Raw genomic sequence first — 56,233 nt, 5'->3', positions numbered from 1 at the left:
CGCCTTTTGCCGTCAGCATAATAATAGGGATTTCGTTTTCCTGCTGGCGCAGGCGGCGGCAAATAGACAAACCATCCTCGCCCGGCAGCATAAGATCGAGCACCACCAGATGAAAGTTCTCCCGCTCCATCAGCCGCTGCATTTGTTCATAGTTGGCGACACTGCGCACTATATAACCTTGCTCAACCAGATAACGCTCCAGTAAAGCGCGCAAGCGCATATCATCATCAACCACAAGAATTTTTGGCGTTTCCGAACTTGCCATAGCGAAGCCTCCACGATATTTGCTCCACTATAAACGAAAAAACCGCCGGGGCGTAAAGCTGTGGCGGTTGTTTGTGTTACAAAGTTTGTCGGCGCAACTACAGCGTGCTACCGCTGGCGATTTGACCGTAAAAGCTGCTACCATCTGCAGCCAGAATTTACGGATACTTGCCGGATAATGCGCACAGATTTAATTACCCGCGAAGGCTTTGAAGCCCTGCAGCACGAGCTGAACTATTTATGGCGCGAAAAGCGCCCCGACGTTACCGCTAAAGTCGCCTGGGCCGCCAGCTTGGGTGATCGCAGCGAAAATGCCGATTATCAGTACAATAAAAAACTGCTGCGCGAAACCGACCGGCGTATTCGCTTTTTACGCAAACGGCTGGAAGTGCTGAAAATTGTCGATTATTCACCGCAGCAAGACGGCAGGGTGTTTTTTGGTGCCCGGGTTGAAATTGAAAACGAACAGGGCGAACAGCTGAGTTTTCGTATTGTCGGGCCGGATGAAATTTATGGCCGCAAAGATTACATCTCTATCGACTCGCCGATGGCGCGGGCGCTGTTAAAAAAAGCAGTGGATGATGAAGTATTGGTGGCCACCCCTACCGGCACCAAACTGTGGTTTGTAAACCATATCAGCTATGCCGCGGAACCGGCGGCACGTTAAGCAAATTGGATTTTTTGCCGCTTAAAGTGGACAATCAGCTTATTGTATTGTTTTCCGACTGACGTTTATCACCCCCTACGGGTGCCTTTTATCAGGAACTTTTTTTCTATGTCTATCATTATTAAGCAAATTGCTGCAGAGATTGCTGCCCGTCCGGAACAGGTTGCCGCTACCATAGCGCTGCTGGACGAAGGTGCAACAGTGCCTTTTATCGCCCGTTACCGCAAAGAAATTACCGGCGGCCTGGACGATACGCAATTGCGCCATCTGGATCAGCGTTTAACGTATTTGCGCGAGCTGGAAGAGCGCCGGTTGGTAATATTAAAAACCATCGACGAGCAGGGTAAATTAACGCCTGAGCTGAAAAATGACATTCTTGCTGCCGACAACAAAACCCGGCTGGAAGACTTATACCTGCCGTATAAAGCCAAGCGCCGCACTAAAGGCCAAATTGCGATTGAAGCCGGTTTATTGCCGTTAGCAGATGCATTGCAAGCCAACCCGACATTAAACCCGGAAACAGAAGCGGCGGCTTATATTAACGCCGATGCCGGCTTTGCTGATACCAAAGCGGTGTTAGATGGCACCAAATATATTTTAATGGAGCGTTTTGCCGAAGACGCCAACCTGCTGGCACGCTTACGCCGCCATCTGGCAGAAAATGCCATGTTAAAAAGCACAGTGGTGGCCGGTAAGGAACAGGACGGCGCCAAATTCCGTGATTATTTTGCCCACAGCGAAAGCTGGAAAACCACACCGTCGCATCGCGCCCTGGCAATGTTCCGCGGCCGCAATGAGGGCTTCCTGCAGTTGCAGTTGTTGCCGGATGCCGACGAGACCACAGCACACAGCGTGTGCGAGCAAATGGTCGCCGGTCACTTTAATATTAAAGACGAAGGTCGCGCCGCTGATGGCTTTTTACGCACCGCAGTGCAATGGACCTGGAAGGTAAAACTGCACCTGCAGCTGGAAAACGACCTGTTAAGTGAACTACGCGAGCGCTCTGAAGAAGAAGCAATTAAAGTGTTTGCCCGCAACTTAAAAGACTTACTGATGGCGGCACCGGCCGGCATGCGCACTACGCTGGCGCTGGATCCGGGCCTGCGCACCGGCGTTAAAGTAACGGCGATAGATGAAACCGGCAAGCTGTTAAGCCAAAACACTATTTTCCCGCATGCGCCACAAAACGCCTGGGACAAGTCGGTACGTACCCTGGTAGCACTGTGCCAACAACATAAAGTGGAACTGATTGCTATCGGCAATGGTACGGCCTCGCGTGAAACCGACAAACTGGCCGCTGAAGTAATAAAAGCGCTGCCGGATCAACAAATACAAAAAATCATGGTGTCGGAAGCCGGCGCATCCATCTATTCCGCCTCTGAGCTGGCGGCGCTGGAGTTTCCGGATCTGGATGTGTCGCTGCGCGGTGCGGTATCGATTGGCCGCCGCTTACAGGACCCGTTAGCAGAGCTGGTAAAAATTGAACCTAAAGCCATTGGCGTAGGACAATACCAGCATGATGTAAACCAAAGCCTGTTAACTAAGTCGCTCGATGGCGTAGTGGAAGACTGCGTAAACGCCGTTGGTGTAGATTTAAATACTGCCTCAGTACCGCTGCTGGCGCGGGTAGCCGGGTTAAATAAAACCCTGGCACAAAATATTGTGTTCCACCGTGACAGCAATGGCCGCTTTAATGAGCGTAAAGAACTGCTTAAAGTGCCGCGTTTGGGACCAAAAGCCTTTGAACAGGCCGCCGGCTTCTTACGCATTAATAATGGCAAAAACCCTTTGGATGCCTCTGGTGTTCACCCGGAAGCCTACCCACTGGTGGAAAAAATACTCAGCACGCATCAAAAAAGCGTTGAGCAAATCATCGGCAACAGCAGTTTTTTAAACAGTGTTGATGCCAAAGCCTTTGCTGATGAGCATTTTGGTGTGCCTACCATTACGGATATCTTAAAAGAGCTGGATAAGCCAGGCCGCGACCCAAGGCCGGAATTTAAAACAGCCAGCTTTAAAGACGGCGTAGAAACCTTAAAAGATTTAACCGGCGGCATGTTGCTCGAAGGCGTGGTAACCAATGTCACCAACTTTGGTGCCTTTGTCGATATTGGCGTACATCAGGATGGTTTGGTGCATATTTCATCACTGACCGATAAATTTGTCAGCGATCCGCATCAGGTAGTAAAAGCCGGTGATGTGGTAAAAGTAAAAGTACTGGACGTAGACATTGAGCGCAAGCGTATTGCCCTTACCATGCGAATGGACGAACAGCCGGCGCCGAAAAATGCCGACAAAACCGCAAACAGAAATGCCGACAAAACCACACCGCGTCAGCAACAGGGCAAAAACTCAGCGCCACGCCCGGCCAAGGCAGCAGACAACAATGCCGCTATGGGTAATGCCTTTGCGGAAGCTTTTGCCAAACTGAAGAAGTAAAGTAGCGGGTACAACACACTGCAGCGACGGTTAAGCTTGCTGCAGTGATTGCCTGACTTGCGGTTCAGTTGCGCGTTGATAAAACCCGGCGATAACATCGCGGCGCAGCTGCATTTGCGCACTGATGGCAAGAGTATCACGTTGCGGGTAAACGATGGCATTACTGCCGCTGTCGTCTGACACACGATAGCTTATTTCGGTTTGCTGCAGTTGCTCAGCAAAACCGGCACGGCCACTTGCACCGTCAGTTGTGCCCGTTGGCTCAGCCGCGGCGGATGCAGGCTCAGCAGATTCAGTCTCAGCCGGTTTAGTTTGTGCTATAGCCGATGCTTGCTGCACCAGCTCAGCCTGCGCCTGAATTTGCCGCATTGCCGCTTCAGCGGCAATGCGCCGGTCTGCTGCAGACGGCTCTGCCGGTGCCAATGCCGCGGCACGCACCTGCTGCATTTTTTGCACTGTAGCCTGCGGATCACCCGGAATCGGCGAGATATCAATCGACACTTCACCACCGACAGCATATTGCTTGCCGTCAGGGCCTAACTCATAAGAGTAAGACGGCGCGCCGGCATAACGGCCACCCACCGCTGCATGTGCTTGTTCATGGGTTTTAACTTCCTGATCACGCGCCTTCAGCTCACGTACGTCCGCCTGCTCTTGCTGTTCGGCTTGCTGTTTTGCTTCTTGCTGCTGTTTTGCTTCCTGTTGCTCAGGGCCGGCTTGCTGCTGTTCGCCTTCAGCATTTTGCTGAGATGACTCCTCGCCCCGACCCTCTATCGCTTGCTGAGTTTCAGTTTCTTTGCCATTGGCGCCATACAAATTTACCTGTGACTGAGCACCGTTCGCACTACGCACCTTTTCGTCGGTAACCAGCGGCTTTTCCGCCGATGACTTCTCAAGCTCTTTTACCGGCTCAAACAGATCCCGGCGCAGCGCATCACGCCGCGCCATTTCAGTCGGCGGGTTCGCCGTATTGATACTGACATTCGGATAGTTTGATACCAGCATAGTCATCAGACGCGAATATCTATCACACTGCCAAGCACATCATCAGCAGTTTGAATGCTTTTAACATTCGCCTGGGCATTGCGCTGCTCCTGCCCCAACTGCACCAGGCTGTTGGTTAATGACCCCGGTTGCTCTGCAGTTTGCGCAGTACGGGGCTGCTCTGCGGCGGCAGTTTGTGCTACCGCTTGCTCAGTTTCATTTTGCCGGTTGGCACGGGTCTGGCGGTTTATGTCCAGCGTAGCCTCTGTTACACCGGCACTGGCACGGGCAAAACCCTGCACACCAGAATATAAAGCAGATTGAATATCCATGATACAACTCCGGTAATCTTAGCAAACACTGGTCAATTATTAACCAAAACACCGCAAAATGGAAGCGCCGCCTTAGGCTAAAAGGTTGTAACGGCCTTAACTTTGTTGCCCGGACAGACCTAACCACTGCTGCAACCATTGGCCAAACTCTGCCGGATGCGAGATAAAAGGTGCATGTGAGGCATGCGGCAGTACCGTAAAGCCGGCGCTGGGTTGCAATTGTTGCAGCTGCGCGACAACAGCCGCCGGCACCAACGAGTCCAGCCGGCCAAAAATGCCGCTAACCGGCTGCTTTAACGCAGCAAACTCTGCACGTAAATCACACTGGCTGAGCAACTGCAACGCGCCGGCTACTGCCGCCGGTTGTGCCATGGGATAGGCCATAATGGCTTGCTTCAACAATTTGGTATCAGCACGGGCACTGCTGCTGCCCATCGCCTGGATAGCCAAAAAGCGCTCTATAGTTTGTTGCAGATTTTCGCTTAGGGAGCGGGCAAACTGCTGCATTACCGGCTCTGCCATCCCCGGCCAGCCGGGCTGCGTTAAAAAGCAGGGCGAAGCCGCTACCAGGCCCAACTGCTGTACCTTGTCCGGATAACGTGTAGCGATAGCAAGCGCCAGCAGCCCGCCTAATGACCAACCGCACACATAGCTGTGTGGTGGGATGTTCGCCGCCAACTCATCAACCACCGCGTCCAACCGGTAAGGCTGCGGGTAGCTTTGCTGCATACCAAAGCCCGGCAAATCCGGCGTCAACAGCTGCACCCGGGCAGCTATTTGTTCTGTAATACCTTGCCACACACCGTGGTTTACGCCCCAGCCATGCAATAATACCAGTGTTGGTTTGTCGGAACTCATTTTTCCTGCCATAGTTACAAAAATGTAAATTAAAACGGATTTTGATTTGCTCAGCGTTTTAGTGCGTCAGTTGCAACAATTGTGGCATCTCTTATTGCCCACTCCGTGTCTGTGGTGCAGTTTACCGGTGCAAAGGTTTGACCGCCAGCTATGCGATGCTTGCCAGCAAGCTCTGCCGCAATTGCCACTGGCCTTGTGCCATTACAACCTGTTGTGGCTGCCGCAGGTTGCCCGCGGTTTAACCAAGCCACGTTTTGACGAATTGCTGAGTGTGGGCTACTACCGGCAACCTTATCAGCATTGGTTACAACGCTGGAAATTTGCGCGGGACTACAGCGCCGGCGATTTGCTGCAACGGCAGTTTGTTGAGTTGCTACAGCAGTATCAACAGCAAGCACATAAGCTGCCACAGGCAATCCTTTACGTGCCGATGCACCGTCGCAAACAGCGGCAACGCGGCTTTAATCAGGCAGAGTTATTAGCCAAAGCGGCGGCGCAACAGTTGCAATTACCGCTGCTACCCCTGTTGCAGCGCAAACAGTATCAGGCAGCGCAAGTGGGCCTGAACCGCAAACAACGTCAACGTAATCTTAAAGCGGCTTTTAGCCTGCCTTTGACAACAGTGCTGCCAACACACATTGCGTTGGTGGATGACGTCGTTACCACCGGCGCCACAGCAAACGAAATATGCCGTTTGCTGCGACGGCACGGTGCCCGCCATATCAGTTTATGGACAGTAGCCGTCACCTTGTCTGATTAATCAGCTTTAGTGCTGAAACTGCTGCCCAGGTAAAGCGCATTAACCAACAAGCGGCTGGAGCCATAAAAATAGCCGCGAAATACCGGGTTGTCGGTCATGCCGATAACCCGGCCACGGCCAACGTTGTGCGCCAGCAATACCGCACTTTGGCTAATACGTGGGATGTATTCTGCCGCCGTGTAACCGGCCAGTTGCGGCGCGCGGCTGTATAAGCCAACGTTAACAAAAGCAGCAGTGGCCGGTTGTAATAATAAGGTGCCGTTTTTAAATACCGGCAATTTGGCATCGGTAATGCCAAATGTCAGCGGGTGGCTAAGGTCAAGTTCAGCCTGATAAATCGCCCCGGCAATGCGCTGCTTGCCGGCTAAGCGTTCTTTGTCGGCATAACGCAGGTTGTCGCTGCTGATCAAGCTGCTCATCTCTTCCGGCTGCCACAATGCTGCTTTTAATAAGCCGGCAGTTGCCAACCAGGCGGCCCCCCGCTTATGTCCCCACAGTACACCACCTTGTTCCAGCCAGGCTTTCAGCTGGTTAATTTCGCTATCCTGCCAGTGACTATAGTTGCCGTCCGGCAACACAATATGGCTATAGCGGCTCAGGTCGAGCTGACGCAGACGTTGTGGCTCTGCCAATGACGGTGCTATACCGGCCAGCCGTTCCAGGTTATACCAAACTTCACCGGCTTCGGTGGAGTTGATTCCGGGGCCTGCCATTAACAGCACGCGGGGTAAGGTAATGACAGCAAAATTATGGCTGCCCAAGTCACTGCCTTTGGGTGTTAAGCCGCTGCTGATGGCATATACCGGTAAACTAAATTGTTGTTGCACCCGCTGTAACCTGGCAAACCAATCGGCGTGCTGCTGCAATCCGGCGGGGATCACCATAGCACCGGCCGCAAGGTTGATACTCCCCGCAGCGGTCTTCGCAGTAAAATCATCCAGCGCAGCACGCACCTGCAACTGCTCCGCTAATAACGCTTGCAACAACAATGGCGCCTGCTGGTCCCGCCAGTCAAAGGCGTAGGCATAGGCACCGGCCGGCAAAGCCTGATTCACCGTTGCCGGCAACCATTGTGCCTTCAACTGGCTTTTTGCCGGCTCGCGGTTAAGTGCGGTAAAGGCAATGTTGTAGGCGTAAGGCAATGTCCACGCTGACACATCATAAAAGGTGTTATCCCCAAAGGTTGTTTCTGTACTGAACATCGCTTTAATCAGACGATACTGCGCTTGTTGCAACGGCACATAATAGCTACTGCCTGCAGCAAACTTTTTATCGTCATCCTGCCAGTCGCGGCTTAATTGCAGTACTTCAACATGGTGGCGTTGCAGTACATCAAGCAATGCGGCCAACCGGGTGCTGTCTGCTGTTTCTGTCAGCATATAGCCTTTAATTTTATCACTGCGCGCCTGCTGTCGGGCACTGCGATAAAAATCCTGCTGGTAGCTGAGCAGCGCTTCACGCTCTGTCACCGCGCCGCGAATAGTCGACAGTGACGCTGTCAGTTGGTTTTGGATAGTTGCCGCAAAACTCAGCGGGCCGTTAATACTGTCTTGCAAATGGCCGCGGCTACTGGCTTGCTCGAACAAAATACCGACGCTGCCCTGTACATCCGGATAAGTCGAACCCTTGCCGACATAAAAATCATCAAAGCTTTCTTCGGTGTAGTACAGCTGCTGTGCCTGGTCAAAAGCAGCTGCATGGTAACCGGCCAGCTTTGCCGTTAACTCAAAGTTACGTTGCGGTGTCAGCGGGTAATTGCGGCTTGGAATACCAGGCTGAAAAAAATAGCTGCTGTTAGTACCCATTTCGTGATAATCACCCACGACGTTTGGCAACCATTGCTGGTATTGCGCAATGCGGGCACGGCTTTCCGGGTGCTGCAACAATAACCAGTCGCGGTTTAAATCAAACCAGTAATGGTTTGGTCGGCCATTAGGCCAGGGTTCATTGTGTTCACGATGCTGTGGGTCGGCCACCGCTGTGGTGCCTTTATGCATATTGACCCAGTTGGCAAAACGATCGTGCCCATCCGGATTCAACACCGGTTGCAACAAAATCACCGCGTTATCCAGCCATTGCCGGACTTCGTCATTATCGGCCGCCGCCAGGTAATGCGCTAACAACAGCGCAGCATTGGCGCCGCTGGGTTCATTGCCGTGCACACTGTAACCTAACCAGATAATTACCGGTGCATCAGCCTGACGTTGTGCACCGTCGCGGGCGGCCGCCAGATGCTGGCTGCGAATATGCTCTAACCGCTGTAAATTGCGTTCTGATGAGATCACCAACTGCAACAGTGGTCGTTGTTGATGACTGTACCCGATAATATCGAGCTGTGCCTTTTTTGAGCTGTTTGCTAACAATTCAAAATAGCGTTGGATCTGATCATGCCGCGCATGCCATTCACCTACCGGGAACCCCAATACCTGTTGCGGTGACGGCAGGGTTGAATCTTTCACCTGCGGCACATATGTAATGTCTGCAGCAGCAAAACAGCTAAGCAGCAACAACGCTGCCGAAATACCAAATTTCATAGTTTAATTCCTCTGAGCTGCCGCTAAGTTAGCCAGATCACGCGCAAAACTCAAGCGGGACTGGCTTCAACGAAACAGGAGGAGTATTATAGCCATTAACCTAGTAATTTAGTCAGGTACTCTTATGATTACGATTTCTGAACAGGCGCAGCAACATTTTGCCAAGCTGCTGTCAAAGCAACCTGCAGGCACTCACATTCGGGTGTTTGTGGTTAACCCCGGCACGGCACAAGCTGAGTGTGGCGTATCTTACTGCCCGCCGGATGCCAAAGAAGACACCGACTTAACCTTGAATTTTTCCGGCTTCGACGCTGTAATCGATCAGGAAAGTCAGCCATTTTTAGTTGATGCTGAAATTGACTTTGTTACCGATCAGATGGGTTCGCAGCTGACGTTAAAAGCGCCGAATGCCAAAGTGCGCAAGGTCAACGACGACGCTTCGTTAATTGAGCGCGTCCAGTATGTCATCGACAGTGAAATTAACCCGCAGTTGGCCAACCACGGCGGACGCGTATCGGTAATGGAGCTGACGCCGGATGGCGTGGCAGTACTGCAGTTTGGTGGTGGTTGTAACGGCTGTTCTCAGGTCGACTTAACCTTGAAAGAAGGTATCGAAAAAGAGCTGCTTAACCGCTTCAGCGGTGAGTTAAACGGCGTGCGCGATATTACCGAACATCAGCGCGGCGAACATTCTTACTACTAAGCTGTTACAACACTGTTATACCTGACTAAAGCTGCGTTTAGTGCCCGCTTGTGTTATAAAACCACGTTGTTTTATTACCTTGCGGGTACCCTGCCAATGAAAGTTAGCACCCTACTGTGTTCAATATTCTTTAGCCTGCTGCTGCCGGCACAAGCTGCTGTTATGCTGATTTATCACCATGTTGCCAGCGACACACCGCGGGTAAGCAGTGTCAGCGCCGCAGAACTACGCGGCCATTTACAGTATTTTAAAGACAATAACTTTCAGGTTATTGGCCTGGATGTATTAATGCGCCAGCTGCAAACCGGCGAGCCCGTGGCCGACAATGCGCTGGTAATTACCTTTGATGACAGCTATGAAAATAACTTCACCACCGCCCACCCCATACTGCAGGAATTCGGCTACCCCTACACCATCTTTATCAGCCCGGGCAGCATAGATAAACGTGACGGCCCGCTGTTAAGCTGGGCGCAGGTAAAGCAAATGTCAGACGATGGTGTACTGGTAGCCAACCATGCCATGTGGCATGAGCATATGGCCAAGCCGGATGCCGGTGAAAGTAGGCAGCAGTGGCGTGAACGGATGAAACAAAGCATTTTGCAGGCCGAAGATGCCATAGAACAGCATACCGGCCAGCGCCATCAGTGGTTGGCTTATCCCTATGGCGAATATAGCCGTGAGCTGGAGCAGTTAGTCAGTGAGCTGGGCTTTGTCGGTATTGGCCAGCAATCCGGTGCCATTGGTAAACACACCGTTTTAACCCGCATTCCGCGCTTTCCGGCAGCAGGCCAATATGCCGATTTAAAAGATCTGGCGCAAAAACTACGCACCCTGGCGTTCAATATTACTGACTACCATCAGGTTGACCCGGTAATTAGCACAGCTAACCCGCCGACATTAACCTTGTCGGTACAAGTAGCCGATTTCCGCCCGGCGCAATTGCAGTGTTTTGCCGGCGCGGAGGTCATAAAACCAACATGGCTGAACGACAACACTTTTAGCGTTACAGCAACAAAAGCCCTGGCCAAAGGCCGCAGCCGCTATAACTGCACCGCGCCCTCTATCGGGAAAAAAGGGTATTACTACTGGTATTCCCAACCGTGGCTTAACCAGCCTTAAGCTTGTTGAGCACCAGCGGGAAATCGGCCAACAGCTGTTCGGTATCAATTACCGGCAGCTCGCCCGGTTGCATCGGCGGTTTGAACATCGCTACCAGCTGGCCTTGCGGATTGATTAGCACCACAGAAGCACTGTGATCAACCAGATAATCCTCTGCCGTGGTGCTGCTTAACGCATACATCAGCCCCAACTGACGCACAAACGGAAACAGTTGCTCATGTCCGGCTGTCATACCCAGCACATTTTCCTGGTCAAAATAGCTGACATAGTTATTCAGCTGCTCTGTGCTGTCGCGCTTCGGGTCAACCGAAATAAACCAGACTTTTAGCGGCTGCTCTACCATAGCGGCCAACTCCGGTTGCACGCCAGCCAGCTTAGCCAACGTAAGCGGACAAATATCCGGGCAATGGGTATAACCGACGAATGCCAGTGTCCACTGGCCGTACAGACGCTCACGGTTTACCGCATCGCCGTATTGATCGGTCAGGTTAAAATCTGCCAGCACCCGCGCTTGCGGATACACCAGCGCCAGTTTTGGTTCAGCATTATATTGCGTGACACGAAACAACAGCACACCAGCGATCAACGCGGCAGCTGCAAGCAGGATAATATTCAGGTTACGGAACATAAATCGGCGACACCTTAAAGTAATGATCAACCAGCAATAACAGGAACAATAGCATTAAATGCACAATAGAAAATTTAAAAGTCGCCATCGCCGTACCTGCATCGGCGTTAAACTTCAGTTTCCAGGCATATTGCATAAAGCGCAGATTTAACAACGCGCTGCCAACCAAATATATAGCCCCGCTCATACCCACCAGATACGGCATTAAACAGACAATAAATAATAACACCGTGTACAGACAGATCACGCTTTTGGTAAATTCTATACCGTGGGTTACCGGCAGCATCGGCATATTCACTTTGGCATAGTCATCGCGCCGGTGGATAGCCAGCGCCCAGAAATGCGGCGGTGTCCAGGCGAAAATAATCATCACCAACAGTAATGCATGGCCGTGTATCTCGCCGGTAATCGCAGTCCAGCCTAACAACGGTGGCATGGCCCCCGCCAGACCACCAATGACAATATTTTGCGGTGTAGCACGTTTTAAAAACATGGTGTACACCACGGCATAGCCGAATAAACTGGCCAGAGTTAACCAGGCCGTTAACGCATTAACCGTAAGATACAGCAGTACAAAACCACACAACGCCAGGCTAAATGCAAAGGTGGTAGCCTGCGCCGTGCTTATGCGGCCTTTGGCTACCGGTCGGCTGTAAGTGCGGGCCATTTGCGCGTCGATACGCTGATCTACTACATGGTTCATTGCCGCTGCCGCCGCTGATAACAAACCGATACCAACGGTTGCTGCTAATAAGGTGGCTAAATCCGGTAAGCCAGGCACAGCCAGCATCATGCCAACCCAGGCTGTCAGCACCAGTAATGCCACGACTTTGGGTTTGGTTAGCTCGAGATAATCCCGCGCACGGCTGATACCGGTTTGTGATCTTACTATGGCGGTCATAGGCTCTCCTTGCTTGTCGTTTTGCCGCTGTGGCGCAGTTGCAAATAAATCACCACCAGTAGCATTAACAAGTTTGCTGCAACAAAATTATGTGCCACCGCATTGGCCAACGGTAAATGCAGCACGACATTCAGCACACCCAAACTAAACTGTAGCAGTAATAACGCCGCAGCACCGAGCGTCAGGCGTTTTAAGATTTTGCTGCCGGCACGGCGCCATAGTTGCAGTAGAAAGCTGGCCAGCAGCACCAAGGTGATCGCAGCGCCGAAACGGTGAAAAACATGCACCGTTTGCCGCGCCTCTGCCGACATCACGCCGTATTCGTAATCATCATGGCCCAGATGTAAATCGAACGCCTCGCTGACATTTAAGCGCTGCTGCCAACCGGCTTCACAAACAGGTAAATCAATGCAGGCCAGTGCCGCATAGTTAGCTGCAGTCCAACCGCCCAGCGCTATTTGCCCAATCAGCACAGCAATAGCCAGTGCGGCAAAAGGCTTTAACGACACCAGCTGCGGCTCCTGCGCATAGTATTGCGGGTGCAAACGCAACCAATGCAAAGCCAATAAACTCAGTAGCGTAAAACCGCCCAGCAAATGCCCCATTACCACCAGCGGCAACAAGTTTAATGTGACTGTCCACATACCAAGTGCAGCCTGAAACACCACCAGCGCCAGCAATACCGCGGGTACAACTTTGCCACTATGCCGGGTAAACACCGCGATAAAAAATATTGCCGCAATTAACAAACCTAAACTGCCGGCGAAATAACGGTGCACCATTTCGTTCCAGGCTTTATGCGGCTCCAGTGGCCGCTCCGGAAAGGCTTCCAGCGCAGCTGCAACGTGATGTTCTTGCTGCGGTACTTTTAAAAAGCCGTAACAACCAGGCCAATCCGGGCAACCCAGGCCGGCATCAGTTAACCGGGTATAAGCGCCGAGTAGAATAACGCCCATAGTGAGAAAGATAGCGATAGTCGCCAGCCACTGTTGCGTTTTTATACGCTGGTCAGGTGTGTTCATACGCTGGTCCGGTCATAGTTAAGCAGTTTAAGTAAATCCTGACGGATAGCTCTGGCAGTGCTTGCCATATCGGCTTCAACCACCGGCATCGGATAGCTGAGTAACACCAGGCCTTGCTGATCAATCAGTAGTATTTTGTCTTGCAAGCTTTGCGGTGCGCCGGCTATGGCCGGCTGCTGCGTAAAAGCAGAAAACGCTGTTGCCGCCGGCTCTGCGCTGATAAATACCGGCTGCACCTGCACCTGCTTACGGCCCAGGCCAACATAGAGTTGCTGCACGGTATGCAACGCCGCAAGGCACAATTGTGTGCACTCAGCAGATGGCATTACGCCGATACGCCAATGCGCTTTTTCGGCCGTAGCCGCCAGCAAAAACACCTCGTTTTGTTGCCATTCGCCCTGACTTGATACCCCACGATTGAACCAACCGAATTCCAGCACCAATTTAGCCGCCAACAATGGTAAAGCGCAGCACAGCACAAATAACCACAGAAACTTTTTCTTATTCATAATTCGCTTTTCCCTGATGACTGGCCGCCAGTGCAACGCCCAGCACTGCAATACCCAGTAAAAACCATTGCAATGCATAACCGCGGTGTTTTTCCGGTGACAACACGACCGGCTGATAATGCGGTGTAAAATCACTGTCGTTTTGTTGATACAGCAGCGCCGGATACAATTGCAGCGCACTGTGTTCTGACAGCTGAGCATAATTAACTTGTTGAATGCGCATCGGCCATTGGCCGCTGATTTCGGCATTCTGCCCCAACAACAGCAAACCATCCACTTTAGTACGCAGCAGACCATCGAGAGCAATTTGTGGCGTTATCGTCACTTCGGGCAAGCTGTCGCGTCGCTCCGGCGCGGCTAACCAACCTAAGTTCACCAGCAGTGGCTGTGCCAAACCTGCTGCCTGTACCGGTATTATTACGTCATAACCAACGCGGCCCTGCACAATCTGGTTATCCAGCAGCCAGACATAAGGTGCTAACCAGCGGCCATGCCCTTGCAGGGGCGCGGCATCAATATCGGCGGCCGGCAATAATGCTAACTGTGATGGTTGCAGCGCGCCGGCAGCCTGCAGTTGAGCGACACGGGCGAGTTGTGCTGTCTTATCAGCAGCGCGGTTTAACTGCCACCAGGACAAGTTGATTAATATGGCAAAAGCAGTCAAAGTGAGTATTACCCACAGCGTATTGAACGCAAAAATCTGCTGCGCCAGCTTAATGCGCATCAATCAAACTCCGGAGCCTGTTGCAGATGTTAATTAAACTTATTGTCATCGCACTACTACTTTTTATTGTTATTAATTTATTCCGCGCCGGGCTGGTGATGGTCAGGCAACCTCAGCCGGGGGTAAAAATGTCACGCTATCTTGGCCGACGTGTGTTGTTCTCAGCCATTGCACTAATACTGATCTTTATCGCGCAGGTGCTGGGGCTCATTGAACCGAACCCCAGACCATACTGAGCGTTAAATCACATAAACAAACACATACAAACACAACCACACTACATCAACAAAGTGCCAATACCAGGCTGCAGCCTGAAACGCAAAGTGCTTTTCAGGGGTAAAATGGCCTTTTAACACACGGAAGAACACAAACAGCAAAATAATGGCACCCAATGTTACGTGCATACCGTGAAAGCCGGTAAGCAGGAAAAAGGTATTACCATAAAAGCCGGAAGCCAGGGTTAAGCCAAGGTCACGATAAGCATGGATATACTCATACACCTGCAAGCTTAGGAAAGTGGCCCCCAACAGCAAGGTAACCAATAGCATCAACTTAAGTTGGCTGCGTTTATTTTGCTCTAATCCGGTGTGGGCAAAGTGCAGTGTAATAGAGGAAATCACCAGAATTGCGGTGTTAATCAGCGGCAAACCGGTAGCAGGCATGGCCTGGGTTTCAATACCGCCGGGTGTTTTCAGTAATGGCCACATGGCTTCAAAGCCCGGCCAAAGTATTTCAAAGGTCATGGCGTTATTGCTGCCACCGCTGAGCCAGTTTAGCGCTATTACGCGGCCGTAGAACAGCGCACCAAAGAACGCCATAAAAAACATCACTTCGGATAAAATAAACCAGCTCATGCCCTGGCGGAACGAGCGGTCCATTTGCGCGCTGTATAAGCCGCTCATCGATTCATCAATAACGTTTTTAAACCAACCAAACAGCATAAAAATCAGCACCACAAAACCGGCTGCCAGCATATAGCCGCCAAAACCGGGTTGTTGTTTGGTTACTTCGTTGACATAGTTGCCTGCGCCAAAGGCAATTAAAAATAACGCCACCGCACCCACAATAGGCCATGGGCTTTGGGCGGGAACATAATATTTTTCATAGGTTTTATTCATGTTATTCCCCGGGTTGGGATGACTCTGCGCTGTCGCCGGTCCATGCGCTGGTTACGTCATATAAAGTATAAGACAGCGTAATGGTACTAAACTGGCTCGGCAGTGCCGGATCCACATAAAACTGTAACGGCATCAGCATGTCTTTGCCCCCGGCTAACTTCTGCTGGGTAAAGCAAAAACACTCTATTTTGTGAAAGTATAATGCAGCCTGACCTGGTGATACCGACGGCACCGCCTGCCCCACTATCATGCGGCTGGTCGGGTTCTGCGCCAGATAATTCATGATATGAATTTCACCCGGATGCACCGTCATACGGCGCACCTCGGGCTCAAACAGCCACGGCATTTGCTTATTCGGCCTGGCTATAAACTCAATCACAATTTCACGGCTGATATCAATTTGTGCAGCCTCCGCCGAGGCGGCAGTTACTGCGGTTTTACCATTTAAACCGGTCAGGTCACAGAACACGTCATACAAGGGCACTAAAGCAAAACCAAAACCAAACATCGCCAGGGCGGTGACGGCTAACTTAAAGGTTAACGGCTTATGTTTCAGTGCCATAACGCGCTCCTACTTAATCACTGGTGGTGTTTCAAAGGTATGGTAAGGCGCCGGTGAAGGCACTTCCCATTCCAGACCCTCGGCCCCTTCCCACACCTGTGCGGTAGCTTTTTCACCGCCACGGGCACATTTCACCAGCAGCCAGACAAAGATTAGCTGCGATGCACCGAACAAAAAGCCGCCAATACTGATAAAAGCATTAAAATCAGCAAACTGCAGTGCATAATCCGGAATACGCCGCGGCATACCCGCCAAACCGACGAAGTGCATCGGGAAAAACAACAGGTTGACGGAAATCAACGAGCACCAGAAATGCCATTGCCCCAGTTTTTCGTCATACATATGCCCGGTCCATTTCGGTAGCCAGTAATAGGCAGCAGCAATAATCGAAAACACCGCTCCGGTTACTAATACATAATGAAAATGCGCTACGACAAAATAGGTATCGTGATATTGAAAATCCGCCGGGGTAATCGCCAGCATCAGACCGGAAAAACCACCAATGGTGAACAGCACAATAAAGGCCAGTGCGAACATCATCGGCACTTCAAAGGTCATTGCACCGCGCCACATGGTGGCTACCCAGTTAAACACTTTCACCCCGGTCGGCACGGCAATCAGCATGGTGCAGTACATAAAAAATAATGCCCCGGCTACCGGCATGCCGGTGGTAAACATGTGATGCGCCCACACCAAAAATGACAGCAGAGCGATACTGGAGGTGGCATATACCATAGAGGCATAGCCAAATAATGGCTTGCGGGCGAAGGTAGGCACTATGCTGGACACAATACCAAAGGCCGGCAAAATCATGATGTACACTTCAGGATGACCGAAGAACCAGAAAATATGCTGAAACAGCACCGGGTCGCCACCACCGGCAGCATCAAAAAAGCTGGTGCCGAAGTATTTGTCGGTCAGTACCATAGTTACTGCACCGGCTAACACCGGCATTACCATAATCAGCAGGAAGGCGGTAATTAACCAGGTCCAGACGAATAACGGCATTTTCATCCATGTCATACCCGGCGCACGCAGGTTAAAAATAGTGACGATTACGTTTATCGCGCCCATGATCGACGAAATACCCATAATATGCACAGAAAACACGAACAGTGCTGTACTGTCACCGCTATAGGTCGTAGATAACGGCGCATAAAAGGTCCAGCCAAAGCTTGGACCGCCGCCAGGCATAAACAGCGAAATCAGCAGAATCAGGAATGCGAACGGCAGGATCCAGAAACTCCAGTTGTTCATCCGCGGCAACGCCATATCCGGCGCCCCTATCATCATCGGGATCATCCAGTTCGCCAGCCCGGTAAAGGCCGGCATCACAGCACCGAACACCATAATCAGGCCATGTACTGTGGTCATTTGATTAAAAAAGTTCGGCTCGACAAACTGCATACCAGGCTGAAACAGCTCGGCACGGATCACCATCGCCATGGCGCCGCCGATAAAAAACATTATCAGCGCAAACACCAGATACATGGTGCCGATATCTTTATGGTTAGTGGTATAGAACCAGCGCTTTATGCCGCTTGGCTTGTGGTCATGATGCTCGTGATCATGGTCATGATCGGTAACTACTGCGCTCATCCGTTATTCCCCTTTACCTTGCAGCACAGCATGCACATCAGCCGCCTGCACCAGTTCACCGGTATTGTTGCCCCAGGCATTACGTTCATAGGTAATTACCGCAGCAATTTCTTTTAAACTCAGCTGTTTGGCATAGGCCTGCATAGCGGTGCCGGCTTTACCGTTCAGCACAATATTAATGTGGCCAGGCATATCATTCAGCGCCATGCTACTGCCTTTCAGCGCAGGGAAAATACCAGGTAAGCCTTCGCCATTAGGTTGGTGGCAAGCCGCGCAGTAAGCAGTATAGGTGCGCTCGCCTACGCTCATCAGCTCATCCATGCCCATATTCATCGCCAGTAGCTCTTGCTCTTCCGCTTTCGCTTTGGCAATACGCTCAGCTTCACCGTTTACCCAGCTTTCAAAGTCAGCAGGGCTTTTGGCAATAACCACTATCGGCATATAGCCATGATCTTTACCGCACAGCTCAGCGCATTGGCCACGGTAAGTACCAGGCTCGTCAACGCGGGTCCAGGCTTCGTTAATAAAGCCTGGGTTAGCATCTTTTTTAACCGCAAAAGCCGGTACCCACCACGAGTGGATAACATCATCTGACGTCATCAGAAAACGCACTTTTTTACCGGTGGGGATCACCAAAGGCCGGTCTACTTCCAGCAGGTAGTTTTCACCTTTGGCAAATTTGTTGATGATCTGCTCTTTCGGTGTTGCCAGCAGCGAATAAAACTCAACATCGTGCTCAAGGTATTTGTAATGCCATTTCCACTGCGAGCCGGTAACCAATACAGTAACGTCAGCCTCTGTAGTGTCTTCCATTGCAATCAGGGTTTTGGTGGCCGGAATGGCCATAATAATCAGAATGATTACCGGTATAGCGGTCCAGAGTATTTCTACTTTGGTACTTTCATGAAATTGGGCTGGCTGCACCCCACGCGCTTTTCGATGGCGAACGATAGACCAAAACATGATCCCGAACACCACTGCACCAATAGCACAACAAATCCAGAATATCGTCATGTGCAAGTGGTAAACCTGCTGACTGATCTCTGTTACCCCTTTGGTCATATTCAGGGGCATATCCGTTGCATTAGCTGTCGCAGCTAAAAGCAGGGTTGGCAGCGACCAACGAAGACTACGCGTTTTCGTCACTGGACTTCTCCTCTGTCATTTTGCAAAGCAAACTGCAGAAACTAAGTACACAGTACTACACGGCTCTTACTCACCCACACCGAACCTATGTCTGAAGTTTCACCAGTTTATTATTGTTATTATTACCTGTGGTTTCGGGGCTAGCGCTGAAACCAAAACTGACCCTGTTGTTATTTTTTAATCAGTTTCAGTCTAAGAATCATCCAAATTGTGGTCAGTGTAAACCCCTAAATAGCAAAAGCGCCGGCAAACCTTAGTGGTCATACCAGCGCTCGTTAACAATTAACCTATTGAGGTTAGTACAAATTATAACCAACTTCCATTGCGGATCACGCCTACAGCCAAGCCTTCAATGGCAAAATGCTGCTCCCGTAAATCAACTTTAATCACATCGAAATCTTTATTTTCCGGGTGTAGCAACACGGTATCGCCGTCACGCCGGAAACGTTTTACGGTTACATCTTCATCTACCCGTGCCACTACGACCTGGCCCGGTTGCGCCTGACTGGTTTTATGTACCGCCAACAAATCGCCGTCTAAAATACCGATATCCTGCATGCTCATACCTTGTACCCGCAGCAAAAAGTCGGCATGTGGTTTAAACAGGTTGGCATCTACCTGATAATGGTCCTGCACATGCTCTGCCGCCAATATCGGTTGGCCGGCCGCCACTTTACCAATCAACGGCAGGCCCAATTGTTCCGGCACATCGTTGTCCATCAAGCGGATACCACGGGAGGTACCGGGCATCATTTCAATCACACCTTTTTTTGCCAACGCCTTTAAGTGCTCTTCCGCCGCGTTGGCCGATTTAAAACCCAATTGCTGTGCAATTTCAGCACGGGTTGGCGGCATACCGGTATCCAGCTGGTAGTCTTTTATCAACTGCAAAATTTCCGCTTGTCGTGGCGTTAGTGGTCTCATAGTGCTGTTTACCTGTACAGTGAATACTGTGAGTATATACAGGCGTATTACAATTGCAAGTTTCTCTGCAGCACGGTAATTTTCCGTTCTGTTTTGCCGTGCTATGCTTAGCACCTTTTTTGTGGTGGGGGATAAAGCGATGTTGCAGCCGGTAAAATTGTTTGCAGCTTTATTAAAATGGCCGTTGTGGCCATTATTAAAGTATAAAGTGGTGCCGGAGCAGCCGGTAGAAGAACTGGCACTGGATAAAAACCGCCCGCTGTTTTATGTCTGTACCACAGAATCTGCCGCCGATTTAGCCGCCATACGCCGTGTTTGCGCCGCACTGGATTTACCGGACCCGGCTGCTAATGTTAACCTGAATGGCACTGAACACCCGCGTACTTTGTTTCTGGAAAAGCCGCACACCTTAGTGTTTAAACGCGGCAAGACCACAGCATTAGAACAAGGCCGTGAATTGTTGCAGGCGCACCTGCAAGATCCAGCGTTAAATGCGCAGTTAGTGCCGGTAGCGCTGTTGTGGGGCCGGGCTCCGGGCAAAGAAAACAGTATCAAATGGTTGCTCGGCGAAGCACATGCGCCAAACTGGTTGGCTAAGTTATTAATTGTTCTGATCTCCGGCCGGCATAGCCTGGTGCGCTTCAGCCGTGCCGTATCGTTGCAGCAAATGGCGGCTCAGTTTGGTGCCGAAACAGCTACGGCACATAAACTGCTGCGTATGTCGCGCTTTCACTTTTACCGGCAACGCCTGGCGGCTACCGGGCCCAAGCTGGTAAACCGGGCCCAGTTGTTTAACTCCCTGCTGGCAGCGCCGGCGTTGAAGAAAGCCATCGATGATGAAGCCAAAAGTAAGCGCATCTCTGTAAAAGCTGCACGGCTGGAAGCGCGTAAACTATTGCTGGAAATAGCCGCTGATTACCGCGCCTCTACGCTGCGGGTTGGCGACAGAGTATTGCGCTGGCTTTGGCACAAACTTTATACCGGTATTAAGGTTAACAATGCCGATATGCTGCGGGATTTAGCGCAGAAAGGCCACGAAATCGTTTATGTGCCCTGCCATCGCAGCCACATGGATTACCTGTTGCTAAGCTATGTTATTTACCAGCAAGGCTTGGCACCACCGCATATCGCTGCCGGTATTAACCTGAATTTCTGGCCGGCCGGGCCTATTTTCCGCCGCGGCGGCGCCTTTTTTATCCGTCGTAGTTTCAGTGGTAATAAACTGTATTCTGCGGTGTTTCGCGAATATCTGTGTCAGCTGTTCAGTAAAGGCTATTCGATAAAATACTACAGCGAGGGTGGCCGCAGCCGCACCGGTCGTTTACTGCAGCCGAAAACCGGCATGCTGGCGATGACATTACAGTCCATGCTGCGCGGTATCGAACGCCCGGTAACCTTAGTGCCGGTGTATCTTGGCTACGAGCATGTAATGGAAGTGAACACTTACCTGCGCGAATTAAAAGGCTCCGGCAAGCAGAAAGAGTCAGCGTGGGGCGTACTAAAAGCGATCCGCAATTTGCGGGATTATGGCTATGGTTATGTCAATTTCGGTGAGCCTGTTACGCTGAATAACTATTTAAGTCAGCAGGTACCCGACTGGAAACAAAACATTCACCCGCTGGAAGTACAAAAGCCACAGTGGCTTAACCCGGTGGTAGCGCAACTGGCTGAGCAGATGATGCAGCGTATTAATCAGGCCGCGGCATTAAACAGCATCAACCTGATTGCGCTGTGCTTGCTGGCAACAGATAAACACACTCTGACCCGCGCTGAGCTGGCAGAGCAAATCAGTTTTTATCTCGAGCTGCAACGCTCAGTGCCCTACCATCATCAGATAACACAACCGCAAGACACTGCTGAGCAGCTTATTGACCATGCCCTTAGCCTGCGGAAGGTAGGGCAGCACAACGACAGTTTCGGCCAGTTAATCAGCCTGAATGACGACAATGCTATTTTGCTCAGTTACTACCGCAACAATATTTTGCATGTCTTTATGCTGCCGGCCATTATCGCCAGCGCTATCCTGCATCAACGCAATCTGAGCCTGGCGCAACTGACCGCTATAGTGCAGCAATTGTATCCGTTGCTACAGCAGGAGTTGTTTCTGCAAATCAGCTCGGTGGAAACGTACTGTGCCGCCATACTGCAGCAGCTTACTGCCAGCGGTCTGGCCGAGCAACACGGCGACAACTACCGTGCTCCGGTGCAGCACAGCAAGGGTTACTTTATGCTGAGCTTACTGGCACATAATGCCGAACACACACTGCAGCGTTACGCTATGGTGTTACAACTGGTTACCAGCCAGGGGCCGCAAAGCCGCAGCGAGTTGGAAAAACACAGCCACGAATTAGCCCAGCGCCTGTTGCAGCTACACGGCATTACCGCGCCGGAATATTACGACAAACAGCTGTTTGCCACTCTGGTTAATGCGTTGAAGGACAATGGCTACACTCACACTGACGAGCATAGCCGCGTCAGTGCGACTGCACAGCTACATCAGCTGAATGATACGGTCAGTCAGCTGCTGCGCAATGAGGTGGTGCAAAGTATCCACAGTATCTTACCAGCCACCGCGTCTTAGCGGCTGGTGGGGTAAGAGCGGATCACACCTTCCTGAATAGTAGAAGCCACCAGCTTGCCGTCACGGCTGTAAAACTGGCCCCGAACTAAGCCCCTGCCACCTGATGCGCTGGGGCTGTCTACCGCATACAGCAGCCAGTCATCAAAGCGAAAATCCTGATGAAACCACATGGCGTGGTCGATGGTTGCTACCTGCATATTCGGCGCCATAAATGACTTACCGTGCGGCTGCAACGCCGTGGGCAAAAAATTAAAATCTGATGCATACGCCAGCAAGTACTTGTGTACACGTAAATCATCCGGCATGGCGCCATTGGCTTTAAACCAAACATAGCGTTTTGCCGCGCTTACCTGAGCTTTAAACGGGTTTTGAAAGTCTACCGGGCGCATTTCAATCGGCTTTTCGCAAATAAATTTGCTGCGCAGGCTTTCAGGAATAAGCTCAGCATGTTGCTGATAAAACTCCAGGTCGGATACCAATTGTTCCGGCCCCGGCACTTGTGGCATAACGTCCTGATGCTCAAAACCGGTTTCTTCGGCCTGAAACGAAGCCGTTAAATAGAATATCGGTTTACCAAACTGAATAGCACTAACGCGGCGTGTGCTGAAGCTTTTACCGTCACGGATATTTTCCACCTCATACACTATCGGCTTGGCGGCATCTCCTGGTCGTAAAAAGTACGAGTGAAACGAGTGTACTTTACGATCTTCAGCAATGGTTTCTTTAGCTGCAGACAACGCCTGACCCATGACCTGGCCACCAAACACCGCTTTAAAGCCTAAGTCTTGACTCTGGCCGCGGTATAACCCCTGCTCTATGGTTTCCAGCTTTAATAACGCCAGTAAATTTTGTAGTACCTGCATGGCTGAGCCCTCTGTTTCGTTTGGCGGAAATATAATGCTATTCTGCCGCAAACTACGGAGATCAGCAAAGATGGCATATTGGTTATTTAAAACAGAACCGTCCGAGTGCAGTATTGATGACTTTGCCCGCGCGCCGCATACACCGGTAGTATGGGAAGGCGTGCGTAATTACCAGGCGCGCAATATGCTGCGTGATAATGTGAAACAAGATGATCTGGTGTTTATTTACCATTCCAGTTGCAAGCTGATTGGCATCGCCGGCATCGCTAAAGTGGTGCGGGAAGCCTATCCTGATCCAAGCCAATTTGACAGCGCAAGTCCTTATTTTGACGCAAAATCTAACATGGAAAAGCCGCGCTGGGTCGCGGTAGACCTGGTATTTGTCGAAAAACTACCTGCATTACTGGCACTGGACAAACTGAAAAGCCAGGCTAAGCTCAATGAGCTGCCTTTAGTACAAAAAGGCAACAGACTTTCAGTTATGCCGGTAACGTCAGCCCAGTGGCACCTCATACTGGAGCTTAGCTAAGCGGCAAACCGATTGCGCCTGAAACCTGTTATCCCTGATGGTTGGAGCCTGTTATGACAAACGAAAGGCGCCAGATGGATAAGGATATACACTTTTTCTGGGACGATCTTAATCTGGCACAAAAATTTTCCGTCGCTGAACTGCAACGGTTCGGTTACGACTTGTTATTTGTTCGTCACATTTCCAATGGCAGCATTGCTGTGCTCGCGGCCGGAGCCAAAATGGCCGCCATTGATATGGAAGGTCAGATAGATATAGAGCCTGCCGTCGTGCTGCGGCACTGACAAATACCTACAAACTACTGACTTTGGCTGGCTGCTCAGCGGCCAAAGTCGCTGCTACAATACAAAGCTGCAAATACGACATTAAGCTGTTGTTTTGCCACAACGGCGTTAGCCGGCTGTGTTTTTTCATCATCAGCTCTATCTGCGCCGGTTCTATACCTTTTTGCCGCCGCAACTGGTTGTTCAGCACCTGCTGTGGGCTTGCCGGCCGGCTGCAACATTCTTTAACCACCAGCGGCAAGGTTTGACACAGCACGCGTACCGCCTCCAGCTCGGCTTTATTCAATACTGAAACCGCTTCAGATTGCGGTAACTGCTGCTCCAGCATGGATTTTTGCTGCTCCGCCAGCTGAAATGCTGCTTGCTGCAACTTCAGCAGTTCCTGTTCCCGTATACGCAATTTTGCCTGTAAGCCTTTATTGGTTTTACCAATTTGCTCCATCTGCCACAGGATGTACAACATGGCTACCACAATCAAACCGATCAACAACATCCAGATCATGCTGTATATATTCCTTCATTTTTGTTCGGAACATGCCCTTGTAGCGCCATGTTCTGCTTTATTATTTATCTGACCCTTGTTGCCGGGCAATATAAGCGCGCACTTGCTGCTCCAGTACCGCCAACGGCAAGCTACCGTTACTCAGCACCACATCGTGAAACTCACGAATATCAAAGCGCTCACCCAATGCCGTCTGCGCTTCTGCTCTTAAACGCTTAATGGTGATCTCACCCAACTTGTAAGACAGCGCCTGAGCCGGCCAACTGATATAACGGTCAATCTCAGTGGTTACGTTGTGCATAGACAAGGCGGTGTTAGCGGCAAGAAAATCGATTGCTTGCTGCCTTGTCCAGCCCATGCTGTGCATACCGGTATCGACCACCAAACGCGCAGCACGCCACATCTCATAAGTTAAGCGACCAAAATTACTGTATGGCTGCTGATAAAATCCCATTTCCAGGCCTAAATATTCCGCATACAAGCCCCAGCCCTCGCCAAATGCCGAAGTATAAAAGCTGCGCCGGTAATCCGGCAGCTCGCTGTGCTCGCGTGACAACGAAATTTGTAAATGGTGGCCGGGCACTGCTTCGTGCAGTGTTAAGGCTTCCATTTCATACAACGGCCGCCGGTCTAACCGGTAGGTATTTACCCAATAGAAACCAGCCTGATCATCACGCGAAGCACCGGAATAGCGCCCGGTGGTGTATTTAGGTGCAATTTCTGCCGGCACTGGCACCACGCCATAGGGCGTGCGCGGCAAGGTTTTAAACAGTTTAGGCAATTGCGCATCAGCTTTTTTTGATAAGTAAGCGGCATAACGCATCAGCTCGTCCGGCGTTTTGGCATAGAATTGCGCATCAGTGCGTAAAAACTGTACAAATTCAGCAAAACTGCCGTCAAAGCCAAGCTCATCAATTACCTGCTGCATTTCGCTGCGGATACGCTTAACCTCGCTCAGGCCGATATCATGCACCTGCTGTGGCGTCAGCGCCAAGGTGGTGTAATGTTCAAGCCGGTTTTGATACCAGGCGACACCGTTGGGCAAATCAGAGGCGGCGATGCTGTCACGCGCCCCCGGCAGATACTGTTGCAGCATAAACTCATAAAAATCCTGATACGCCGGATTTACTGCAGTACGAATTTGTTCTGCCGCCTGTGTAGTCAGTTGCTGCCAGTCTGCATCATTGATATAGGCCGGCTGGCGCAAAAATGGCCGGTAAAACACACTTTGCGTAGCATCAGCCACCACATAAGAAATAATGCTTTGCTCAAAACCTTTAAGCACGGCTTTTGGCTGTGTAACACCGCTGGCCAACCCCTGCTGCATCCAATGAGTTTGCTGCTGCATATAACGCGGTATCGCGGCTAGTTTTTGAATATATAGCCGGTAATCTTCCGCGTTACGAAACACCGAACGCTGCGGCAAAAAGCCCAAATTGGTGTGAAAACCCGACTCTGAGGTTAACGGCATTAAATGTGCACCAAAACGATACTCGTCAATAGCATCGGCCAGGCGGTATTGTAAAATGGCGTAATTGATACGGTTCTGTTCAGACAAGGTTGTTACGTCCAGCTGCTGCAACTTAGCTTGCCATCCCAGCCGCTGCTGTTGGCGTCGCGCCAACGCGGCCTCTGACATGTCCGTCAGCTCACCCGGCCCTGCGTCACTCAACTGCTGCTCTGCCTGCCATAATTGTTGCGCCAATTCAGTAAAACTCTGGTCGGCACTTTGCCGGCTGAGCGCACAGCCGGTTAACAGCAAAGCAAATGCCAGGTTAAGTATTAATATCGGTGTTGTACCAGTGTTTTTCATTTTGGTTATTTCCACGGTTAAACCTCAGTCGATTGTAACCGCTTTGCAAACTGAGTACAGCAGACTTAACCGGTCAATATAACCGTTAATCTTGCTTTTCCCGCCGCTGCTTTTCTGCTTTACAACCTTTGCCGTGCTGATAAAGCCGGCGTTTTGCCTGCATTTTCACCGCTTTATCTAACTGCCGCTACAGAGCGGTTGCCAGTAATAAATATTCGCGTACTATGGCGTTGTCTATACAGCTTAACATCATGCCGGCCGCAGTTTTTTGTGCCGGCAAGCGGAGTTATAAGTGGTCTTATGAAGTACCAGGATTCACTGCAACAGGCGGGCGAAAAGGCGCTTAAGGTAAAAGCGTTTTTGCAGCGTGCTGCGCTGGCCGCTCACCCGGTTAATTATGCCGTATGCTATGAATATATCAGTGGCCATAACACAGCCTTGTGCCAGACCATTGAACAAAAACTACAGGCGAATGTGCCGCTGGACGATTTTGTGATGGCGGATTTATACAGCCGCTTTCTGACACCGGCCAATGTGCAACAGGAACAATTGTTACAAGACGCCGCCGGCATGGTAAGCCGCATGGCAGGCTACAGCGATATCGCCGCCGAGCAATTGGATGATTACCTGCAGCAATTAGATAACAGCGCTACACAGCTACAACATTGCGTTACGCATGACGAACAAGCCGGGCGTGCACTGGAGCAATTGCAGCAGCACACTGCTGCGTTTCGTCTGAGCCAACAGCAACTGTTGCAGCAATTACAGCAAACCCACCAGCAAAGCCACCAACTACGGCATGAACTGGAACAGTTAAAACAACAACGCTTACTGGACCCGCTTACCGGTTTGTATAACCGGCTGGCCATGCAAAATCAGTTAGATATCTGGTTCAGCGAGCAACCACAGCGGCAGATTGCTGCTATCGCAGTAGATTTGGACCATTTCAGTAGTTTTAACCGCGATTACGGCAATGCCATTGGCGATGTTATTTTGTCGAAAGTGGCGCGAAAAATCAGCAGTTATGTACAAAGCAGTGGCCTGCCGGTACGTTCCGGCGGAGAAGAATTTTTGATCTTACTGCCTGATGTCGACCTGCGCACCGCAGGTGAAATTGCCGAGCAAGTGCGCCGCGGCGTTGAGAAACTGCGCTTTGTGTCATCCCGCAGTAAAAAAACCTTACCCAAAGTTACTATTTCACTTGGCGTCTCACTGTATCAGCATAGTGAGAATTGGTATCAGTTTCTTGGCCGCACGGCACAAGTGCTGCAACTGGCCAAGCAATTGGGCCGTAATCAGGTAACCAGTGAAGCAATGCTGACAAGCTAAACGTGGTAAAAGCCAACAGATAAGTTGGCGACTGCGCCGTTATCTTTTACACTAGCCGCATTTATTTGCCTACAGGCCAGTCGCATGACAGAGCAGAACAACAATACTACCCACTTTGGTTTTAAAACCATTGATGCTAAGCAAAAGGTGTCGATGGTAGCAGACGTATTTCATTCTGTAGCCGCCAGATATGATCTGATGAACGACTTGATGTCGCTGGGTATTCACCGCTTATGGAAACGCTTTACTATCGACTGCAGCGGCGTACGACCGGGCCAGCAGGTACTTGATTTAGCAGGCGGCACTGGCGATATCACGGCATTATTCTCCAAACGGGTTGGGCCAACCGGTAAGGTAGTCTTAGCAGACATTAACGCCTCTATGCTGAATGTGGGCCGCGACAAACTGCGGGATTCAGGCTTAGTGAGCAATATTGAATACGTACAAGCCAATGCCGAAGCACTGCCCTTTGCCGATAACAGTTTTGATATTATCAGCATCGGCTTTGGCCTGCGTAATGTCACCGATAAGGACGCTGCGCTGCGCTCGATGTTTCGCGTGTTAAAACCCGGCGGCCGTTTACTGGTGCTGGAATTCTCCAAACCGGAACAACAGTGGCTGAGCAAAGTATATGATTTGTATTCTTTTAAACTGCTGCCGGCAATGGGCCAGTTAGTCGCCAATGATAAAGAAAGCTATCAGTATCTGGCGGAGTCTATTCGCATGCATCCGGACCAGGACACCTTAAAAGCCATGATGCAGGACGCCGGTTTTGCAGAAGTCAGCTACCATAACCTGACCGGTGGTATAGTCGCGCTGCACCGGGGCTATAAATTCTGATGCTGCCACTGCTGCCTCAGCTGCTGTGCGCAGCGGCTGAAAAAGCCGTGGCACGCCTGATAGCCATGGACCCGCAAGCCGCATCCGGTTTGGCGCGGTTACAAGGTAAGCAGTTATCTTTTCGCTTACGTGAGTGGCCGTTGACACTGGTACTCAGCGCAACCGCCGACAGTATTTTATTTAATCAGCACGACAACCCGGTTGACTGTGCTATTCAAACCGATCTTGCCAGCCTGCGTCTGTTGCGCGACCCTGCCCAGCTAACCAGGTTGATTAAAGCCGATGCACTGCAGATAAACGGTGATATTCAGGTTGCCCAATATTACAGCTATTTTTTTCAACAGCTTGACCCCGACTGGCAACAAAGCTTGTCCGGATATATCGGTGATGCCGCCGCACATAAAATTGCTCTTAGCCTGCGCCAACTGCAGCAGTACCTGGCAAATAAAAGCGGCGCTTTGCAGCAGCTGGGCTCAGAACTGGCGGTAGACGAGCTGAAACTGAGCCCTGCACCGGTTGAAATGGCGCAATTTAGCATGCAAGTCAGTCAGTTATCGGCACAAGTTGATGTATTGCTGCAACGCTGGCAACAGTTTCAGGAGTTATAGTGCGTATCAGCCGTTTTTACCACATTCAAAAAACCTTGCTGCAATATGGCCTGGACGAGTTAATTCCGCCGCAGTGGCAGCCATGGTATGGCAAGGTATTACGTCACAGCCTGTTTTGGCTGCGTAACCGCCACAAGGATAAAACCGTTGGCGAACGCTTACGGTTAGCCTTGCAAAGCTTAGGCCCGGTATGGGTGAAGTTTGGCCAGATGCTGTCCACCAGACGGGATTTGTTTCCGGCGCATCTGGCAGATGAGCTCGCCAAATTGCAGGACAAGGTACCGCCATTTGACGGCAAACTGGCACAAAAACTGATTGAGCAAGCGCTGGAGCTGGATAATATTGCCCAGCTGTTCGTCGGCTTTGAGCAAACGGCCCTGGCTTCCGCTTCTATTGCTCAGGTGCACACCGCGCAATTGCCGCTGGCCGACGGCAGCATGGCAGATGTAGTCATTAAGGTGATCCGGCCGGATATAGAGCGGCAAATCCTCGCCGATTTAGCCCTGATGGAAACCCTGGCCGATGCCGCAGCGCGCTTTTTGCCCGATGGTAAACGGCTGCGACCACGTGAAGTGGTGCAGGAATATCGCAAAACCATTCTCGATGAGCTGGATTTGCAACGCGAAGCCGCCAACGCCATTCAACTGCGGCGCAACTTCGACGGCTCAGACTCGTTGTATATTCCCTTTGTTTACAGTGACTACAGCCGCAGCAATGTGATGGTAATGGAGCGCATTTACGGTATTCCGGTATCGGATATTGCTGCCCTGCAAGCGCAAGGCACTGATATGGAACTGCTGGCCAAACGCGGTGTAGAAGTCTTTTTTACCCAGGTTTTTCGCGACAGCTTTTTTCATGCTGATATGCACCCCGGTAATATCTTCGTATCACGCGAAACCCCTGCCAACCCTAAGTATATCGGCATTGACTGCGGCATTGTCGGCACGCTGAACGCAGAAGATAAACGTTACCTGGCGGAGAACTTTGTCGCCTTTTTTAACCGTGATTATAAAAAAGTAGCCCAATTACATGTTGACTCAGGCTGGGTGCCGGCGCATACCAAGGTGGAAGAATTTGAAAGTGCTATTCGCACCGTATGCGAGCCGATTTTTCAAAAGCCACTGGCTGAGATCTCCTTTGGTAATGTGCTGCTGAATCTGTTCAGCACTGCCAGACGCTTTGATATGCAGGTACAGCCGCAACTGGTATTACTGCAAAAAACCCTGCTGTATATCGAAGGCCTGGGCCGCCAGCTGTATCCGCAGCTGGATTTATGGAAAACAGCTAAACCCTTTTTAGAAAACTGGGTTAAGCAGCAGGTAGGTTTGCCGGCTGTATGGCGTCAGGTAAAAGACAACTTGCCGTTCTGGGCAGAAAAGTTGCCGCAGATGCCCAACCTGTTGCATCAATATCTGGAACAAGGCCCGAAACAACAGCGCCAGTTGCTGCAACAGCTGCAGCAGCTGGCGCAACAACAACAACAGGCAAAAGCACAAATAGTTGCGGCAACCTTTGCTGCCGCCGGCCTGATCAGTGCTAGTATAGTGTTCATGCATAGCAACCCGTTTATTGCTGCGGCTTTACTGATTTTTAGCGTGCTGTGTGGTATTAAAGCTGCGGGAAAATAACCGGATTGTAACAATAAAGACATACTGTAGCGGTGGCAACGTCGCCGTTATTTACTATTCAACGAGGATAAACCATGTTCGGTAATATCAGTATTTGGCAGTTACTTATTGTTTTAGCGATTATCGTGCTGTTGTTTGGCACCAAAAAGCTGCGCGGCATCGGCTCTGATCTTGGCTCAGCCATCAAGGGCTTTCGCAACTCGGTTAAAGATGACGCCGACGACAAAGACAGCGATGAGACACCGGCACAATTATCTGAACACGCCAAAGCTGACGCTGATAAGTCTGCGACTAAACAAACTGCACCAAAAGATAAAGTGTAAATTATGGGCTTTTGGGAGCTGGTCGTTATTGGCGTAGTCGCCCTGTTAGTGCTGGGGCCCGAACGGCTGCCCGGCGCTATCCGCTCGGTGCACAAAACGGTGCGCAGTGTGAAGCAATTCGGCCAGCAAATGCAGGCCGAGCTTAATTCCGATTTACGGGCTCACGAGCTGCACCAAAAACTGAAAGATGCTGAAGCCAAGGGCTTACTTAATCTTACCGCGCAGGAACAAGCGGCTCTGGATGAATTAAAGCAGGCCGCAGCAGATGTCAATGCGCCTTTATCCTCTACCGGTAACGAAAAGAAACATGAGTCTTAACGCCAGCCCCGACAGCCTGCTCGGGCATTTAATTGAACTGCGTAACCGCTTGTTGCGCTGCGTTATCGCAGTAATCATTGTATTTGCTGCGCTGGCGTCGTTTGCGCAAGAGCTTTATCACCTTTTGGCAAAACCACTGATGGCTGTGCTACCGGAAAACAGCAGCATGATTGCCACAGACGTGGCTGCACCGTTTTTCGCGCCGTTTAAGCTTACCTTTATTGTCGCTATCTGTCTGGCTATTCCTTATGTACTGTATCAAGTGTGGCAATTTGTCGCACCGGCGTTGTATAAACGGGAAAAGCGCCTGATGGCGCCTTTGGTCATCAGCAGCACCCTTTTGTTTTACAGCGGCATAGCCTTTGCCTATTTTGTAGTGTTCCCGATTATTTTCGGTTTCTTTACCAGTGTGGCCCCGGAAGGTGTTACTGTCGCAACTGACATCAGCAACTATTTAGATTTTGTCCTCAAGCTGTTTTTTGCTTTTGGTTTATCGTTTGAAATTCCGGTCGCTATTTTACTGATGGTCTGGACCGGCGTAACCACCCGTGATGCGTTGGCAGAAAAGCGACCCTATATCGTAGTCGGTGCTTTTATCCTTGGTATGCTGTTAACCCCGCCGGATGTGTTGTCGCAGACCTTATTAGCAGTGCCAATGTGGTTGCTGTTTGAGTTGGGTTTAATGTTAAGCCGGTTTTACCAACCCCGCCCTGCAGAAGAAACCGAAGAACAGGAAGAGCAATTATGAAATATTTTCTGGCCGCTTGTGTTGTTATCACTGCCCTGCCACTGAATGCCGGCGCCGCCATCCCGCTTGAGCAAGCATTGGAGTTATGTCGCGCCGAACAAAACGCACTGCACCGTCTTACTTGTTACGATGCTATTACTGCCACAGAAGCCGCTGTCCCGACTGCAAGCAGCGCTAAGCCGGCAGCACCCGACACTCCGGCAACTGCAGCGCATGTTGCAGCCGTAGCTGATGCACCAACCACGGCTGAAGCCGACTTTGGTATCGAACACCGTAAAACAGTTGAAGGCGCAGCGGAGCAAATTTACCTGCTGGTTAAGAGTGTACAGTATAGCCCGCGCAAAGAACTGATTGTCGAGTTTGATAACGGCCAGGTGTGGCGCCAAAACGGCACTGACTACTATAAAATTGCCGCCGGTGAACAACACTATGTCAAACGCGGCGTATTAAACTCGTTCTTCCTTGGTAACGACAACAACAACCGCACTATCCGCGTACGGCGAGAAAAATGATCTGGTGCGATATCGGTGTCAATTTGTTCAGCAATCAGTTCGATCAGGATCGGGCAGAGGTGGTTGAACGCGCAGCGCAGGCCGGCATAGGCCAGTTGCTGTTAATTGGCAGTGATATCAGCGAAAGCAAACTTAACACAGCGTTTTGCCGGCAACACAGTGGTTGTTTCAGCAGCGCCGGTGTCCATCCACACCGGGCCGCAAACGTTGAAGCTGATTGGCTATCGCAGTTGTCTGAACTGATTCACGCAAACGAAGTCGTCGCCATTGGTGAATGTGGTCTGGATTTTAACCGCGATTTTTCGCCGCGACCGCAGCAGCAACAGGTATTTGCCGAACAATTGCAGCTGGCAAGCCAATTTAACAAGCCGGTGTATTTGCACGAACGTGACGCCTTTGATACCCAGTTGGCAATGCTGCAGGAACAGCCACCGGCGAAAGGCGTAGCGCATTGCTTTACCGGCGATACTGCGCAGTTAAAGGCCTGGCTGGATCTTGACCTGTATATCGGTATCACCGGCTGGCTGTGCGATGAGCGCCGTGGTGCAGTATTGCGTGAAGCGGTAGCTTACATTCCGGCCGACCGGCTGCTGCTGGAAACCGATGCGCCCTATTTACTGCCACGCAACCTTAACCCTAAACCAGCAGGCCGGCGCAACGAACCGGCGTTCTTACCAGCTATTGCTGCCATGGTCGCGCAGTTAAAACAAGCTGATATCAAGCAACTGGCCGAACAACAGTGGCAAAATTGCCAACGCTTGTTTAACACCGGGCCGGATAATCTGTTGCACAGGAGCCTGCACCATGGCTGATATGTTGCCTTACTTTTTGGCCGGCATAATAGCAGGCGCTTTACTTACCGGCATAGCCGCTGCTATTAAATTGCTGCGCTGGCAAAAAACTGCCGCCGAATTAGAAAGCCAACTGCGTTCACACAGTTTTGAACTGCAAATTACTCTGGATGAGCTGGCAGAAAAAAATCTGCAGCTGGAACAACAGAGCCTGACCGATGCCTTATCCGGCGTGTATAACCGTGCCTATTTTGACCGGCAAATGCGCGCCGAATTAAAACGCAGCCGCCGCGAACTGCGCACGTTGGCGCTGGTGTTGCTGGACATTGATCATTTTAAACGGCTTAACGATAACTTTGGCCACCTTGCAGGCGATCAAGCCATTACCGCCGTAGCACAGCTGATTAAACAGCAGCTCAAGCGCCCGGCAGATAAGCTATGCCGCTATGGCGGCGAAGAGTTTGCGTTAATTTTGCCCAACACCACGGCAGAAGGCGCATTGCAGCTGGCAGAGCAAATCCGCGGTGTACTGGCGGCCTCACCGCTGATGTGCAACCAGCAAGCCGTTACTGTTACGCTTAGTGCCGGCTGCTACGCCGCTGTACCGGGCCGTTACAGCGACAATGACGAATATATTGGTTTTGCCGATCAGGCACTGTATCGCGCTAAAGCGGCAGGCCGTGATCAGGTGCAAAGTTACCCGCCACTTACCGTGCCGCAACAGGCGGAAACCGTTACCGGAGACGTAGATGAACACTAATCGTTTTTTCCCTGCCAGCCGTTTACGCCGTATGCGCGAACATGATTTCAGCCGGCGCTTAATGGCGGAAAATCAGTTGACAGTAAACGACTTAATTTACCCGATGTTTATTATAGAAGGCAGCAACCAACGCGAAACCATCGCGTCCATGCCGGGTATTGAACGCCTGAGCCTGGATTTACTGCTGGCAGAAGCCAAAGAGCTGGCTGCACTGGGCATTCCGGCTATTGCGCTGTTTCCGGTTACCGCTGCTGACAAAAAATCACTGCAGGCCGAAGAGGCCTGGAACCCGGAAGCCCTGGCACAGCGCGCAGTGCGCTTGCTAAAGCAGCATGTGCCCGAACTTGGCATTATCACTGATGTGGCACTGGATCCTTTTACCACTCATGGTCAGGATGGCATTATCGATGACAGCGGCTATGTAATGAACGACATTACTACCGCCGCATTAATTAAACAGGCGTTGTCACACGCAGAAGCCGGCGCGGATGTTGTTGCCCCCTCAGATATGATGGACGGCCGCATTGGTGCTATTCGTGAAGCGCTGGAAGACGCCGGTTTTGTGAACACCCGCATTATGGCGTACTCAGCCAAGTATGCCTCAAGCTACTATGGCCCGTTTCGCGATGCAGTAGGCTCTGCCGGTAATTTAAAAGGCGGCAATAAAAAAACCTATCAGATGGATCCGGCCAACAGCAACGAAGCATTGCACGAAGTAGCACAAGATCTGGAAGAAGGTGCCGACATGGTAATGGTAAAACCGGGAATGCCGTATTTAGATATAGTCCGCCGGGTAAAAGATGAGTTTGGTGTGCCTACTTTTGCTTACCAGGTCAGTGGCGAATACGCTATGCATATGGCGGCTATTCAGAACGGCTGGCTGGCAGAACAGCCGGTAATTATGGAGTCTTTATTGGCGTTTAAACGCGCCGGCGCCGACGGCATTCTGACGTACTTTGCCAAAAAAGTGGCGATTTGGTTAAAGCAAGGCGGCTAAGACCCATCAACGCAGAAGCAGTGCGTCCACAGCAACACGCCGTAAACCCTTCCGTGGGGACTCGATTCACGCGTCCCTGCGTTCAACGGTTGCTTTAGAACGCACTGCTTCTCCGTAGCATCCTTATTTGATCAGCAGCTCCCAACCGGTTTGCTGCTGATACTGTACTTCCTGCTCCAACTCGGCCCGCATCAGCGGGTGCTGTTCCAGCCAGCCTTGCGGCATGCTCAGCGTTAATTGCTCGCCTTTGCTGCTGATATTTACCTGCGGCAGCACTTCGTGGCGCCGGCGCATCGATAAAATCACCGCCAGCCGCAAAATACGAGTTAGACGCACCGTTAGCAGCACTGATGTCATGGTTTGGCGGGCGATAATTTCACGACTGATATCAGCACGGTGGTTATGCACCAACGCCATAACTAACTGCTGCTGAGCACGGGTAAAGCCGGGTAAATCAGAGTGGTTAATAATATAGGCGCCGTGGTGATGGTGGTTTTTATACTCAATTAACAGGCCCAGCTCATGCAGCAAAGCGCCGCTTCTTAGCATGCTGTGGCCTTCAAATTTTTGTAAATCCCAGCGGCTTTGCAACTGATTGGCCAACTCACACGCCATCTCAGCCACCCGCTCAGCATGGCGCTGGTCAATAAAATAGCGCACCATCAGGCTGTTTACTGTGCGGTTGCGCACATCGTTGTTTTGCAGTTGCGGTAGCATGCTGTACAGCACACCTTCGCGCAGCGCGCCGCCGGACAAGGTCATGCCGCTGATATTTAACCGACGAAACAACGCAATTAAAATCGCCAGCCCGGACGGGAACACTTGTTTGCGCTCCTGCGCCAAACCCACTATGTTCAACTGTTCCATGCGCCCACACGCCAGTGCCTGCTGCATAATGTCTTCCAGCCGGCTAAGTGTAATGACTTCATCTTTTCCCTGAGCGACCAGGCATTCCTGCATTGCCTGCACTGTGCCGGATGCACCAACAGCCAGTTGCCAGCCGGTTTGCTGATATTGCTGCGCTATAGCCAGAGTTTGCTGCTCCGCCGCAGCAATCGCGCGGTTAAAATTGTCTTCGCTCAGCTCGTCATCGCTGAAATATTTTTCCAGATAAGTAACACAACCCATATTCAGACTGGATAACAACAATGGCGTAAAACCGGCGCCAATTACTACTTCCGTACTGGCACCACCGATATCGATAACTAAACGGTTACTGTCACTGTTAGAGGTGTGCGCGACACCGAGATAAATAATGCGGGCTTCGTCTTCACCGCTGATCACGGTCACTTTCTGGCCCAGAATGGCTTCGGCTTCTTTGAGGAAGGTTTTGACATTTTTTGCCAGCCGCAGTGTAGCGGTACCGACAATACGGATGTTTTGCGGCGGGATATCCTGTAAACGCTCAGCAAATAATGCCAGGCATTCCCAACCGCGTTTCATCGCTTTGCGGCTTAATACCAGATTTTCATTTAAGCCGGCGGCCAGGCGAACTTTGCGTTTTACCCGGCCTATAACCTGCACCGAGCCACCAACAACCTTGACCATCAGCATATGGAAGCTGTTTGAGCCAAGATCAATCACCGCATAGATATCCTGATGCGGTGATTGGCCGGTCGTTAAGGCCGGATTAACGAGGACGGTTGCGAGGAGCTCTTGCGCCATTACTGCTACGTCCACCCGGGCCACTACGACTGCCGGTTCTGGCCTGGCCGGCACGCCGGCGCACCCGTGGTTTAGGCGTTTTTATATCGTCCAGCAGTGCACTGGCATCATACTGGCTTACCGGTACCGGATGACGAATATAGTCTTCAATCGCCGTCAGGTTCAGTGCATAACGCTCGCAGGCAAAGCTGATAGCTTTACCGCTCTCACCAGCCCGACCGGTGCGGCCGATACGGTGCACGTAATCTTCACAATCGTCCGGTAAGTCATAGTTGAATACATGGCTTACTTTAGGAATGTGCAAGCCACGGGCGGCTACGTCTGTTGCCACCAGAATATCCAGCTTGCCACTGGTGAAATCCTCTAAAATGCGCAGACGCTTTTTCTGGATCACATCACCGGTAAGCAAACCTACACGATGGCCGTCAGCCTCAAGCCAGGCATGGACTTCTTCACACCAGTGTTTGGTGTTAGCAAATACAATAGCCTTATCCGGCCATTCTTCTTCCATCAGCGTTAACAGCAATGGCAGTTTATGTTCGTCTGACGGATAAAACAGCTCTTCACTGATACGGCTGCCGGTCATTTCTTCCGGTGCAATATGGATGTGCACCGGTTGGTTCATTTTTTCAAACGCCAGTTCCTGTACCTTATAAGACAAGGTAGCTGAGAACAACAAGCTTAAGCGCTCTGTCGCCGGCGGCATACGGTTAAACATAAAGCGGATGTCTTTAATAAAGCCCAAATCGAACATGCGATCAGCTTCGTCCAGCACCACTACCTGAATTTGTGATAAGTCGTACAGGCCTTGTTTTAAATAGTCGATTAAACGGCCTGTGGTACCAATTAAAATATCTACGCCATTTTCCAGCAACTGGCGTTGAGTATCGTAGCCCTCGCCCCCATAAATTAAACCAAGACGTAAACCGGCTTTATCGGCCAATATTTTTGCGTCCTGATGGATCTGTACCGCCAGCTCACGCGTAGGTGCCATGATGATGGCGCGCGGCTGACCAGAACCTTTGGGCTCATGGGTAAGCAAATGGTGGAAAGTGGCTGTTAAGAACGCCAATGTTTTACCCGTACCCGTTTGGGCCTGGCCGGCAATATCTTTCCCGGCGAGAGCCAGTGGTAAACATTGCGCCTGAATGGGCGTACAATAGCCGTAACCTTGCGCGGTTAACGCGTCAAGAACCTGTGGCGCCAATGCGAAATCGGCGAATTTATGCGAAGTTAAGTGTGTTTTATTCATACGGCGCTAAGCATAACCGTTACGCTTGCAATAAGGAACAGCCACGTTTAAATTGATAACACTTTTTTGCAGCAAGGCTGCATAGCACTAGCGGAGACATAAATGAGCGAACAAATTTTACAGGTTTCTGACGACAGTTTTGAAACCGACGTACTGAAAGCCGACGCACCGGTTTTAGTCGACTTCTGGGCGGAATGGTGTGGTCCATGTAAAATGATCGCTCCTATTCTGGAAGACGTGGCAAAAGAGTATGCCGGTAAAGTAACCGTGGCCAAAGTTAACATTGACCACAACCCGAATACGCCGCCAAAATTTGGTATTCGTGGCATTCCTACACTGTTGTTGTTTAAGAATGGCCAGGTTGCCGCCACTAAGGTTGGCGCACTGTCTAAAACGCAATTGAAAGAGTTTTTAGACGGTAACATCTGAATAAACTGAAAAAAGGCGTATTTTTATACGCCTTTTTCTGTTTCATCGCTGGACGCACATGTAGTCAACTGCTATTGTGTAGCCAATAAAACGTTCTAAACCACGCTTGTCTGTCGAAAAACCACTTCCAAACCTTATACTATCGAACCGATAAGCATTGCCCTGTTTATATATCAACAAGAAACCCAATCAATATGCATTTAACAGAACTGAAACTGAAGCCAATTAGCGAGCTGGTTGAATTGGCTGAGTCTATGGGCCAGGAAAATATGGCCCGCCTGCGTAAACAAGACATTATTTTCGCCATTTTAAAATCCCACGCCAAAAACGGCGAAGAAATTTTCGGTGATGGTGTGCTGGAAATTCTGCAGGACGGTTTCGGTTTTCTGCGCTCCAGCGACAGCTCTTACTTAGCCGGTCCGGACGACATTTATGTGTCACCCAGCCAGATCCGCCGCTTTAACCTGCGTACCGGTGACAGCATTTCCGGCTTAATTCGTCCGCCAAAAGAAGGCGAGCGTTACTTTGCACTGTTAAAAGTAAACGAAGTTAACTTCGGCCGGCCGGAGCAGGCGCGTAACAAAATTCTGTTTGAAAACTTAACCCCGCTGCATGCTAACTCACGGTTACGCATGGAACGTGGTAACGGTAGCCGTGAAGATATCACCGCCCGGGTACTGGATTTAGCTTCGCCTATCGGTAAAGGCCAGCGCGGTTTGATCGTGGCGCCGCCAAAAGCCGGTAAAACCATTTTGCTGCAAAATATCGCCCAATCTATCGCTGCCAACCATCCGGATTGCGTATTAATGGTGCTGCTGATAGACGAGCGCCCGGAAGAAGTAACCGAAATGCAGCGCTTGGTTAAAGGCGAAGTTATCGCCTCTACCTTCGACGAGCCGGCCAGCCGCCACGTGCAGGTAGCTGAAATGGTTATCGAAAAAGCCAAACGCCTGGTTGAGCACAAAAAAGACGTTATTATTCTGCTGGACTCTATTACCCGTTTAGCCCGTGCCTATAACACCGTGATCCCAAGCTCAGGCAAGGTATTAACCGGTGGTGTTGACGCTAACGCCCTGCATAAACCCAAACGTTTCTTTGGTGCGGCGCGTAATGTGGAAGAAGGCGGCAGCTTAACCATTATCGCTACCGCGCTGGTGGATACCGGTTCAAAAATGGACGAAGTAATTTACGAAGAATTTAAAGGTACAGGTAATATGGAACTGCACCTGTCGCGTAAAATTGCTGAGCGTCGCGTGTTCCCTGCTATCGAATTTAACCGCTCTGGCACCCGCCGCGAAGAGTTGCTGGCTTCGCCGGAAGAGCTGCAGAAAATGTGGATCCTGCGCAAAATCCTGCATCCGATGGATGAAACCGAGTGTATGGAGTTCTTAATAGACCGTCTGTTGATGACAAAAACCAACGACGAGTTCTTTGATGCCATGAAACGGCAAAAAAGCTAACCGACCAAGCCGGCCTTCGTGCCGGTTTTTTCTTGCCTGTTGTTTGCCGGCAAGACGTTGCACCGCTTTATTTTTTACAGAAGGAACCAGCATATGACACGCCCACGCGTAGTGGTTATCGGCGGCGGGGCCGGCGGCCTCGAACTGGCAACCCGCTTAGGCAATAAGCTTGGCCGCCAAGGCAAAGCGCATATCACCCTGATTGACCGCAACCATACCCACATCTGGAAACCCCTGTTACATGAAGTTGCCACCGGCACACTGGACGTTGAAATTGATCAGCTGAGTTACCGCGCTCATGCCGCCACGCACGGTTTTGAGTTTCAGCTCGGCAGTTTTTACGGCCTTAACCGGCAGCAGAAAACCGTCACGCTGGCGCCGGTATATGCCGATGATGGCGAAGAGGTATTAGCAGCGCGTGAGCTGGCTTATGATTACCTGGTGCTGGCCATTGGCAGTGTGTCTAACCACTTTAATACGCCGGGTGTGGCAGAACATTGCATCTTTTTAGACAGCCCGGCTCAGGCGCAGCGTTTTCAGCGCCATTTACTCGATGCCTATTTAAAAATGAACTCCCCCGGCCATCCGAAAGATAAACTGAATATCGCTATAGTGGGCGCTGGCGCTACGGGGGTGGAGCTGGCCGCCGAGCTGTATCATGCTGCTGCGGAGCTTAATCTGTACGGCTTTGCCGATTTACGCAAAGACCGGCTGAATATCAGCGTTATCGAAGCCGGTCCGCGTATTTTACCGGCATTACCGGAACGTATCGCCACTGCGGCGTTAAAAGAGCTGCAAAAGCTCGGCGTGCAGGTACGTACCAGCACTAAAGTGACCGCCGCCGATGCGTATGGCCTGCAACTGGGGGATGAGCATTTGGCTGCTGAGCTTATGGTATGGGCTGCCGGCATTAAAGCGCCGGACTTTTTGCATAAACTGGACGGGCTGGAAAATAACCGGCTAAACCAATTGCTGGTAAACGGCAAACTGCAAACCACGCTGGATAGCCGTATTTATGCTATTGGTGATTGTACCGGCTGTCCGCTGGCAGATAATAAATGGGTGCCGCCACGCGCACAATCGGCGCATCAGATGGCCAGCCTGGTTGCCACCAATATCTTGGCTGAGTTAAACGGCAAAGCCTTGCGGGATTTTAACTACAAAGACCACGGCTCATTAATTTCACTCAGCCGTTTTGGTACTGTCGGCAGCTTAATGGGCAACTTAGTCGGTGGTGCCATGATGATTGAAGGTCGTATTGCCAGGCTGGCTTACATTTCGCTGTACCGTATGCATCAGGTGGCGCTGCATGGCTGGCTGAAAATGCTGGTGATCAGCTTAGTGGCCCGCATTAACCGTATCGTGCGACCGCGCCTCAAGCTGCATTAACGCTTGCTGCTGCAGTTTTTCCAGATCAGTGCTCAGCCTGCGCCGGGCACTGTCATCCAGCCAGCGCTGTATGGCGTCTTTGTACTCCGGCTGTTGCCACAACGCTGGTAGCAGCTTATTCACGGCGGCTATTGCCGCCTGCCCCACATCATCGGTGCTACAGGTAATATAAGACACGCTGGCAACATTGGCGCCCACTATAGCCCGATGCTCCAGCATTGCCGCCTGCGGCAACAACTGATTGTAGTATTGCATCCGCTCCGGATACTCCACCACATAATCCACGCGGTTGCCGGCAAGTAAACCGGCAGCATTAATTTCGCTGGTAAAAGCATGACTGCTAAGATTACTGTCCGGATGGCGCAGCAAGGCTGCTATAACCTCAGGGTAAAGCCGGTTGGGTTGATAAGCGCCTGTCAGGGCTTTATCCAGTGCTAGCTTTTGTATATCTGCACCATCGTCCTGCATTGCCGGATGTGTCGTTAGTTTACCGGCGATATAACCTACAGCCAGTGCCGGCCCTACCGCCAAAGGTGCCGAAAACAGCCGGTTTTGCGCGCGCTGTTCAGAGTATAAGGTTCCCAGCGCACAAAGTGCCGGCTCCTTTAGCAAAAATGCCTGTTCCAGCCGGGCGAGGTTAACCAGCCGCGTTTGGTGTTCAAACTGCGGCATGGCGGTACTGAGCTGCTGCAACAAAAGGTCAAAGGTGCCCTGGCCCTGAAACGGACCACTGACAATCTGATGCGGCGGCCAGTCGGTTTGTAACCAGGTCAGTTGTGGTTTAGCGTAAGCACTGCCGGCCAGCAGCAGTAGCAAACAACGTAATAGCATGGAGGCGTCCCGAAATAAATTATTGTAACTGTAGCCAATAACGGGGCCCAACTCAATCAGCCGCCAGCTTAGCCGGTCAATCATTTAACCAATAGTATGGTGCACCAACGGATAAGACGCTGTGGTATTTGCCACACGCAGTGACGCCTGGTATTCCTTCGCCGCTACTGCAGCAGCATCGGTAGTAGCAGCATGCACTTTGGCAAGCACATCGCCCTGCTCTACCCGGCTACCGGTTGGCAGAATATGGCTAAAGCCTACCGCAGGGTCAATTTGCTGCCCGGGATGCGCACGGCCACCGCCTAAACGTACTACCGCCATGCCCAAACCAACAGTATCCTGGTAGTGCAAATAGCCGCTTTGCGGTGCAATAATGTCCTGCACCACAGGCGCGCCAGCCAAATACTGCTGTGGTTTTTCTATTAAGTCGGCCGGGCCGCCCAGTGCCGCTACCATTTTGGCAAAAATTTCTGCCGCCTTGCCCGAACTTAAACTCTGCTCTAACGCCGCCACCGCGCTGGCTTTATCCTTGTGTAAGCCGCCCAGCATTAACATATTGGCGCCCAGCTCCAGCGTTATCTGGTGCAAGCGTGGCTCGCGGTATTTGCCGGTTAAGTAATCCAGCGTTTCCATCACCTCCAGCGCGTTGCCAGCGGTACTGCCTAAAATCTGGTTCATATCGCTCAACAGTGCCCGGGTGGGTACGCCGGCACCGTTGGCCACGTTAACAATACTGGTGGCCAGCGCCGAGGCATCATCGACGGTACGCATAATGGCGCCGTTACCAATTTTCACATCCATTACCAGCGCATCTAAGCCCTCAGACAGCTTTTTCGACAAAATAGAGGCGGTAATAAGCGGTATAGACTCTACCGTAGCGGTCACATCGCGAATTGCATATAAACGCCGATCGGCCGGCGCCAACTGGCTGCTTTGGCCAACGATAACGCAGCCCAATTGTGGTAATAACTGCTGAATTTTTTCCAGTGGCTGGGTACAGCTGTAACCCGGGATGGTCTCCAGCTTATCCACTGTGCCACCGGTATGGCCCAAACCACGGCCGGCAATGCTGGGCATATAAGCGCCACAGGCCGCAACCATCGGCGCCAACATCAGCGTTACTTTGTCGCCGACACCACCGGTGCTGTGTTTATCTACCACCGGGCCATTTAACTTGCCCTGCCAGTTTAATACCGTGCCGCTGTCGCGCATCGCCAACGTTAGCGCGACTATTTCATCGGTATGCATACCGTTTAAATAAATCGCCATTGCCAGCGCTGCCACCTGACCTTCACTGAAGCTGTCGTCAGTCAAGCCACGGACAAACTGCTGAATTTCGGCCTGGCTTAAGTTGCCGCCGTTACGTTTGGTTTTAATAATTTCCTGCGGGATCATGTATTAAGCTCCAACTTTAGTGCTGTTGGCTAAATAGGTTGGCGTAAAGGCCGCCGGCAATAACTCGCCCAGCGTCCAATTTTGCTGTTGCTGTAAGTGATTACAACTGGCGATGGGGGCATCGGGTGTAAAAAACTCGGCAATGACCTGGCGGCAAATACCGCACGGTGGTGTTAGCATCTCTTGCGGTGTATACACCAGCAGTGCGGTAAATTTGCGCTCACCGGCTACCACAGCAGCGCCTATGGCATTACGCTCGGCGCACACTGTGCCGCCGTATGAGGCGTTTTCAACATTGCAGCCGGTATAAATTTTGCCGCTGTCGGCCAACACGGCCACACCGACGGGGAATTTGCTGTATGGCGCATAAGCCTGTGCGGCGGCTTGTTTCGCAGCCTGTTGCAAGGCAGCCCAGTTAATTTCGCTCACTGGTTAAACTCATGTTAGTAATGGGCATACAGTGTTACTGCGAATGCGGTTTTGGTCAAGCCTGCTGTACGCAACTGCGACCGCGGCGGCTGACGTCGCGACAAACAGACGCTATACTGCCGGCTTTATCCTGTTAACCAGCTAAAACGTGAACAGCATTAATTACCTTGCCGGTTATCCGGAACATATTCAGCAGCAGGCAACCGGTTTATTACAAAGCGGCCGCCTAAGCAGCTACCTGGCAGAAAAATACCCCGCAGTGCATCAGGTGCAAAGCGATAAAGCGCTGTATGGCTATGTTAATGAGCTGAAAAACAACTATATGCGCAACACGCCATCACTTAGCCAGGTACGTTACGACAGCAAACTTAATGTGATAAAGCAGGCGCTGGGCATGCATACCTTTGCCTCCCGGGTGCAGGGCAATAAGCTTAAAGCGCATAACAGCATCAGCATAGCGGCATTGTTTAAGCAGGCACCGGAAGCCTTTTTGCGCATGATCGTGGTACATGAATTAGCCCACTTTAAAGAAAAAGACCACAACAAAGCCTTTTATAAACTGTGTCAGCATATGGAGCCGGCCTACCATCAACTCGAGCTGGATACACGGCTGTGGTTGTTGTGCCGCGACTACACCGCCACGGCATAACCGCTACCGGACCGGCTTGCGCCGCTGCAACAGCAGGCTGAACAGCCACAACATAGCCAGCAACCAGCCACAGGCCAGCGGCACCAGCAAGAAAGCCTGCGCGATACCGGCATGCTGCGCCCAGATGCCGGTAGCCAAACCGGCAAACTGAAAGCCTACAGAAGTGCCAATGCTGGCCAGGCCGGATAACACCGGGCCATTGTCGGCATCCAGATCCATGGCGGTAGATAACATCAGCGGAAATAAACCGCCGATACCTAAACCCAAAGCCAGATTGCCCAGCGCTATCGGCCAATACCCCTGCGTCAGCACCAGCAATACCGCACCACTAAGTGCAAAGCTACCCAGTAACAGCATCAGTTGGCCGGGTGTGAGCCAGCGCAGCAATAGCGCAAAACCCAGCCGGCTTAACACCATACCGCCGGTAAACCAGGCCAGCAGCAGCCGTGCACTCTCAGCCTGGTAACCCATGCCATCTACCGCATAACTGACAAACCAATTACCCTGGCCCCACTCTGCCGCACCATAGCCTATCATCACCAGCAGCATAATAAAGAACAGCGGCTGGCGCAGCACAGTCAGATACGACAGGCTCCGGCCGTTGTTGCTGTGGCTGGCCGCCAACACAGGTTGCTGCTGCGCCACGCGCCAGCTGTACGCCGCCACCAGCAATAAGCCCAGCGCAATAATCCGCACCGGCCAGCGCCAGTCATCCAGCAGCCAATACAGCATCACGACCCACAAGGGTGCCGTTAAGGTGCCCAAACTGAACATAAAATCCATCAGGCCCATCATAGCGGCGCGTTTGTTGGCAAACAGCCGTGCGATCAGCGTATGGCCAATGGTAAACATGATGGAGTAAGTCAGACCGACCAGCAAAATCAGCGGCAGTAACCACTGCCAGCTGTTAACCAGCGACAGCAACAACAGCAGCATGGTTTCGCTCAGAGCCAGCAACGCAAACAGGCGCAAAAAGTGAAACTTCTGTACATATTTGCCGCCGATAATGGCGCCGATAATAGTGCCGGCAGACATTAAGCTGAAAAATACGCCGCTGATGGCCGGCGCCATATTCAGGCTTTTTGCCATATCCGGCAGTAACATACCCCAAAGAATAATCAGGTTACCTAATAAGAAAAACCCGCTGAAGATCACTGCGGTGGGGTGTAAGCGCGACATCGCCGCTCCTTGTTAAGGCAGGTAAAATTATCCTGCTGCAGTGAACAAGATTAGCCCGGTTGAAACGGATCGGCGTCCAGATGGGCCGGAAACTGTTGCCGGTACTGCATCAATTGGGCGTAGTCTAACCCGGCCTGCAGCACACCGGCAGCTGCTGAGGCCAGTTCTGCGACGGGCTGGCCGCGATAATCGACAATCAGGCTGTCGCCGCTGTAGTCAACCCCATTGCCATCTGTGCCAACACGGTTACAGCCCAGTACAAATGCCAGGTTTTCTATCGCCCGCGCCTGCAACAAGGTACGCCAGGCATGCGAGCGGGCAGCCGGCCAGTTGGCAACATACAGTGCCACATCGTAGTCATTGCGGTTACGGCTGAAAACCGGAAAGCGCAAGTCATAACATACCTGCAGCAGCAAGCGCCAGCCGCGATACTGCACCACCACCCGCTGTTCCCCGGCAATATAAGCCTGATGTTCACCGGCCATACGAAACAGGTGCTTTTTATCGTAATAGCTAACGCTGCCATCCGGCGTGACAAAATAGCAGCGGTTAACACAGCCACGCCCGGTGCGGGTGGCCACCGAGCCACACAACGCCGCCCCGCATTGCGCTGCCTGCTGTTTAAGCCAGGCAAGTGTTTCGCCTTCGGGCTCAGCGATAACATCACTTTGCATCGAAAAACCACTGCTGAACATTTCCGGCAGCACAATCAAATCAGCACTAATCTGTCGCATCTGCTGCGCCAGTTGGCGGCGGTTTGCCGCGGCGTCTTGCCATACCAAAGCAGTTTGCAACACCGCAACCTGTAATAGCATTAAATCTGACATAACGCCTCCGCTGCTGCCTCAAGTGTGCTTTGCTGCTTCGCAAAACAGAAGCGGATAATACGGCTTTGTGGCGGCGTTTGATAAAACACTGACAACGGTATCGCCGCTACCTTGTGCTCAGTGGCCAGCCAGCGGCAAAAGGCAACATCATCCAACTCACTTATCGCGCTGTAATCCGCCAGCTGAAAATAAGTGCCCTGGCAACTCAGCAACTTAAAACGACTATTGGCCAACAGTGTGGCGAAGCTGTCGCGTTTTTGCTGATAAAACGCCGCCAAACTGCGCACCTGCTCACTATGCAGCTTAAGCATATCAGCGATGGCATATTGCGCCGGCGTAAAGCTGGAAAAGGTAACGTATTGATGAATTTTGTGAAACTCTGCCGTCAGGGCCGCCGGCGCCACACAATAGCCCAGCTTCCAGCCGGTAACATGAAAAGTTTTGCCAAACGACGACACAATAAAACTGCGTGCTGCCAGCTCACTAAAGCCGTTAGCGCTAAGCTGCATCGCGCCGTCAAACACCATATGCTCATATACTTCGTCGCTGATACAGTACAGGTTATGCGCTGCCACCAGTTGCTGCAGCGCCAGCCAGTCAGAGTGGCTAAACACCATGCCGCTGGGGTTATGCGGGCTGTTAACAATGATCAATCTGGTGCGCGCCGTTATCGCATCAGCTACTTGCTGCCAGTTAACGCGGTAATCCGGCGCATGCAGCGCAATATGCACGGCTTTGCCGCCGTTTAGCGCAATCGCTGGTGCGTAGCTGTCGTACGCCGGGTCAAAAATAATCACCTCATCGCCGGGGTTTACTGTGGCGCCGATGGCAACAAACAGTGCCTCAGTGGCACCGCTGGTCACGGTAATCTCTGCTGCAGGGCAAATAATGCGGCCATAACAATGCTGTACCAGCGCAGCAATTTGCTCACGCAATGCCATGACTCCCGGCATCGGTGCATATTGATTCAGGCCCTGCGCGCTGTATTGTGCCAGCGCTGAAACCAACTGCGGGCTGGCGGGAAAGTCCGGAAAACCCTGCGATAAATTAATGGCTTGCTGCTCAGTTGCCAGTTGCGACATCTGGCTGAAGATAGTAGTGCCAACGCCCGGCAGTTTGCTTTTGAGTATCATATCGGCAAGAAAAAGTTGCTAAAACCGGCTTGAATGCTATCATTTAGCCCGTTTTATGTATAGACATCTAAACGTTTGAACGTATAGCAAGCAGGTTTAACTTATTATGAATAACACCGCCCAACTGCATCAGCTTAATCCAAACGCCATCGCCTTATGCGCGCTGGGGCGCTGGATCGCCAACCGGCATTGGGTACCGGCTACCGGCGGTAATTTTTCGATCCGAAGCGGTGAGTACAGTGCGCTGGTAACCGCCTCCGGTAAAGATAAAGGCGAGCTAAGCCCGCAGGACTTGCTGCCGGTAAGCTGGCAGGATGGCAAGTTAAGCTGCCCGGGCACGCCGTCGGCAGAAACCGCGCTGCATGCCCGGCTGTATCAGCTCGACCCGGCGATAAAAGCGGTATTGCATACTCATTCGGTGCCGGCAACGGTGTTTTCCCGGCTGATCAGCGACGACAGCTACCTGTTCCATGGCTATGAAATGCAAAAAGCCATCAGTGGCAATAGCAGCCATGACATCCCCTGCGCCCTGGCGCTGTTTGACAACACCCAGGATATTCCGCTACTGGCGCAGCAGGTAGCACAGCGCTGGCAACAGCAACCGTTAAATTGGGGCTTACTGGTGCGTGGCCATGGTCTCTATGTTTGGGGCCGCAGCCCGGATGAAGCAAAAAGGCATTTAGAAGGCTGGGAGTTTCTTATAAACTGCGAGCTTGAAAGGTTAAAACTAACAAGGTAAGCCGTGAAGTACTCTGCCATTATCACCGACATTGAAGGCACTACCAGCCGTATCAGCTTTGTCACAGAGGTGTTGTTTCCTTACGCCGCCCGCGAATTGCCGGGTTTTATCCGCGCCAATCTCAGCGATGCAGCAGTAGCCGCCGCGCTGGATGCTTGCCGCGCACTGATGCAGCAAGCTGATGCCACTGTCGACGCCATTATTGCCAGGCTGCAGCAATGGATAGCTGAAGATCAGAAAATCACGCCGCTAAAAGCGCTGCAAGGCATGGTATGGCAGCAGGGTTATCAAAGCGGCGCCTTTCGCGGCCATCTGTATCAGGACGCGTTTGCGACCTTAACGCAATGGCAGCAACAAGGTATAAAGCTGTACGTTTACAGCTCCGGCTCGGTGCAGGCACAGCAGTTGCTATTCCGCTACAGTGATTTCGGCGATGTAACGCCCTTATTTAGCGGCTATTTTGACACCCGCGTTGGCGCCAAACGCGATATATCCTCCTATGCCGCCATTTTGCAACAGCTGCAGTTGCCGCCTAAACAAGTGCTGTTTTTATCCGACGTGACCGCCGAGCTGGATGCCGCCAAAGTCTTGGGTATTGCTACGGTGCAGTTAATTCGTGACGGCCAGAGCCCGTCTGACCACCCGGCGGTAAGCAGTTTTAGCCAAATTGAGGAGCTGTAGTCATGAGCCATCTACGTCTGTTTGCGGTTGATAATGCCACACAACCGCTGCTTGAAAGCAGTGACGCCGGCGAAATCAGTGCGGTACTGGCCAACGCCGGTATTCGCTTTGAGCAATGGCAAGCCGGTGCGCCGTTAAGCGCACTCAGCAGCAACGACGACATCCTGCAGGCATATGCAGCAGATATTCAGCGCTTAAAGCACGAGCGTGGTTATATTACGGTTGATGTTATTTCGCTTAGCGCTAATCACCCGGATAAGGCCGCATTGCGGCAAAAATTTCTCGCCGAGCATACCCACAGTGAAGATGAAGTGCGCTTTTTTGTGCGCGGTCAGGGTTTGTTTTGCCTGCATATTGCCGGCAAGGTGTATCAGGTACTGTGCCAGCAAAACGACCTGATCAGTGTACCCGCCGGCACTACCCATTGGTTTGATATGGGCAGCGAACCGGAATTCAGCGCCATACGTTTATTCAATAACCCCGACGGTTGGGTCGCTAAGTTTAGTGGCAGTGATATTGCCTTACGGTTTCCATTGCTAACGTAAACAGCTATTTCCTTGCACCAACAGCGTGCAACAGGCCATAACGGCTGGCTAATAGCGTTAATTAACAAGTTTATTTTCAATTAATTACCCTCAGCAGTTGCACTGGTGTAACTATTGCTTAAGCTTGTCATATTCAGCTGTAACACTACAGCTGCCACTTTTAGCCAGTTAAGCGGATAATTTATGTTACCACTGCACACACCAATGCGCGGCCTGCGCTGCTTTTGTGTCGCTGCCGAATGTTTAAGTTTTAAAGAAACAGCCAAAAAGCTGTATTTAACGCCGTCTGCGGTTAGCCACCAGATAAAACAGCTGGAAGATAACCTCAATTTAGCCTTGTTTGAGCGCAAAACCCGCGCCATAGTGCTAACCGAAACCGGTAAACGCTTTTATCAGGCCATAGCGCCCTTAATGCAGCAATTGGCCACCACCATCGGCGAGTTCAGCCAGGCTGAGCGTATGCTGGAAGTCAGTATCTCGATGCCGGAGTTTTTTGCCAGCGAGCTGTTTGTGCCAAGGTTAATTGGCTGGTCAGAACAATATCCCAACATTAACCTGACGTTGGAAACGGTAAAATCGCGCCGCGACAGCCCGAAGTACACCGATTTATCAATAATACTATCCGGTAAAAAGCCGGAAGAAGTTATCGCTTATGACCTGTTCCCCATCAGCTATGTACCGGCCTGCAACACCGCCCAGTACAACAAATGGCACAGCAAAGGCTACCGCATACTGGAACAGGTACCGCTGATACTGCACCAGGCCAGGCCGCACGCCTGGCATCAATGGGCCGAGCACGTGGGTTATCACAACTTTCAGCCGAAACAAATTATGCAGCTCGACAGCATGTTCAGTGTGGCCCGCGCGGCACAGCAAGGGCTGGGCGTGGCACTGATACCGCTGCCGATCAGCAGCAGCTGGTTCAGCACCGGCAGCCTGCAGCGTTTATTTGAGCAGGAACTACTCAGTCGCGACCGCTATTATCTGGTGCGGCACGACGAAGACCCAAACCGGCATGAAATACAGCTGCTGATTGACTGGATACTGCAAAGCTTTCATCTGGATAAGTAAATTCGCCACACCACCTTATATGAAAGACATTAGCGCCTGATAAATGAATTTTTTTCACTTATCAGGTGTTTTTTTATCGTTTGTCAGATTTAGTGCTTTTGCTCAAACTTACACCTGCAGACCGATAGCGGCTGCCTGGATGGGAAATTGGGAGCAACACATTATGAAAGCGAGAGCAATTAAATTAGGCAGTTCTTTGGCGTTGATGCTGATGGCCTCAGGTTCATTCCTCGCATCAGCCACCACCAACGGCTATAAAATGGTACTGATTGAAGATACACCTGGTGTAGCCGCCTTACAGGCCGGTCAATTTGACCAGGGTATCAGCGAAACATTGGCCAGCAACAGCGCAGAAGTGGATAACTTCTCCCGCCAAATGAGCCTGTGCGTAGGCTTTACCAAAAGCGGTAAGCTGGATCAGGCAACAACGGCATGCGACAGCGCAGTATCTGCTGCCCAGCAGTTCAGCCATGTCAGCAACAGCGACAAGCGCGAAATGCGCGCTTATGCCCTGACTAACCGTGGCGTACTGCGTTTGTTACAAAACAACAACCTGGCGGCACTGGCCGACTTTAAACGCGCGGCAGAATTAAACCGCAGCGATGTAAGTCAGCACAACCTGCAACGCTTAGAGTTAGCGTTAAACAACGCTAACAGCGGCCTGGATGTTGCCATGGTATCTGCAGAATAAACACCTGCTGATACAACGTTAAAGGTATCGACAGAGTAAGCGCCTGTTGATACAGCGTTAAAGGTAGCTGCAGAGTAAGCGCCTGCTGTTACCTGAGTTACCCGGTGTGGAGTAAGCGCCCACGCCGGTTTAGTTAAGATTACACCTCCCCGTGTGTCTGCAGAGTTACTACTCCCCGGTGTAACTCTGCTTTTTTATTTGCTTGTTATGCCCGCATAAATTGTGCTTTATAAGCGTCAGTGACATCCTGCAATTGGCCATTATGCAGTTGTATAATCCGCTCTGCGTTTATTATGGTTTCCGGCCGGTGGGCGATAATAATCCGTGTCATATTCAGCTGCTTAATCGCCTGGTTTACATAGTGCTCCAGCTGCACATCTAAATGGCTGGTGGCTTCGTCCATAAACAGTATTTTTGGCTTACGATACAGTGCCCGCGCCAATAACAGCCTTTGTTTTTGCCCGCCGGATAACGAACTGCCCATATCACCCACTAAGGCGTTATAGCCCATTTGCATAGCCGATATATCCTGGTGAATACCCGCCAGTTGGGCGCATTCTACTACTTGTTGCATATCCATCTGGCTATCAAAGAAACTGATATTCTCTGCCAGAGTGCCGGACATAAGCTGGTCGTCCTGCATTACGGCAGCAATTTGGCTACGGTAATGCCGCAAACCCAAATGGCGAATATCCACGCCATCTACTTCTACTTTACCGCTCTCGCCAGGCAGTAAACCCAGCATAATTTTCATCAGGCTGGTTTTACCGGTGCCGGAAGGGCCAATAATGGCAACGTTTTCACCGGCTTTTACCTCCAGGTTTAAGCTATTGAACAACAGCGGGTCATTACTGGCATAACGAAAGCTAATGTTACTCAGGCTTAATTGGCCACTTAACTCGCGGCTATCGCTGGCACTGCCTTCGTCTTCTTTCTCTGTTAAGGCAATATCGGCCAGGCGATCCAGATGTAGCCGGGTCATTTTTATTTCGACCACTTTATCAATCAGGGCGGCTGTACGGCTGGTAAACTGGTTTTTATAGGCGATAAAAGCAAACAACATACCCACGCTGATATCACCGGCCATTACAGCCAGTGCAGCTAAGTAAATTACCAATACGTTTTCTATGCCAAACAATAACTGGTTAATGGTGCTGTAGGATATTTGCCACTTACCCAGGCGGTAATTCTGGTTTACCGCATCGGCAAAGCGGTTTTGCCAGATATTTAAGCGCTGGGTTTGCAGGCCAAATAACTTAATGCTTTGCATGCCGCGCACGGTTTCCATAAAGTTGCTTTGCTCTTTAGCCGACGCAACTATGCTGGCCTCGGTTAACTGATGTAATGGCCGGTACAAAGCCCAGCGTAAAAGCGCATAGAGCAGTACCGCAATACCTACCACCAGACTCAGCTGCGGGCTGTATAAATACATCATTACCAGCACCGCTATGGCCATAATGCCGTCAATCACACCCTCCACCAGGCTATTGGTAAGCAACTCACGTACTGAATTTAACGAACCAAAGCGCGATACCACATCACCCATATGGCGTTTTTCAAAATAGCTAAGTGGCAAATGCAGCAGGTGGCGCATTAAATTGGCCGCCATTTGTACGCTCATTACCGAGCCTAAATGCAGCACCACCCAGCCGCGCAAGGTTTGGGTAATCACCTGTAGCAGCATAATAAGGCCAAAGCCCAGTGCTAATACCACCAACAACGGCTCATCCTGGCTTACCAGCACTTCATCCACCACCAACTGGGTGTAATAAGGGGCGGCCAGCACAAATGCCTGTAACAGCAACGACAATACAAACAACTTAACCAGCGATGGCACCAGGCCTTGTACTTTGGTCCAAAACGCTGTTAAGCCTAAACGCACCCGTTCGTCTATTTTTTTAAATTCGTTACCAGGGCTTAGCTCCAGCGCTACACCAGTAAAGGCTTTATCGACTTCATCCAGCGATAAACGCCGCTCGCCCATGGCCGGGTCGAGAATGGTAATGCCGTTGCGATGCACTTTTTGCAGCACCACAAAGTGGTTCATTTCCCAGTGCAGAATGCAGGGTGTACGCAGGTTTTTTAAGTCGTCTAAGTCCAGCTTTAACGCCCGCGGTGTTAAGCCCAGCTGGTTACCTAATTGCATTAGCTGCTGTAAATTGGCGCCTTTAAGTGACACGCTATAGCGATTGCGTAAAGTGGTTAAGTCCAGCTGATGGCCATGATGATTGGCCACAATAGCAATACAGGCCAGACCGCATTCAGCTGCTTCGGATTGGTAGATCATATGTTTTTACTACTTATCATTTTTCAAGTAATCTCAAATTTAATCCAGCTAATTATTGCGTCAGACAATATCTCCATCAAAAAATAAAATAGCCAAATTATGGAAAGCGTGCAGAGCAATGCATGGCAATACTGACTTTGCCGATAGCCTGATAAAACAAAAGATTAAAGACATTAAGAAAGAGTAAATGAAAATATCTGAGTCATGAGAAAAAGCAAAGGCAGTTGAAACGATAAATGCTGAAAGCCAAAAATTTTTTAATAGCCCCACAAGGAAACCCAGCAAAATCACTCTGAACATCAGCTCTTCGAAAAAGGGAGAAATAAAAACTGCTCGAAAAAAATCCCAATACGTATAGGAAAAGCCACCACCTTCTCTTAGCCAAGAAGTAATGGTAAAAATAGAAATTCCGGCGATCAATAAAATGTTAAAAAGCTTTAAATTGATATCTTCGAAGCTAATATTCATAGAAGCCACAGATTTTACCCTAATGGAATCTATAGAAAATAGAATACACAAAGTTGAAATCATAATGACAGTGTATTCATCTATGTATTGTGGAAGTGGCAAACTACTAAAAATTAAGAACAATGCGCCACCACCAAAATAGATAACGATAACATCTCTCAAGCTATAATAAACCATTAAAAACCTCAGAATAGGCAAGCCATTAGTAGCTTGCCTATGAAACTATATTGGTATTGGTCAAAGTTTATTTATTTTTGGGTCCAATTCAAATCATCTATCCAATTGTTAGAAAGCATAACGTTGTCATAGAAGTATCCACCCCCCGATTGCACAAGCTGCTTTGCTTCCATAAACATTGCAGTGTAAGAGGCTGCATCTAAAAGGCCTCGAATTCGACTACCACCACTCACTTCTTCAACTTGCTCAAATGTTAACTCTTGCATACTATCTCTCCTTGAGACGTTTTTAAGTTTAAAGGTTTGCTCGTTATGAGCGTTATAACCGCCCTTTCAGGCTTAAAACCGGCTCGAACAACCAGGCTAACAGGCTGCGTTGTTCCAGCACGATATCTGCGCTTAACAGCATGCCCGATTGCAGCGGGACTGTGTTGCCATAAGCGCGGATGTGTTGTGAAGCCAGTGCTACCTCTACCCGGTACACCGGCTCCTGTACGGCGACAGGCATATCTACTTCGTTCGGAAGTACGATTGCCTGCGCCGTTTTTATTACTTCCCCTTCGTATAAACCAAAGCGCTGATACGGAAAAGCATCAAAGCGTAAGCGGGTCTGCTGACCCGGCATCACAAAACCATAAGCACGGGTAGGCACCAACAATACGGCCTGTAATTCTGCGTTATCCGGCATTATGGTTAGCAGTGGTAAGCCCATTTGCACATTGTTGCCTATTTCTGCCACTAGATTCGTTACCCGGCCGGCTATCGGGGCGGTGATTAACAGCTCGCCACGGGCATTAAGTTCGGTTTGTTGTTGCTTAAGCCGCGAAATATCGCTGTCGAGCACTGCCAGTTGTTGTTGCTGTTCACCTGGCAGGCGATGTAACTGGCCGCTAAGTTGCTCTATTTGGGCTTTTTGGCTTTGTTCGCTGGCATTTAACTCGGCCAGTTGCTGCTGAATATTCAGTACCAGTTCGTGTTGCTGTTGCAGTTCATTGGTGGAAATAGCACCGCGGTTATTCAGATCGCGGTAATTTTGATAACGCTGCTGATTAAGCTGCAGCCGCTGCTGCAGTAACTGTTGCTGCGCCGCAATATCGTTAAGCAGATTACGGCTTAAGGTTAGCCGGGTAGTAAATTCGGCATCTTGCTGAACAAACTGGTTAATTACCTGCTGCTTACGCAAATTAACCAGCTCGGTTTGCTGCACCAGGCCCTGAAACAAGGTGCCGGTAAGGCTGTCACCGGCAGACAAATGCTCCGGAATAGTAACCAGCGCTAACCTGTCGCCGGCTTGTACCTGCTGGCCATCATCGACATAAACTTGTTGAATAACACCGGTGCGGGATGATACGACTTTAGCCAAGCCGATATCCGGCTTTAAATAGCCGCTAACAGTTTCTTTGCGGTTAAATGAAGTGAGGCTGAGAAACGTCACAATAGCAATGATTACGCACAGCAGAACAATAGTAAGCAAACTACTGCTTACCGGCTGGGCAATAATAACGTCACCATCTAAACGGGCGCTTTGTTGCTTTACAGCATTAACGCGAAACAATCCATTTTCTACCACAACAACCTCAAAAATCTATTGTGTTTACAATACAGCAAAATTTGCAATAATTTGAGACTAACTTAACCATAAATGAATATGCAATAATTTTTTATATTATTTTTTTGTTAAGTAAATATATCTTTGAAACAATAGCCAGCGGGGGGGG

General features: G+C 50.9%; 59 protein-coding genes (1 of these 59 cut by a window edge). 29 read left to right on the top strand and 30 right to left on the bottom strand.

The annotated features are described in order from the left end of the window. A protein-coding gene (gene ompR / locus HRH59_RS14525; RefSeq protein ID WP_173501999.1) for an osmolarity response regulator transcription factor OmpR crosses the window boundary here: on the bottom strand, positions 1–265 show its 5' end (the start). Its footprint begins 461 nt before the window's first position; only the first 265 of its 726 coding nucleotides appear in the window; the start codon lies at positions 263–265; the stop codon falls past the left edge of the window. 177 nt (positions 266–442) lie between these two features. On the opposite strand from ompR, the gene greB reads away from it, so the two are divergent. Both greB and HRH59_RS14515 read left to right on the top strand, forming a co-directional pair. Beyond that, positions 443–931: a transcription elongation factor GreB gene (gene greB / locus HRH59_RS14520; protein ID WP_173501998.1), complete on the top strand. Its 489-nt coding sequence runs from the start codon at positions 443–445 to the stop codon at positions 929–931. 108 nt (positions 932–1,039) lie between these two features. Further along, positions 1,040–3,370 carry a Tex family protein gene (locus HRH59_RS14515; RefSeq protein ID WP_173501997.1) on the top strand — a complete coding sequence of 777 codons (2,331 nt, stop codon included), beginning with the start codon at positions 1,040–1,042 and terminating at the stop codon, positions 3,368–3,370. 30 nt (positions 3,371–3,400) lie between these two features. Here HRH59_RS14515 and HRH59_RS14510 read toward each other — a convergent pair whose 3' ends face one another. The 3 genes from HRH59_RS14510 to bioH all read right to left on the bottom strand — a co-directional run bounded on the left by HRH59_RS14510 (position 3,401) and on the right by bioH (position 5,544). Further along, positions 3,401–4,381: a putative metalloprotease CJM1_0395 family protein gene (locus HRH59_RS14510; RefSeq protein ID WP_231702511.1), complete on the bottom strand. Its 981-nt coding sequence runs from the start codon at positions 4,379–4,381 to the stop codon at positions 3,401–3,403. Beyond that, positions 4,381–4,686 (bottom strand): excinuclease ATPase subunit, encoded by a 306-nt coding sequence (locus HRH59_RS14505; protein ID WP_173501996.1) that lies wholly within the window; start codon positions 4,684–4,686, stop codon positions 4,381–4,383. The genes HRH59_RS14510 and HRH59_RS14505 overlap by 1 nt, the downstream gene beginning before the upstream one ends. Before the next feature lie 96 nt (positions 4,687–4,782). Then, positions 4,783–5,544 carry a pimeloyl-ACP methyl ester esterase BioH gene (gene bioH, locus HRH59_RS14500; RefSeq protein ID WP_231702510.1) on the bottom strand — a complete coding sequence of 254 codons (762 nt, stop codon included), beginning with the start codon at positions 5,542–5,544 and terminating at the stop codon, positions 4,783–4,785. Between the two features lie 127 nt (positions 5,545–5,671). On the opposite strand from bioH, the gene HRH59_RS14495 reads away from it, so the two are divergent. Continuing rightward, positions 5,672–6,304, top strand: a complete 633-nt coding sequence (locus HRH59_RS14495; RefSeq protein ID WP_331460187.1) for a ComF family protein — start codon at positions 5,672–5,674, stop codon at positions 6,302–6,304. Here the strand turns inward: HRH59_RS14495 and HRH59_RS14490 are convergent. Further along, positions 6,301–8,838, bottom strand: coding sequence for a M14 family zinc carboxypeptidase (locus HRH59_RS14490; protein ID WP_173501994.1), 2,538 nt, complete (start codon positions 8,836–8,838; stop codon positions 6,301–6,303). The two genes, HRH59_RS14495 and HRH59_RS14490, sit on opposite strands and share 4 nt — an antisense overlap. Positions 8,839–8,962: 124 nt before the next feature. On the opposite strand from HRH59_RS14490, the gene nfuA reads away from it, so the two are divergent. Both nfuA and HRH59_RS14480 read left to right on the top strand, forming a co-directional pair. Further along, on the top strand, positions 8,963–9,541 hold the full coding sequence (gene nfuA, locus HRH59_RS14485; RefSeq protein ID WP_173501993.1) for a Fe-S biogenesis protein NfuA: 579 nt from the start codon (positions 8,963–8,965) through the stop codon (positions 9,539–9,541). Between the two features lie 96 nt (positions 9,542–9,637). Beyond that, complete coding sequence (locus tag HRH59_RS14480; RefSeq protein ID WP_173501992.1) at positions 9,638–10,660, top strand: polysaccharide deacetylase family protein; 1,023 nt, start codon at positions 9,638–9,640, stop codon at positions 10,658–10,660. On the opposite strand, the gene HRH59_RS14475 is transcribed toward HRH59_RS14480, so the two are convergent. The 5 genes from HRH59_RS14475 to HRH59_RS14455 are packed head-to-tail and all read right to left on the bottom strand — an operon-like array spanning position 10,647 to position 14,444. Further along, positions 10,647–11,288 carry an SCO family protein gene (locus HRH59_RS14475; RefSeq protein WP_173501991.1) on the bottom strand — a complete coding sequence of 214 codons (642 nt, stop codon included), beginning with the start codon at positions 11,286–11,288 and terminating at the stop codon, positions 10,647–10,649. The two genes, HRH59_RS14480 and HRH59_RS14475, sit on opposite strands and share 14 nt — an antisense overlap. Then, complete coding sequence (gene cyoE, locus HRH59_RS14470; RefSeq protein ID WP_173501990.1) at positions 11,278–12,189, bottom strand: heme o synthase; 912 nt, start codon at positions 12,187–12,189, stop codon at positions 11,278–11,280. The genes HRH59_RS14475 and cyoE overlap by 11 nt, the downstream gene beginning before the upstream one ends. Further along, entirely contained in the window at positions 12,186–13,211 is a 1,026-nt protein-coding gene (locus tag HRH59_RS14465; protein ID WP_178089576.1) for a COX15/CtaA family protein, read from the bottom strand. The genes cyoE and HRH59_RS14465 overlap by 4 nt, the downstream gene beginning before the upstream one ends. Then, positions 13,208–13,720 carry a hypothetical protein gene (locus HRH59_RS14460; RefSeq protein WP_173501989.1) on the bottom strand — a complete coding sequence of 171 codons (513 nt, stop codon included), beginning with the start codon at positions 13,718–13,720 and terminating at the stop codon, positions 13,208–13,210. Before HRH59_RS14460 ends, HRH59_RS14465 begins: the two co-directional genes overlap by 4 nt. Further along, complete coding sequence (locus tag HRH59_RS14455) at positions 13,713–14,444, bottom strand: SURF1 family protein (protein WP_173501988.1); 732 nt, start codon at positions 14,442–14,444, stop codon at positions 13,713–13,715. The genes HRH59_RS14460 and HRH59_RS14455 overlap by 8 nt, the downstream gene beginning before the upstream one ends. Before the next feature lie 26 nt (positions 14,445–14,470). On the opposite strand from HRH59_RS14455, the gene HRH59_RS14450 reads away from it, so the two are divergent. Then, a complete protein-coding gene (locus HRH59_RS14450) occupies positions 14,471–14,680 on the top strand; it encodes a DUF2909 domain-containing protein (protein ID WP_173501987.1) in 210 nt (69 codons plus the stop codon). Between the two features lie 3 nt (positions 14,681–14,683). Here the strand turns inward: HRH59_RS14450 and HRH59_RS14445 are convergent, their stop codons facing one another. From HRH59_RS14445 to lexA, 5 genes are all read right to left on the bottom strand, one after another. Further along, positions 14,684–15,562 carry a cytochrome c oxidase subunit 3 gene (locus HRH59_RS14445; RefSeq protein WP_173501986.1) on the bottom strand — a complete coding sequence of 293 codons (879 nt, stop codon included), beginning with the start codon at positions 15,560–15,562 and terminating at the stop codon, positions 14,684–14,686. 1 nt (position 15,563) lies between these two features. Next, the gene (locus tag HRH59_RS14440; protein ID WP_173501985.1) at positions 15,564–16,124 is read right to left on the bottom strand and encodes a cytochrome c oxidase assembly protein; all 561 of its coding nucleotides are present in this window, start codon (positions 16,122–16,124) and stop codon (positions 15,564–15,566) included. Positions 16,125–16,133: 9 nt separating this feature from the next. Then, entirely contained in the window at positions 16,134–17,723 is a 1,590-nt protein-coding gene (ctaD, locus tag HRH59_RS14435; RefSeq protein ID WP_173501984.1) for a cytochrome c oxidase subunit I, read from the bottom strand. A 3-nt stretch (positions 17,724–17,726) separates the two neighbouring features. Further along, entirely contained in the window at positions 17,727–18,797 is a 1,071-nt protein-coding gene (coxB, locus tag HRH59_RS14430) for a cytochrome c oxidase subunit II (RefSeq protein ID WP_173501983.1), read from the bottom strand. A gap of 378 nt (positions 18,798–19,175) precedes the next feature. Beyond that, positions 19,176–19,793 (bottom strand): transcriptional repressor LexA, encoded by a 618-nt coding sequence (gene lexA, locus HRH59_RS14425; RefSeq protein ID WP_173501982.1) that lies wholly within the window; start codon positions 19,791–19,793, stop codon positions 19,176–19,178. A 103-nt stretch (positions 19,794–19,896) separates the two neighbouring features. Between lexA and plsB the strand changes: the two genes are divergently transcribed. After that, positions 19,897–22,374 (top strand): glycerol-3-phosphate 1-O-acyltransferase PlsB, encoded by a 2,478-nt coding sequence (gene plsB / locus HRH59_RS14420; RefSeq protein WP_231702509.1) that lies wholly within the window; start codon positions 19,897–19,899, stop codon positions 22,372–22,374. On the opposite strand, the gene tesB is transcribed toward plsB, so the two are convergent. After that, positions 22,371–23,237: an acyl-CoA thioesterase II gene (tesB, locus tag HRH59_RS14415; RefSeq protein WP_173501981.1), complete on the bottom strand. Its 867-nt coding sequence runs from the start codon at positions 23,235–23,237 to the stop codon at positions 22,371–22,373. The genes plsB and tesB overlap by 4 nt on opposite strands. Positions 23,238–23,307: 70 nt before the next feature. On the opposite strand from tesB, the gene HRH59_RS14410 reads away from it, so the two are divergent. Both HRH59_RS14410 and HRH59_RS14405 read left to right on the top strand, forming a co-directional pair. Then, positions 23,308–23,766, top strand: coding sequence for an EVE domain-containing protein (locus HRH59_RS14410; protein ID WP_173501980.1), 459 nt, complete (start codon positions 23,308–23,310; stop codon positions 23,764–23,766). 53 nt (positions 23,767–23,819) lie between these two features. After that, on the top strand, positions 23,820–24,050 hold the full coding sequence (locus HRH59_RS14405; RefSeq protein ID WP_173501979.1) for a hypothetical protein: 231 nt from the start codon (positions 23,820–23,822) through the stop codon (positions 24,048–24,050). 7 nt (positions 24,051–24,057) lie between these two features. Here HRH59_RS14405 and HRH59_RS14400 read toward each other — a convergent pair whose 3' ends face one another. Both HRH59_RS14400 and HRH59_RS14395 read right to left on the bottom strand, forming a co-directional pair. Further along, the gene (locus tag HRH59_RS14400) at positions 24,058–24,552 is read right to left on the bottom strand and encodes a hypothetical protein (protein WP_173501978.1); all 495 of its coding nucleotides are present in this window, start codon (positions 24,550–24,552) and stop codon (positions 24,058–24,060) included. A 61-nt stretch (positions 24,553–24,613) separates the two neighbouring features. Continuing rightward, complete coding sequence (locus HRH59_RS14395; RefSeq protein ID WP_173501977.1) at positions 24,614–26,365, bottom strand: DUF885 domain-containing protein; 1,752 nt, start codon at positions 26,363–26,365, stop codon at positions 24,614–24,616. Between the two features lie 300 nt (positions 26,366–26,665). On the opposite strand from HRH59_RS14395, the gene HRH59_RS14390 reads away from it, so the two are divergent. From HRH59_RS14390 to hemB, 11 genes are all read left to right on the top strand, one after another. Beyond that, positions 26,666–27,694: a GGDEF domain-containing protein gene (locus tag HRH59_RS14390; protein ID WP_173501976.1), complete on the top strand. Its 1,029-nt coding sequence runs from the start codon at positions 26,666–26,668 to the stop codon at positions 27,692–27,694. Between the two features lie 84 nt (positions 27,695–27,778). Next, entirely contained in the window at positions 27,779–28,534 is a 756-nt protein-coding gene (ubiE, locus tag HRH59_RS14385) for a bifunctional demethylmenaquinone methyltransferase/2-methoxy-6-polyprenyl-1,4-benzoquinol methylase UbiE (protein ID WP_173501975.1), read from the top strand. Continuing rightward, positions 28,534–29,142 (top strand): ubiquinone biosynthesis accessory factor UbiJ, encoded by a 609-nt coding sequence (locus HRH59_RS14380; RefSeq protein ID WP_173501974.1) that lies wholly within the window; start codon positions 28,534–28,536, stop codon positions 29,140–29,142. Before ubiE ends, HRH59_RS14380 begins: the two co-directional genes overlap by 1 nt. Continuing rightward, a complete protein-coding gene (gene ubiB, locus HRH59_RS14375; RefSeq protein ID WP_173501973.1) occupies positions 29,142–30,770 on the top strand; it encodes a ubiquinone biosynthesis regulatory protein kinase UbiB in 1,629 nt (542 codons plus the stop codon). The genes HRH59_RS14380 and ubiB overlap by 1 nt, the downstream gene beginning before the upstream one ends. Positions 30,771–30,844: 74 nt before the next feature. Continuing rightward, positions 30,845–31,093, top strand: a complete 249-nt coding sequence (gene tatA, locus HRH59_RS14370; protein WP_173501972.1) for a Sec-independent protein translocase subunit TatA — start codon at positions 30,845–30,847, stop codon at positions 31,091–31,093. Between the two features lie 3 nt (positions 31,094–31,096). Continuing rightward, positions 31,097–31,411 carry a Sec-independent protein translocase protein TatB gene (gene tatB / locus HRH59_RS14365; RefSeq protein ID WP_173501971.1) on the top strand — a complete coding sequence of 105 codons (315 nt, stop codon included), beginning with the start codon at positions 31,097–31,099 and terminating at the stop codon, positions 31,409–31,411. Next, positions 31,401–32,159 (top strand): twin-arginine translocase subunit TatC, encoded by a 759-nt coding sequence (tatC, locus tag HRH59_RS14360; RefSeq protein ID WP_173501970.1) that lies wholly within the window; start codon positions 31,401–31,403, stop codon positions 32,157–32,159. The genes tatB and tatC overlap by 11 nt, the downstream gene beginning before the upstream one ends. After that, entirely contained in the window at positions 32,156–32,671 is a 516-nt protein-coding gene (locus tag HRH59_RS14355; RefSeq protein ID WP_173501969.1) for a hypothetical protein, read from the top strand. Before tatC ends, HRH59_RS14355 begins: the two co-directional genes overlap by 4 nt. After that, entirely contained in the window at positions 32,668–33,483 is an 816-nt protein-coding gene (locus tag HRH59_RS14350; RefSeq protein WP_173501968.1) for a TatD family hydrolase, read from the top strand. The genes HRH59_RS14355 and HRH59_RS14350 overlap by 4 nt, the downstream gene beginning before the upstream one ends. Continuing rightward, entirely contained in the window at positions 33,476–34,222 is a 747-nt protein-coding gene (locus HRH59_RS14345; RefSeq protein WP_173501967.1) for a GGDEF domain-containing protein, read from the top strand. Before HRH59_RS14350 ends, HRH59_RS14345 begins: the two co-directional genes overlap by 8 nt. Beyond that, positions 34,212–35,219, top strand: coding sequence for a porphobilinogen synthase (gene hemB, locus HRH59_RS14340; protein WP_173501966.1), 1,008 nt, complete (start codon positions 34,212–34,214; stop codon positions 35,217–35,219). Before HRH59_RS14345 ends, hemB begins: the two co-directional genes overlap by 11 nt. Positions 35,220–35,342: 123 nt before the next feature. On the opposite strand, the gene gppA is transcribed toward hemB, so the two are convergent. Both gppA and rhlB read right to left on the bottom strand, forming a co-directional pair. Next, complete coding sequence (gene gppA / locus HRH59_RS14335; RefSeq protein WP_173501965.1) at positions 35,343–36,884, bottom strand: guanosine-5'-triphosphate,3'-diphosphate diphosphatase; 1,542 nt, start codon at positions 36,882–36,884, stop codon at positions 35,343–35,345. Then, positions 36,850–38,136 carry an ATP-dependent RNA helicase RhlB gene (gene rhlB, locus HRH59_RS14330; protein ID WP_173501964.1) on the bottom strand — a complete coding sequence of 429 codons (1,287 nt, stop codon included), beginning with the start codon at positions 38,134–38,136 and terminating at the stop codon, positions 36,850–36,852. The genes gppA and rhlB overlap by 35 nt, the downstream gene beginning before the upstream one ends. A gap of 102 nt (positions 38,137–38,238) precedes the next feature. Between rhlB and trxA the strand changes: the two genes are divergently transcribed. The 3 genes from trxA to HRH59_RS14315 all read left to right on the top strand — a co-directional run bounded on the left by trxA (position 38,239) and on the right by HRH59_RS14315 (position 41,414). After that, positions 38,239–38,565, top strand: coding sequence for a thioredoxin TrxA (gene trxA / locus HRH59_RS14325; RefSeq protein ID WP_173501963.1), 327 nt, complete (start codon positions 38,239–38,241; stop codon positions 38,563–38,565). A 194-nt stretch (positions 38,566–38,759) separates the two neighbouring features. Continuing rightward, on the top strand, positions 38,760–40,025 hold the full coding sequence (rho, locus tag HRH59_RS14320) for a transcription termination factor Rho (RefSeq protein WP_173501962.1): 1,266 nt from the start codon (positions 38,760–38,762) through the stop codon (positions 40,023–40,025). 93 nt (positions 40,026–40,118) lie between these two features. Further along, a complete protein-coding gene (locus tag HRH59_RS14315; protein ID WP_173501961.1) occupies positions 40,119–41,414 on the top strand; it encodes an NAD(P)/FAD-dependent oxidoreductase in 1,296 nt (431 codons plus the stop codon). On the opposite strand, the gene HRH59_RS14310 is transcribed toward HRH59_RS14315, so the two are convergent. The 3 genes from HRH59_RS14310 to HRH59_RS14300 all read right to left on the bottom strand — a co-directional run bounded on the left by HRH59_RS14310 (position 41,364) and on the right by HRH59_RS14300 (position 44,069). Continuing rightward, entirely contained in the window at positions 41,364–42,245 is an 882-nt protein-coding gene (locus tag HRH59_RS14310; protein ID WP_173501960.1) for a hypothetical protein, read from the bottom strand. The two genes, HRH59_RS14315 and HRH59_RS14310, sit on opposite strands and share 51 nt — an antisense overlap. An 84-nt stretch (positions 42,246–42,329) precedes the next feature. Then, positions 42,330–43,640 (bottom strand): thymidine phosphorylase, encoded by a 1,311-nt coding sequence (gene deoA, locus HRH59_RS14305; protein ID WP_173501959.1) that lies wholly within the window; start codon positions 43,638–43,640, stop codon positions 42,330–42,332. 3 nt (positions 43,641–43,643) lie between these two features. Continuing rightward, positions 43,644–44,069: a cytidine deaminase gene (locus HRH59_RS14300; protein ID WP_173501958.1), complete on the bottom strand. Its 426-nt coding sequence runs from the start codon at positions 44,067–44,069 to the stop codon at positions 43,644–43,646. 148 nt (positions 44,070–44,217) lie between these two features. On the opposite strand from HRH59_RS14300, the gene HRH59_RS19370 reads away from it, so the two are divergent. Then, on the top strand, positions 44,218–44,718 hold the full coding sequence (locus HRH59_RS19370) for a YgjP-like metallopeptidase domain-containing protein (protein ID WP_173501957.1): 501 nt from the start codon (positions 44,218–44,220) through the stop codon (positions 44,716–44,718). A gap of 3 nt (positions 44,719–44,721) precedes the next feature. Here HRH59_RS19370 and HRH59_RS14290 read toward each other — a convergent pair whose 3' ends face one another. Genes HRH59_RS14290 through HRH59_RS14280 form a run of 3 tightly spaced genes read right to left on the bottom strand, consistent with a single transcriptional unit; the run spans position 44,722 to position 47,857 of the window. Continuing rightward, on the bottom strand, positions 44,722–45,897 hold the full coding sequence (locus tag HRH59_RS14290) for an MFS transporter (RefSeq protein WP_173501956.1): 1,176 nt from the start codon (positions 45,895–45,897) through the stop codon (positions 44,722–44,724). A gap of 50 nt (positions 45,898–45,947) precedes the next feature. Further along, on the bottom strand, positions 45,948–46,724 hold the full coding sequence (locus HRH59_RS14285) for an amidohydrolase (RefSeq protein ID WP_173501955.1): 777 nt from the start codon (positions 46,722–46,724) through the stop codon (positions 45,948–45,950). Next, positions 46,712–47,857, bottom strand: coding sequence for a methionine aminotransferase (locus tag HRH59_RS14280; protein ID WP_173501954.1), 1,146 nt, complete (start codon positions 47,855–47,857; stop codon positions 46,712–46,714). The genes HRH59_RS14285 and HRH59_RS14280 overlap by 13 nt, the downstream gene beginning before the upstream one ends. 106 nt (positions 47,858–47,963) lie before the next feature. Here HRH59_RS14280 and HRH59_RS19205 point away from each other — a divergent pair, with 106 nt between their 5' ends. The 5 genes from HRH59_RS19205 to HRH59_RS14255 all read left to right on the top strand — a co-directional run bounded on the left by HRH59_RS19205 (position 47,964) and on the right by HRH59_RS14255 (position 51,584). Next, positions 47,964–48,596: a methylthioribulose 1-phosphate dehydratase gene (locus tag HRH59_RS19205; protein WP_173501953.1), complete on the top strand. Its 633-nt coding sequence runs from the start codon at positions 47,964–47,966 to the stop codon at positions 48,594–48,596. A gap of 3 nt (positions 48,597–48,599) precedes the next feature. After that, positions 48,600–49,277, top strand: a complete 678-nt coding sequence (gene mtnC, locus HRH59_RS14270; RefSeq protein WP_173501952.1) for an acireductone synthase — start codon at positions 48,600–48,602, stop codon at positions 49,275–49,277. A gap of 2 nt (positions 49,278–49,279) precedes the next feature. Continuing rightward, the gene (locus HRH59_RS14265) at positions 49,280–49,822 is read left to right on the top strand and encodes a 1,2-dihydroxy-3-keto-5-methylthiopentene dioxygenase (protein ID WP_173501951.1); all 543 of its coding nucleotides are present in this window, start codon (positions 49,280–49,282) and stop codon (positions 49,820–49,822) included. Positions 49,823–50,005: 183 nt separating this feature from the next. Beyond that, complete coding sequence (locus HRH59_RS14260) at positions 50,006–50,893, top strand: LysR family transcriptional regulator (RefSeq protein ID WP_173501950.1); 888 nt, start codon at positions 50,006–50,008, stop codon at positions 50,891–50,893. 163 nt (positions 50,894–51,056) lie between these two features. Then, a complete protein-coding gene (locus tag HRH59_RS14255) occupies positions 51,057–51,584 on the top strand; it encodes a tetratricopeptide repeat protein (RefSeq protein WP_173501949.1) in 528 nt (175 codons plus the stop codon). A gap of 205 nt (positions 51,585–51,789) precedes the next feature. On the opposite strand, the gene HRH59_RS14250 is transcribed toward HRH59_RS14255, so the two are convergent. The 4 genes from HRH59_RS14250 to HRH59_RS14235 all read right to left on the bottom strand — a co-directional run bounded on the left by HRH59_RS14250 (position 51,790) and on the right by HRH59_RS14235 (position 56,085). Beyond that, positions 51,790–53,871 (bottom strand): peptidase domain-containing ABC transporter, encoded by a 2,082-nt coding sequence (locus tag HRH59_RS14250; protein WP_173501948.1) that lies wholly within the window; start codon positions 53,869–53,871, stop codon positions 51,790–51,792. Between the two features lie 60 nt (positions 53,872–53,931). Further along, the gene (locus tag HRH59_RS14245) at positions 53,932–54,501 is read right to left on the bottom strand and encodes a CPBP family intramembrane glutamic endopeptidase (protein ID WP_173501947.1); all 570 of its coding nucleotides are present in this window, start codon (positions 54,499–54,501) and stop codon (positions 53,932–53,934) included. 86 nt (positions 54,502–54,587) lie between these two features. After that, positions 54,588–54,782: a hypothetical protein gene (locus HRH59_RS14240; protein WP_173501946.1), complete on the bottom strand. Its 195-nt coding sequence runs from the start codon at positions 54,780–54,782 to the stop codon at positions 54,588–54,590. A 52-nt stretch (positions 54,783–54,834) separates the two neighbouring features. Then, positions 54,835–56,085, bottom strand: a complete 1,251-nt coding sequence (locus HRH59_RS14235) for an HlyD family secretion protein (RefSeq protein ID WP_173501945.1) — start codon at positions 56,083–56,085, stop codon at positions 54,835–54,837. Between the last annotated feature and the right edge of the window lie 148 nt (positions 56,086–56,233).

The sequence above is a fragment of the Rheinheimera lutimaris genome (genome assembly GCF_013283795.1).
GTDB lineage: Bacteria > Pseudomonadota > Gammaproteobacteria > Enterobacterales > Alteromonadaceae > Alishewanella > Alishewanella lutimaris.
This window is presented reverse-complemented; position numbering and strand designations above follow the sequence as displayed.

What these genes read in the sequence shown, in the direction of transcription:
- HRH59_RS14455 (WP_173501988.1), bottom strand. Translation starts at nt 14,444, where the DNA reads ATGCGCATTAAGCTGGCGCAGCAGATTTTTGCGTTCAATACGCTGTGG.
- HRH59_RS14480 (WP_173501992.1), top strand. Translation starts at nt 9,638, where the DNA reads ATGAAAGTTAGCACCCTACTGTGTTCAATATTCTTTAGCCTGCTGCTG.
- gppA (WP_173501965.1), bottom strand. Translation starts at nt 36,884, where the DNA reads ATGGCGCAAGAGCTCCTCGCAACCGTCCTCGTTAATCCGGCCTTAACG.
- cyoE (WP_173501990.1), bottom strand. Translation starts at nt 12,189, where the DNA reads ATGACCGCCATAGTAAGATCACAAACCGGTATCAGCCGTGCGCGGGAT.
- HRH59_RS14440 (WP_173501985.1), bottom strand. Translation starts at nt 16,124, where the DNA reads ATGGCACTGAAACATAAGCCGTTAACCTTTAAGTTAGCCGTCACCGCC.
- HRH59_RS14250 (WP_173501948.1), bottom strand. Translation starts at nt 53,871, where the DNA reads ATGATCTACCAATCCGAAGCAGCTGAATGCGGTCTGGCCTGTATTGCT.
- HRH59_RS14285 (WP_173501955.1), bottom strand. Translation starts at nt 46,724, where the DNA reads ATGTCAGATTTAATGCTATTACAGGTTGCGGTGTTGCAAACTGCTTTG.
- HRH59_RS14450 (WP_173501987.1), top strand. Translation starts at nt 14,471, where the DNA reads ATGTTAATTAAACTTATTGTCATCGCACTACTACTTTTTATTGTTATT.
- HRH59_RS14515 (WP_173501997.1), top strand. Translation starts at nt 1,040, where the DNA reads ATGTCTATCATTATTAAGCAAATTGCTGCAGAGATTGCTGCCCGTCCG.
- tesB (WP_173501981.1), bottom strand. Translation starts at nt 23,237, where the DNA reads ATGCAGGTACTACAAAATTTACTGGCGTTATTAAAGCTGGAAACCATA.
- HRH59_RS14240 (WP_173501946.1), bottom strand. Translation starts at nt 54,782, where the DNA reads ATGCAAGAGTTAACATTTGAGCAAGTTGAAGAAGTGAGTGGTGGTAGT.
- lexA (WP_173501982.1), bottom strand. Translation starts at nt 19,793, where the DNA reads ATGAGACCACTAACGCCACGACAAGCGGAAATTTTGCAGTTGATAAAA.
- HRH59_RS19205 (WP_173501953.1), top strand. Translation starts at nt 47,964, where the DNA reads ATGAATAACACCGCCCAACTGCATCAGCTTAATCCAAACGCCATCGCC.
- trxA (WP_173501963.1), top strand. Translation starts at nt 38,239, where the DNA reads ATGAGCGAACAAATTTTACAGGTTTCTGACGACAGTTTTGAAACCGAC.
- HRH59_RS14400 (WP_173501978.1), bottom strand. Translation starts at nt 24,552, where the DNA reads ATGATCTGGATGTTGTTGATCGGTTTGATTGTGGTAGCCATGTTGTAC.
- HRH59_RS14345 (WP_173501967.1), top strand. Translation starts at nt 33,476, where the DNA reads ATGGCTGATATGTTGCCTTACTTTTTGGCCGGCATAATAGCAGGCGCT.
- HRH59_RS14390 (WP_173501976.1), top strand. Translation starts at nt 26,666, where the DNA reads ATGAAGTACCAGGATTCACTGCAACAGGCGGGCGAAAAGGCGCTTAAG.
- HRH59_RS14350 (WP_173501968.1), top strand. Translation starts at nt 32,668, where the DNA reads ATGATCTGGTGCGATATCGGTGTCAATTTGTTCAGCAATCAGTTCGAT.
- HRH59_RS14510 (WP_231702511.1), bottom strand. Translation starts at nt 4,381, where the DNA reads ATGACTATGCTGGTATCAAACTATCCGAATGTCAGTATCAATACGGCG.
- nfuA (WP_173501993.1), top strand. Translation starts at nt 8,963, where the DNA reads ATGATTACGATTTCTGAACAGGCGCAGCAACATTTTGCCAAGCTGCTG.
- bioH (WP_231702510.1), bottom strand. Translation starts at nt 5,544, where the DNA reads ATGAGTTCCGACAAACCAACACTGGTATTATTGCATGGCTGGGGCGTA.
- HRH59_RS14505 (WP_173501996.1), bottom strand. Translation starts at nt 4,686, where the DNA reads ATGGATATTCAATCTGCTTTATATTCTGGTGTGCAGGGTTTTGCCCGT.
- greB (WP_173501998.1), top strand. Translation starts at nt 443, where the DNA reads ATGCGCACAGATTTAATTACCCGCGAAGGCTTTGAAGCCCTGCAGCAC.
- HRH59_RS14255 (WP_173501949.1), top strand. Translation starts at nt 51,057, where the DNA reads ATGAAAGCGAGAGCAATTAAATTAGGCAGTTCTTTGGCGTTGATGCTG.
- HRH59_RS14405 (WP_173501979.1), top strand. Translation starts at nt 23,820, where the DNA reads ATGACAAACGAAAGGCGCCAGATGGATAAGGATATACACTTTTTCTGG.
- HRH59_RS14355 (WP_173501969.1), top strand. Translation starts at nt 32,156, where the DNA reads ATGAAATATTTTCTGGCCGCTTGTGTTGTTATCACTGCCCTGCCACTG.
- HRH59_RS14460 (WP_173501989.1), bottom strand. Translation starts at nt 13,720, where the DNA reads ATGAATAAGAAAAAGTTTCTGTGGTTATTTGTGCTGTGCTGCGCTTTA.
- HRH59_RS14410 (WP_173501980.1), top strand. Translation starts at nt 23,308, where the DNA reads ATGGCATATTGGTTATTTAAAACAGAACCGTCCGAGTGCAGTATTGAT.
- coxB (WP_173501983.1), bottom strand. Translation starts at nt 18,797, where the DNA reads ATGCCCCTGAATATGACCAAAGGGGTAACAGAGATCAGTCAGCAGGTT.
- HRH59_RS14260 (WP_173501950.1), top strand. Translation starts at nt 50,006, where the DNA reads ATGTTACCACTGCACACACCAATGCGCGGCCTGCGCTGCTTTTGTGTC.
- HRH59_RS14465 (WP_178089576.1), bottom strand. Translation starts at nt 13,211, where the DNA reads ATGAACACACCTGACCAGCGTATAAAAACGCAACAGTGGCTGGCGACT.
- ubiE (WP_173501975.1), top strand. Translation starts at nt 27,779, where the DNA reads ATGACAGAGCAGAACAACAATACTACCCACTTTGGTTTTAAAACCATT.
- tatC (WP_173501970.1), top strand. Translation starts at nt 31,401, where the DNA reads ATGAGTCTTAACGCCAGCCCCGACAGCCTGCTCGGGCATTTAATTGAA.
- HRH59_RS14290 (WP_173501956.1), bottom strand. Translation starts at nt 45,897, where the DNA reads ATGTCGCGCTTACACCCCACCGCAGTGATCTTCAGCGGGTTTTTCTTA.
- HRH59_RS14395 (WP_173501977.1), bottom strand. Translation starts at nt 26,365, where the DNA reads ATGAAAAACACTGGTACAACACCGATATTAATACTTAACCTGGCATTT.
- HRH59_RS14280 (WP_173501954.1), bottom strand. Translation starts at nt 47,857, where the DNA reads ATGATACTCAAAAGCAAACTGCCGGGCGTTGGCACTACTATCTTCAGC.
- tatB (WP_173501971.1), top strand. Translation starts at nt 31,097, where the DNA reads ATGGGCTTTTGGGAGCTGGTCGTTATTGGCGTAGTCGCCCTGTTAGTG.
- HRH59_RS14475 (WP_173501991.1), bottom strand. Translation starts at nt 11,288, where the DNA reads ATGTTCCGTAACCTGAATATTATCCTGCTTGCAGCTGCCGCGTTGATC.
- deoA (WP_173501959.1), bottom strand. Translation starts at nt 43,640, where the DNA reads ATGATCCCGCAGGAAATTATTAAAACCAAACGTAACGGCGGCAACTTA.
- HRH59_RS14380 (WP_173501974.1), top strand. Translation starts at nt 28,534, where the DNA reads ATGCTGCCACTGCTGCCTCAGCTGCTGTGCGCAGCGGCTGAAAAAGCC.
- rho (WP_173501962.1), top strand. Translation starts at nt 38,760, where the DNA reads ATGCATTTAACAGAACTGAAACTGAAGCCAATTAGCGAGCTGGTTGAA.
- ctaD (WP_173501984.1), bottom strand. Translation starts at nt 17,723, where the DNA reads ATGAGCGCAGTAGTTACCGATCATGACCATGATCACGAGCATCATGAC.
- tatA (WP_173501972.1), top strand. Translation starts at nt 30,845, where the DNA reads ATGTTCGGTAATATCAGTATTTGGCAGTTACTTATTGTTTTAGCGATT.
- HRH59_RS14315 (WP_173501961.1), top strand. Translation starts at nt 40,119, where the DNA reads ATGACACGCCCACGCGTAGTGGTTATCGGCGGCGGGGCCGGCGGCCTC.
- plsB (WP_231702509.1), top strand. Translation starts at nt 19,897, where the DNA reads ATGCTTAGCACCTTTTTTGTGGTGGGGGATAAAGCGATGTTGCAGCCG.
- rhlB (WP_173501964.1), bottom strand. Translation starts at nt 38,136, where the DNA reads ATGAATAAAACACACTTAACTTCGCATAAATTCGCCGATTTCGCATTG.
- HRH59_RS14265 (WP_173501951.1), top strand. Translation starts at nt 49,280, where the DNA reads ATGAGCCATCTACGTCTGTTTGCGGTTGATAATGCCACACAACCGCTG.
- HRH59_RS14310 (WP_173501960.1), bottom strand. Translation starts at nt 42,245, where the DNA reads ATGCTATTACGTTGTTTGCTACTGCTGCTGGCCGGCAGTGCTTACGCT.
- HRH59_RS14445 (WP_173501986.1), bottom strand. Translation starts at nt 15,562, where the DNA reads ATGAATAAAACCTATGAAAAATATTATGTTCCCGCCCAAAGCCCATGG.
- HRH59_RS14490 (WP_173501994.1), bottom strand. Translation starts at nt 8,838, where the DNA reads ATGAAATTTGGTATTTCGGCAGCGTTGTTGCTGCTTAGCTGTTTTGCT.
- hemB (WP_173501966.1), top strand. Translation starts at nt 34,212, where the DNA reads ATGAACACTAATCGTTTTTTCCCTGCCAGCCGTTTACGCCGTATGCGC.